This window comes from Aeromonas sp. Marseille-Q5825 (assembly GCF_946892685.1).
In the GTDB taxonomy this organism is placed as follows: Bacteria; Pseudomonadota; Gammaproteobacteria; order Enterobacterales; family Aeromonadaceae; genus Aeromonas; species Aeromonas rivipollensis.
Genome location: NZ_CAMPOU010000008.1, coordinates 56,923 through 106,278 on the forward strand (window position 1 = coordinate 56,923; position 49,356 = coordinate 106,278).

The window sequence follows — 49,356 nt, forward strand, 5'->3', positions numbered from 1 at the left end:
GCAAGCCCACCAACTGCTGGCGCTGGCGGGAGGCGAGCCGCCCTGCCGTCATGCCGACGATGAGCAGCACGAACAGGGTGAGCAGGTCGCTGTGGCTGGCCACGCTCAGGGAGAAGTAGGGGGCGGTGAACAGCAGATTGTGCGCGACGAACCCCAGCACGGCGGCCAGGATGGCGGGCACCAGGCTGGTGGTGAGGGCAGTGGCGAGAACCCCCAGCACGAACAGCAGCGGCAGGGAGGCGGGCGGCAGCCAGTGGGAGAGCCCCCAGGCGCTGGCTGAGGTCACCGCCATGATGGCGATGGCCAGCAGGCTCTGGCGAATGTCTTTGGGGTGGAGTGGTTGCAGCCTCAGTCCTGGCTTGCTCTTCTCCGTATCCACCAGCGTGATCTCGAATCCCTGTGCCTGTTTCAGCAGGTGCTGCACCAGGGAGCGGCGCCAGGGCGGGTTGTGGGGCTTGCCGAGCAACAGTTGCGAGACCTGCTGCTGTTCGGCCGTCTCCAGCAGGGCATCGGCGACCGCCGGGCTGGACAGGGTCAGCACCTTGGCGCCGAGGTGAGAGGCCAGCGCCAGCGCCTGCTCCAGCTCAGGGGATCGCTGCCCCTTGCTGTCGATGTGCACCACCAGCCAGGGCAGCTGGCGGCGCTGGGCGAAGCGGTGGCCGTAGCGCACCAGGGCCGAGCCGTGCTGATCCCCGAGGCAGACCATCAGCTTGCCCCGCAGCGGCAGCGTGGTCTTGCCCGCCGCCTGCCACTGCAGTTGCAGATCCCCCTCCACGTGGCTGGCGGCAGTCTGCATCGCCAGCTCCCGCAGGGCGGTCAGGTTGTTGAGGGAGAAGAAGGATTGCAGGGCGGCCTTGGCCTGATGGGGCACATAGACCTTGCCCTCCTTGAGCCGGCCGAGCAGCTCCTTGGGGGGCAGGTCTATGAGGACTATGCTGTCCGCCTCCAGCAGCACCTGATCGGGCAGGGTCTCCTTGACCCTGACCCCGGTCAGTTGCCACACCAGATCGTTGAGGCTCTCCAGGTGCTGCACGTTGAGGGTGGAGTAGACGTCTATGCCGGCGCCGAGCAGTTCCTCCACATCCTGCCAGCGTTTCTCGTGGCGGCTGCCGGGGGCATTGGTGTGGGCCAGCTCATCCACCACTACGATGGCGGGCTTGCGTTCGAGCAAGCCATCCAGGTCCATCTCCTCCAGCCGTTGCTGGCGGTGGTGATGGAGCTTGCGTGGCTGGATGGCGAGCTTGTCGAGCAGCGCCAGGGTTTCCTGGCGCCCATGGGTCTCGACCACGCCGATGAGAATGTCGACCCCTTCCTTGGCCTGTTCCCGTACCGCCTGCAACATGGCGTAGGTCTTGCCTACGCCGGGGGCGGCGCCGAGGAAGACCTTCAGCTTGCCCTTGTGTTCCTCTTCCAGGCTGGCCAGCAAGGCGTCGGCCCGAACCTCATCACGCATTCCCGTGCTCCTGCTCCAGGCTTGCCAGCAGGGCAACCGTTTTTACTTCATTACGCATCATCATCCTTATGGAGCAACCACCGGCTCGGTTCGAAAATCTGGGTCGCCCTCCAACTCGGGTCAGCCTGGCGCGCCATCATGCGTCCTTGTGCTGATCGAGCAACAGATTCAACTGGAGGATGTTGACCACCTGGGGGCCAAGGATACCAGCTTGTGTGGACGACTTGACCTGCTCCGTCAGGGAAGCGGGATCCAGCCCGCGTTGCTTGGCGACGCGATCTACCTGAGCCAGCACGGCATCCAGGGGCAGGTGGGGATCCAGGCCCGAACCTGAGCGGGTCAGCATGGCGGGGGACTGGTAATTACCCTGGGCCTTGGCAAATTCGCTGCGCAGGGGGGAACTCACCCCCAGGTTGCTGGCGCCACTGCCTATGGTGGTGAAGTCGCTGGCGGAGGGGCGGGAGTGGAAGTACTCCGCCCGTTCGAACTTCTGCGCCAGCAGGGCGCTGCCGACCAGTTGCTGCTTGGCATCGGTCAGCTGGCTGCCGTTGGCCTGCCAGGGGAAAAACAGCTGGGCCAGCCCGGTGACGGCCAGGGGGTAGCCGACACCCAGCAGCAGGGTCAGGGTCAGCAGGGTTCTGATTGCTATCATGATTCTCTTGCTCCAAAGGGTATTGAGGGGGATGCGGGTTGGCCCGCATCCCAGCCAGTCAGTTGCACCAGACCGAGGCCGGTGATGACCGGGTCGCTCGGCTTGATGCTGATTCATCGGGGCACCAGCAGGCCATGGGTGTCATGGGTCCGGCTGGTGGCATCCCTGTTCCTTACACCAGACCGAGGCCGGTGATGACCGGGTCGCTCGGGTTGATGCCGATTAATCGGGGCACCAGCAGGCCATGGACGTCATGGATCAGGCTGGTGGCATCTCTGCTCCTTACACCAGCCCCAGGCCTGTGATGACCAGATCGATCAGCTTGATGCCGATGAAAGGCACTATCAGGCCACCGAGACCATAGATCAGCAGGTTGCGGCGCAGCAGGCTGGCGGCTGAGCCCTTCACGTTGACCCCCCGCAGTGCCAGCGGCACCAGCGCCACTATGATCAGGGCGTTGAAGATGATGGCCGACAGTATGGCGCTCTCTGGACTGCCGAGTTGCATCAGGTTCAGCGCCCCCAGCTGCGGGTAGGCGGCGATGAAGAGGGCCGGCAGTATGGCGAAATACTTGGCCACGTCGTTGGCGATGGAGAAGGTGGTCAGGGCACCCCGGGTGACCAGCAACTGCTTGCCCACCAGCACCACATCCAGCAGCTTGGTGGGGTTGGAGTCCAGATCCACCAGGTTGCCCGCCTCCTTGGCGGCCTGGGTGCCTTCGTTCATGGCCAGACCCACGTCCGCCTGGGCCAGGGCCGGTGCGTCGTTGGCACCGTCACCGCACATGGCGACCATGCGGCCATCGGCCTGCTCCTGGCGGATATAGGCCAGCTTCTTCTCCGGGGTCGCCTCGGCGATGAAGTCATCCACCCCGGCCTCGGCGGCGATGGCGGCGGCGGTCAGCGGGTTGTCCCCGGTGATCATCACTGTGCGGATCCCCATGTGGCGCAGGATCTGGAAGCGGGCCTTGATGCCTGGCTTGATGATGTCCTTGAGGTACACCACCCCCAGCAACTGCTCGTGGGTACAGACCAGCAGCGGGGTGCCGCCCTGGCGGGCTATGTTGTCGACCGCCTTCAGAATGAGCTCGGGCACTCCCTTGCGATCGAGGGAGAGGTAGTTGAGCACAGCGTCCACGGCCCCCTTGCGATATTGATGACCGTTGCGATCCAGACCGCTCAGGCGGGTCTCGGCGCTGAAGGGGATCACCTTGTCGCTCTCGAGCTGGCTCGGCTTGGCCATGCTCTTGCCGGCCAGGGTCAGGATGGACTTGCCCTCGGGCGTGTTGTCGCCGAGGGAGGCCAGCATGGCGGCCTGGGCCAGCAGGGAGGGATCGACCCCGGGGGCCGGGATCAGTTCGTCAGCCATGCGGTTGCCGAAGGTGATGGTGCCTGTCTTGTCGAGCAGCAGGGTGCGCACGTCACCGGCGGCCTCCACTGCACGACCCGACTTGGCGATCACGTTCAGCTTCACCAGCCGGTCCATGCCGGCGATGCCGATGGCGGAGAGCAGGCCCCCTATGGTGGTCGGGATCAGGGTGATGAAGAGGGCAAGCAGGTAGAGGCGCGGTACCTGGGTGCCGTTGTAGTCGAGGAACCAGGGCAGGGTGGCGACCACCAGCAGGAAGATCAGGGTCAGACCCACCAGCAGGGCATCGAGCGCCATCTCGTTGGGCGTCTTCTGGCGCTTGGCCCCCTCGACCAGCGCTATCATCCTGTCGAGCGTGCTCTCCCCGGGATTGTTGGTCACGCGGACCCAGATCTCGTCGGAGACCACAGTGGTGTTGCCGGTCACGCCGCTGCGGTCGGTGCCGGACTCGCGGATGACGGGGGCGGATTCCCCCGTGATGGCGGCCTCGTTGACGGAGGCGATACCGGCAATGACTTCACCGTCGGCCGGTATCATCTCGCCGCTGCGCACCAGCACCAGATCCCCTTTTTGCAGGCTGGTGGCCGGGATCCACTCGCCCTGGCCATCTTTCGGATCCCGCACCTTGCGTGCCTGAAGCTGGCTCATGCCCGCCTTCAGGCTGTCGGCCCGCGCCTTGCCGCGGCCTTCTGCCAGGGTTTCGGCGAAGTTGGCAAACCACAGGGTCAGCCACAACCAGGCCGTCAGCTGCCAGGCCAGGCTGGGGGTGACTCCCGACAGGGGTTGACCCAGCAGGGACTCCACGGTCGCCATCACGGCGGCCAGCCAGAGGGTGAACAGTATGGGGCTGCCAAACAGCGCCCTGGGGTTGAAGCGATAGAAGGCTTCGATCATGGCCTGCACGACTTGTGAGGTCTGTTTCTTGCCCTTGCCCTTCACCTTTTCGGTGCGGGCAGGGATGGAGATGGACTTGCTCATTTGAATGCTCCCAGCATCAGATGTTCGACCATTGGCATCGGTAAGGTGACTGACATGGACAGGGTCATCAGAGTGCTCCCAGTATCAGGAGGTGCTCGGCGACGGGGCCCAGCGCCAGTACCGGCAGGAAGGAGAGACCGCCTATCAGCAGCACAGTGATGATCAACAAGGTGATGAACAGCGGGCCGCGGATGGGGAAGTCACCCTCGCCGGCATCCTGTTGCGAGGCGCGCGAGAGCTGACCGGCGATGGCCAGCACCGGAATGATGTAGCCGAAGCGACCGAGCAGCATGGCCAGACCTATGGCGATGCACTGCCAGTTGTCCGCGGCGGCGAAGCCCCCGAAGGCCGAGCCGTTGTTGCCAGCGGCCGAGGCGTAGGCATAGATGAGGCGTGACAGGCCGTGCGGACCGTCGTGACCCATGATGGTGGCGGCATCCGGCATCAGCAGCGTTACCCCGCCGATCACCAGAACCCCGACCGGCATCACCAGCATGCTGGCGACCACCCATTTCATCTCGGTGATCCCGAGGCGCTTGCCGAGATAGGTCGGCGTGCGCCCGACCATCAGGCCGCACAGGAACACGGTCAGCAGCACGAACAGCATCATGCCGTAGATACCGGCACCCACGCCGCCGAAGATGACTTCACCGAGCAGCATGTTGATCATGCCGACCATGCCACCCAGCGGGGTGAAGCTGTCGTGCATGGCGTTGACAGAGCCGTTGGAGGCTGAGGTGGTCGCCACTTCCCAGATGCTGGAGAGCACGGGGCCGAAGCGGCTCTCCTTGCCTTCCCAGTTGCCTGCCTGGGTGGTGAGCTGGGCGAGCGCCGGATCCGGTTGCAACTCCTGATAGACGGAGAGGCCGAGCCCCAGCACGAACAGCAGTGTCATGGCAGAGAGGATGGCGCGGCCGTGGCCGGAATCCTTCACGTAACGGCCCAGGGTACAGACCAGGGCGGCGGGAATGGTCAGCAGGGTGACCATCTCCAGCCAGTTGGAGAGGGCGGTCGGGTTCTCGAACGGGTGGGCCGAGTTGACGCCGAAGAAGCCGCCACCGTTGGAGCCGAGCTGCTTGATGGCGATCTGCGAGGCGGCAGGGCCGAGCGGCAACAGCTGCTCCTGGCCTTCCAGGGCATGGAACGGCAGATAGGCCGACAGACTCTGGGGAACCCCTTGCCAGACCAGCAGCAGCGCCATGATCAACGCCATGGGCAGCAGCACGTAGAGGCAGAAGCGCACCAGATCCTGCCAGAAGTTGCCAAGGTGTATGGTCTGCTGGCGGGAGAGACCGCGGAACAGCGCGACGGCGACTGTGGCACCTGTGGCGGCGGAGACGAAGTTCTGGGTGGTGAGCCCCACCATCTGGCTGAAGTAGGAGAGGCTGGCCTCACCGGAATAGGCTTGCCAGTTGGTGTTGGTCATGAAGCTGACGGCGGTGTTGAAGGCGAGTTGCCAGCTCAGGCCCGGCAGTTGTTGCGGGTTGAGGGGCAGCAGGCCCTGGGCCATCAGGATCAGGAACAGCAGACCGAAACCGGCACCGTTGAAGGCCAGCAGGCTGAGGGCGTAGGACTTCCAGTCCTGCTCCCGTCCATCCGTGCCACAGCAGGCCAGGGTGGCGCGCTCGACCGGCGCGAGCCAGCGACTCTTGCCCTCGAACACGCGATACATATAGCTGCCGAGCAGGGGGGCCGGCAGCAGCACCAGCAGCACGAAGGCCACCGGATAGATTATTTCTTGCCACATGTTCTAGTTCCTCACTCGTGACTACGCGTGAGTGCGCGCATCAGGTAACCCATCAGGGCGAGGACCAGCAGCAGATATAGCCAATTCATAACGACTCCGTTGAGATAATTAGCGTCGAGAGTCGATGCAAATCCATATCGACTCCGTTGGTGTCATTGACGCTGAAAGGGTATGTAAAACGGGCGTAAAGGCGCCATAAAGGGGCATCTGGGGAGCGTAAAATCGGCGTAAAGAAGGCCGCTTTCAGAGGGAATTGAGCGGGGAGGAGATCAAAAAACCCGGCCTGGGCCGGGTTTGGAGAGCGAGGGTTATGCTGTTGCCGAAGCTGACCAACCAGCTTCAGATGCACTTATCGCATGGTCACAAACTCTTCCGCGCTGGTGGGGTGGGAGGGAGAACGCGGTTGTCGGCTTGACCCCGGTGTTCCGAACGCAGTTGTTGAAGTTGGCCTGATAATGACAGGCCAGCTTCAGATGCACTTATCGCATGGTAACGAATTCTTCTGCACTGGTGGGGTGAATGGCGACGCAGTTGTCGAAGTCCGCCTTGGTGGCCCCCATCTTCATGGCGACGCCGAAGCCTTGCAGTATCTCGTCCATCGCAAAGCCGATGCCGTGCAGGCCGACCACCTTCTCCTCGGGGCCAACGCAGACCAGCTTCATCCGGGTGGGTTGGCGGTGCTGGGTCAGGGCCGAATACATGGCGGTGAACTGGCTGCGATAGACCTTGACCTGGCTCTCGCCATACTCGGCGATGGCTTCCGGCTCGGTCAGTCCTATGGTGCCTATGGGCGGGTGGCTGAACACCACGGTCGGCACCAGATCGTAGTTGAGGTGCTCGTTGGGCTTGTTGTTGAACAGCCGCTCCGAGAGGCGACGACCGGCCGCGACGGCCACTGGGGTGAGCTGGATGCGCCCGGTGTTGTCACCCACCGCATAGAGGTTGGCGACGGCGGTATTCTGGAACTTGTCGGTCGGGATGAAGCCCTGCTCGTCCAGGGTGATGCCTGTGGCGGCCAGGTTGAGGTTGTCGGTGGCGGGCACGCGGCCTATGGCCCAGATCAGGCAGTCCACCGTGAGGTGACGGCCATCTTCCAGTTGCAGTGTCAGGCTGTCGTCGGCGTTCTTGACCACGGCCTTGGGCACGGCGTGGGTGTGCAGCTTGGGCCCTTCCTGCGCCATGATCTCCACCAGGGTCTCGTGGATCATGGGGTCGAAGTTGCGCAGCGGCGCGTGCTTGCGCACCACCAGGTGGGTCTCTGAGCCGAGGGCCTGCATCACGCCGGCGATCTCGACCGCGATATAGCCGGCGCCGACCACGGCGACCCGTCTTGGTTGGGCTTGCAGATCGAAGAAGCCGTCGGAGTCGATGCCGAGTTCGGCGCCCGGTATGGTCGGGACTTCGGGGCGGCCGCCGGTGGCGATCAGTATGTGATCGGCGCTGTACTGCTCGCCATCAACCTCGATAGTGTTGCTGCTGACGAAACGGGCGAAGCCCTTGATGACGGTGATCTGGTTCTTGCCCAGCACGTTCTCGTAGGACTTGTGGATGCGGCCAATATAGGCCTGACGGGACTCGACCAGCTTGGCCCAGCTGAAGTGATTGAGGGTGGTGTCGAAGCCGTAGTCGGCCCCGTATCTCAGGGCATCGGCGATCTGGCCGGCATACCACATGGCCTTCTTCGGCACGCAGCCGACGTTGACGCAGGTACCCCCCAGCTCTTTGGCTTCAATCAGGGCGACTTTTTTGCCGTACATGGCAGCCCGGTTGGCCGAGGCGATGCCGCCGCTGCCGCCGCCGATGGCGATATAGTCAAAATGCTGTGCCATTGCGAGGTTCTCCGCTCGTTAAGAATGCAATCACAGCATGATGGGGACAAAGTGGCCGGCTCACAAGAGCCGGAGCTCAGTTCTGCCGGATCGGCAGACGGATATGGAACTGGGCACCCTGGCCCGGTTCGCTGGCGCAATGGATGCGGCCACGGAGCAGTTGCACCACCAGGTTGTAGATGATGTGGGTGCCGAGCCCGCTGCCACCCTGGCCCCGCTTGGAGGTGACGAAGGGATCGAAGATGCGCGGCAGTATCTCGGGGGGGATGCCGCGACCGTTGTCACTGTAATCGATGACGAGTTCGTCACCCTGCTGCTCCACCCTGATGGTGATCTTCTTGGGCCTGTCCCAGCCGTCGAAACCGTGATGGATGGAGTTGAGGATCAGATTGGAATAGATCTGGGTGAAGCTGCCGGGGAAGGAGTAGATGGCCAGCTTGGGATCGCACTGGATGTCGACCTCGCACTGGGCCTTCTTCAGCTTGTAGCCGAGGGAGACCACCACCTGATGCAGGTTGTCGGCGAGGCTGAAGTTGTAGCGCGCCTCGGACGACTGATCCACCGCCACCTGCTTGAAGCTGGCGATGAGCTCGGAGGCCCGCCTCAGGTTGCCCTGCAGCAGTTGCATCGACTCGTCGAGGTTCTGGGTGAACTCGTTGAGATAGGAGCGCGACAGCTGCTTGGCCTCGAGGTGCTGCTTGAAGTCGGCCACCCGCTCCTGCAGATAGGAGGAGGCCGTGACGCTGATGCCGATGGGGGTGTTGATCTCGTGGGCCACGCCGGCCACCAGGGAACCCAGGGAGGCCATCTTCTCCGACTCCACCAGGGTCTGCTGGGCCTGTTTCAGATCGTCATAGGCCTTGCCCAGCTGGTCGTTGGCATCGCTCAGGCTGCGGGTACGCTCCGCCACCTTGCCTTCCAGCTGTTCGTTGAACAGTATGATTTCCCGCTCCACCTTCTTGAGGGGGGTGATGTCATAACCGAAGCCAATCAGATACTTGAGATTCGGCCCCTCGTAGAAGGGGGCGAAGGTCCACTGCAGGACGAGTTCGCTGCCCTGCTGGTCATGCATGGTGATCTCCCTGTCCTCGAGGGAGCCCTGATCCGCCAGGGTGGCTGCCAGCTCGGCCCGCTGCTCCTCGCTGACAAACAGATCCAGCCAGTTGTGCTGCAGCAGCTCCTCGTGGTGGTAGCCGGTGAGCAGTATGGCGGCCGGGTTGATGCTGGCGATGTTGAGATCCGGCTCCATGCAGCAGATGACCATGTTGGCTGAGTTGATCAGGGTGGCGGAGAAATCCCGCTCCTGCTGGAGCTGATCCGCCGCCTGATGGCGGGCGTTGAACTCGTCGTTCAATCGGGTGCGCATCTGGTTGAGGGTGGCGGCCAGTGCATCGAACTCGTCCGGGTGTTTGCGGGGCAGGGGACGCCCCTCCAGGGTCAGCTCCACCGCCAGCCGATCCAGACTCAGTTTCTGGGCGTAGCTGACGATGCGGTTGATATGACGGATCACCAGGTAATAGATGATGACCAGGATGCAGAGCGAGACGACCAGGGTCTTGATGGTCTGGCTGACTAGGATCAGCACCGATTTTTCGATGAGGCGCTGGTAGACCTGATCCAGGGTGGCGGCAACGAACAGCTTGCCGACCACCTCTCCCTGATAGGTGAGGCTGAATTCGCGGGAGATGTCGTATTGCGCCTGTTCCACCCCCTGGGTCAGCAGCGGCACTTCCGAGTTGCCCAGCATCTCCTTGACCATGACGAACTGCATATTGGGCAGGTTCATGATGCCTTCGATCTGCACCTTGACCTGCTCTTCATCCAGGTTCCACAGGCTGGCGGAGATGGGTTGCAGGAAGGAGGCCTCGATCTGGTCGATGCTCGCCTCTATGACGGTGACGTCCTTGTTGTAATCCCAGGCGAGCTGCAACACAGTGATGACCAGCGCCAGCACTGTGCTGCAGATCAGAATGTAGGAAAGCAGACGATAAGAGAGTCCGTTAAGGCCTATGGCCCTGGAGAAGATTCCTGACATGGCATCCTTGCGGTCTGGATTGCGAACGGCCTAGTTTAACTGCTTCATGGACTCATGTCGTGTGCCATCAAATGGATAAAAATAAGGCCCCTTTCGGGGCCTTGTTGCTGTTGGCTGAGGATCAATGGTTTCCTTTCGCCTTGGCCGGAATGGACTCGTCGAATTCCGGCAGCGGTTTGTGCTCCGAGGCCAGGAAGGTGTAGATCACCGGCAGCACGAACAGGGTGAACAGGGTGCCTATGGCCAGACCCGCCACTATGACGATGCCGATGCTGAAGCGCTGGGCCGCACCCGCACCCGCCGCATAGAGCAGCGGGATCAGGCCGGCTATCATGGCCGCCGTGGTCATCAGGATGGGGCGCAGACGCACCTTGGCAGCCTGCATCACGGCCTGCATCCGGTTCATGCCGTGCAGCAGTTGCTCCTCCTTCGCCACCTCGCAGATCAGAATACCGTGCTTGGTAATCAGACCGACCAGGGTGATGAGGCCCACCTGGGAGTAGATGTTCATGGTGGCCAGGCCCCATGCCAGGGCAATCAGGGCCCCGCTGATGGCAAGGGGGACCGACACCATGATCACCAGGGGGTCACGCACCGACTCGAACTGGATGGCCAGCACCAGGAAGATGATGGCCAGGGCCAGGGCGAAGGTGGCGTAGAGTGCATTGCCCTCGGTCACGAACTGGCGGGCTTCCCCCATGAAGTCGTAGCGATAGCCTTGCGGCAGCTTCTCTTCGGCGGTGGTCTTGAACCAGTTGATCGCATCCCCCATGGCCACGCCGGGTGCCGGTACGGCGCCTATGGTGGCGGAATTCAGCTGGTTGAAGTGGGGCAGGGCGCGGGGCTCGCCAACCACTTCAATCTTGATCAAGCTGCCCAGCGGGATCGACTTGCCATCGGCGGCGCGCACGTAGTAACCCTTGATGGACTCGGGGTTGAGACGGTATTTGCGCTCCACCTGGGGGATCACCTCGTAGGAGCGGCCATCCAGATCGATCCGGTTGACGTAGCCGTCCGCCATCATGGTGCCCATGGTGGTACCTATGTCCTGCATGGTGATGCCGTAGGCACCGGCCTTGTCCTTGTCGATGCTGATCTTCATGGTGGCCGAGTCGTAGTTCAGATCGAGATCCGAATAGACGAACTGGCCGTTGGCCTGGGTCGCCGCCAGCATCTCACCCGCGATCAGGAACAGGCTTTCGAAGCTGTTCGGGGTGGTGATGACGAATTGGATAGGCAGACCGCTTGAGGCACCTGGCAGCTCGGGGAACTGGAAGGTGGTGATGGCCATCCCGGGGATGTCCTTCACCAGACCGGCCACCCGATCCAGCACCTCTTTCTGGCTCGCCTCACGCTGGCTCCAGGGCACCATGGAGGCGATGCCGAAGGCCTGGTTGGCGTTGAACACCCCGGAGAAGACCTGGGAGTAGGCGATCTCGGGCTGGTCATCCAGCACCTTGTTCACGTCCGCCATGGTGTTTTCGATGTAGTCCAGGTTGGCATTGGACGGTGCCGTCCCCAGCACGGCCATGACGCCCTTATCCTCGGACGGGGCCAGCTCGCTCGGGATGAACTTGAACAGCAGTGGCAGGCTGCCGAACACTATGACGGCGAACAGTATGACCACGATGCGGTGCTGCATGACAGCATGCAGCATGCTGTCGTAGCGGGCCGTCATCCGATCCAGCAGGTGATGCACAGTGCTTTCGAACTTGCTCGGGGTCTCGTTGGCCCTGAGCATCTTGGAGCACATCATGGGCGACAGGGTCAGGGCTATGATGCCGGAGACGAACACGGCCCCCGCCAGGGTCAGCGCGAACTCCTTGAACAGGGAGCCTGTGATGCCCCCCATCAGGGCGATAGGCGCGTACACCGCAGCCAGGGTCACCGTCATGGCGATGACCGGCACGGCGATCTCCCGGGTGCCTATGATGGCGGCCCTGAAGGGTTCTTCCCCCTCCTTGATGTGACGATCGACGTTCTCCAGCACCACTATGGCGTCATCCACCACCAGACCGATGGCGAGCACCATGGCCAGCAGTGTCATCAGGTTGATGGAGAAACCGAACATGTCCATCATCATCACCACGCCGATGAGACTCAGCGGTATTGTGATGATCGGGATGATGACGGCCCGGAAGGAGCCGAGGAACAGGGTGATCACCACCAGTACTATGGCGGCCGCCTCCAGTATGGTCTTGATGACCTCGTGGATGGACTCGTTGATGGCGATGGTGGAGTCATACAGGATGTTGACCTGCATGGTGCTCGGCATGTTGCTCTTCAGGCTCGGCAGCAGCTCCAGCACATCGTGGGCGATGTTGATGGGGTTGGCGGTCGGCGCGGCATTGATGGCCAAGACCACGGCTTCACGGCCGTTGGCGCTGGCGCGATAGATGTCGTGACTCTTCTCCAGCGACACCTTGGCGATGTCGGAGAGGCGGATCACCTTGCCATCCCGGGTCGCTACCACCAGACGCTTGAGCTCATCGGTATTGCTGACCTGGGTCTCGGCATTGCCGTTGAACAGGGTGAAATAGCCGGTGGCCTGACCGGTGGCGGACTGATAGTTGTTGCTGTTGAGCACCGTCATCACGTCGCTGGCGGTCAGGTCGAAGGCGGCCATCTTGGCCGGATCCAGCCACACCCGCAGGGCAAACTCGACCCCGCCGTAGAGGTCAACCTTGGATACCCCGCCCACGGTGAACAGCTGGGGCTTGATGACCCGCTCCAGGTAGTCGGTGATCTGGCTGGAGTTCAGCTCGGGGCTGGTGAAGCCCATGTAGAGCACCGCAGTGGTGGAACCCGTGGAGGAGGTGACCGAAGGGTCTTCCGCCTCTTTGGGCAACTGGGAGCGCACCGAGTTGACCTTGGCCAGGATGTCGGACAGCGCGGCGTTGGGGTCGGTGTTCAGCTTCATGTAGGCCGTGACCGTGGAGCTGCCCAGCTGGCTGGAGGAGGTCATGAAGTCGATGTTGTCGGCTTGCGCGACCGCCTGCTCCAGAGGCTGGGTGATGAAGCCCTGGATCAGATCCGAGCTGGCGCCATAGTAGCTGGTGTTGACCGTGATGACGGTGTTGATCACCTCGGGATATTCCCGCACCTGCATCTTGAAGATGGCCTGGAAGCCCAGCAGGGCTATCAGGAAGCTGAGCGAGATCGCCAGCACCGGCCGTTTTATGAATATGTCAGTAAATCGCATCGCAGATCTCCGCGCTTACAGCATCGGGGTTTGTGCCGGAACGGCAAGGGCATCGTTTTCGACCACGTGCACCTTGGTATCGTTGCTCAGGCGAACCTGACCCGACAGCACGATTTGATCGCCAGCCTTGATGCCGGACAACACATGGACATCATTGCCGCGACGCTCACCCGCCTTCACCACCACCTGCTTGGCGCGTTTCACGCCGTCTGCCTCGTGAATGACGTAGACGTTCTCGCCATAGAGGGTGAAGGAGATGGCAGACTGCGGGATCACAATCTGGTCTTTCACCGTGGGCAATATGATGCTGGCGCGGGCAAACATGCCGGAGCGCAGCTGACCGTCGTTGTTCGGGATGTTGGCTTGCACCTGGATCAGGCCGCTCTGGTAGTTGACGGCAGGTTCGATGGCGGTGATCTGGCCGTCAAACTGGGTCTGGGGATAGGCATCCACGTTGATCTTGACGGTCTGACCGAGGGAAATCTTGGAGATGTCGGTCTGGGGCACGGTGAAGCGCAGGCGCATCACGCTGGTGTCTTCCAGTCGCACTATCTCGGTACCGGGTTCCAGGTACTGACCGAGGAAGACGTTGCGCAGACCCACGACGCCACCGAAGGGGGCGCGGACTTCGCGGCGGGCTATGGTGCCCTTCAGGCTGTCGATGTCCGCTTCCAGTGAGCGATAAGCCGCTTCGGCATCATCCAGCTGATCCCGGGAGATGGAGTTCTTCTGGTACAGGTTCTGGTAGCGCTCGAACTTGGCACGAGCCGCAGGCAGCCTGGCCTGGGAGGCGTTCAGGTTGGCCTTCTCCACGCTGGAGTCCAGGCTCAGCAGCAGTTGATCCGCCTTGACCTGAGCCCCGGATTCGAAGCTGATCTTGTCTATGGTGCCCGCCAGCTCACTGGAAAGGGTGACCCCCTGGTTAGGCTCGATGAAGCCGATCGCCTCTATGGTGGGGACCCAGTCTTGCGCCTTGGTCACCATGGCGGTCACCGGGAACTCGGGCTCGGGTCGATTGGCCATGAACTCTGCAATCTTCTTCTGCTTGAACATATTGAAGCCGATGACACTGCCGAACAGGGCGAGTGCTATCAGCAACATGATGGCCATCCACTTTTTCATGAACAGGCTCCTGTGATGGAATAATTAGGGTTTAAAATGGCATTCCAGCTGGCCCGGATGACCGTCTCCAACTGTTCTTGCGTCAACTCAAATTCGTGAGCCTGGCGTTGTTGTACCAGGTTGACCACGCAGCTCAGGCTCAGGGCCTGCAGCACCAGAACGGGCAAATCGATGAACAGGCCTTGCTGGCGTCCCTGTTCGAAGAAACGCTCAAGTGGGGCCCATGTCGCCATTATGACCGGATCCCGTTCCAATTCAGCCCCCAATGGAGAACTTTCGTACTGCAATTTGCATTTCAGTACATTGGGATGGCTGGCAAAGAGGGCGTCGATATTGAGCCAGAGGCGTCGATACTGCCGATATGACACCTCTTCTATCTGCACATCTTCCATGACCAAGGGATGACACTTGAGAATGGTGTGCTGATAAAGCTGGCGGACAAGATCATCCTTGTCGCTGAAGTAGCGATAGATGGTGCCTGCCGCTACCTTGGCTTTCTTGGCAACCGCGGCGATGGAAAGGCCGTAGAAGCCCTGCTCGCCGAGGATTTCGTGCGCAGCCTCGAAAATCCGTTCTTTCTTATCCATGATGATCAGACTTCAGCGAGTGAATGAACGTTCATTCATTCTAGGTGGAGAGGAAAGCAAGTCAAGGGATGCCGGCCACTTTACTGCCAGAAGAGGATCCAAAAGCGGGCCGAGTGAGGACGTTTTTGGCCGAATGGCTGAAGAAGAGGTATAAAAGTGCACGAAAAGATTGAAAAACAAACACTTGAACCGTGGGGATAAAAAAAGAGTAGACAAGGTGGGCGCCATCATCAATAATGCGCCCCGTTCGACAGCGTAGCGCCCGTAGCTCAGCTGGATAGAGCGCTGCCCTCCGGAGGCAGAGGTCACAGGTTCGAATCCTGTCGGGCGCACCATCAAAGTGCGCCAGTTAAGCGGGCGTTGTTGTGGAACAAAACAGCTGTGGTGGCTGTAGCTCAGTTGGTAGAGTCCCGGATTGTGATTCCGGTTGTCGTGGGTTCGAGCCCCATCAGCCACCCCATTTTACAGCTTGTCAGGTATGCGAAGGTGGCGGAATTGGTAGACGCGCTAGCTTCAGGTGTTAGTGCCCCTCGGGTGTGAGGGTTCGAGTCCCTCTCTTCGCACCATACTTGCTGTATGACGAGGATGACCACATGGTCATCTTTGTATTTTGGAAATACCCATCGGTGATTAGCGCAGCCCGGTAGCGCATCTGGTTTGGGACCAGAGGGTCAAAGGTTCGAATCCTTTATCACCGACCACATTCTGAAAACCTCGCTTCGGCGGGGTTTTTGCTTTTCTGCGTATCCATCATTCCTCTGTCACCTCTTCTTACATTTCTGCAGGCGCCTGTTCGCCACGAGTTCGGTATGCTTGGCCGGGAGCCACCAGAATAGTGGACACCCGCGACCCATTCAGACACAGGCCTATGCATCATCATGCCCCTTCACATCCGATTGCTCGCCCTGATGGCACTGCTGCTCGGCGGCTGTGCCTTGCAGCCGAGACCTGAGACTCTTCTGCTGGGGGCCGCCCCCAGGTCAACGCCGGTTCCCCCGGCCACCCTGGTAACGGGCGGCGGCTTCTGCGTGGCCCTGAGCGAGCAGGGTAGCCTGCTCACCCAGACTTGCGATCAGAGCCCCCGCCAGCTGTTCACCTGGGATGCGGGGGCCTTGCAGCTGGCGCAGGGTTGCCTGATCGCCAGGGGGGATGACGGCCTCGCCGTGGGAGAGTGTCAGGACGACAGCCGTCAATGGCAGTGGCAGGGGGATAGACTGTTCAACCGGCAGGTTTCACTGTGTCTGGATGTGGCTGGTCGCCGCCACAGAGCCGCCGTGCCGCTACGACTGGCCGAGTGCTACGGTGGCGCCAATCAGAGCTTCACCTGGACGCCGACCGGCAGCCTGCTGGATCGCCTTGGCCTGCCTGGCCTCAGCGGATGAGACTCTTGACTGGGGTCACACTGGGTGGCATAGGGATTCCCATAGGCGCCATCGCAGGGGCCCTGAGCGGCGCTCTGGTCGGCGGTGCAACCGGTGGGGGGGGTCGGGCTATGGCTGGGTCGCACTCTGGATCGCCAGATCTCCCGGCAATACTGGTGCAAGGAGTGCAACCACAGCTTCAAACGATGAGGGCGCTCGCGCGCCATAGTGTCATGGCGATCCCGGGGAGATCGCCATGATGGCAGGGATCAGGCCGCGCCAGTCTGATTGATGGCGAACAGCTGCTCCAGATAGACGGCGACGCCATCCTCATCCGAACTCAGGGTTCTGTCGTGTTCGCTCAGGGCAAGCTTGAGACGATCATGGGCGTTGCCCATCACCACACCCCGGCCCACCATGCTCAGCATCTCGAAGTCGTTCATGCCATCACCGAAGGCGACCGCCTGGGACATCTCAAGCCCATGCTGCTCCAGCACGGCGCGCACGGCATTGCCCTTGTGTACCCCGGCGTGCATCACCTCGAGGCAATCCGGCAGGGAGAAGGTGACGTTGACTCGATCACCATAACGCTGGTTGAGCTCAGCCTCTATCTGCAGCAGCTTCTCGTGTTCGCCGATGTAGAACACCTTGTTGATCTTGTCCAGCGGGTGGCTGGCGAGATCGGTCAGGCGATAGCTGAAGCCGGAATCGTGATGGAACTGCAGCAGCCAGGGCATCTCCTCTTCCACCAGCCATTCATCGCCGTAGTAGACGTTGATGTGGATGGAGGGGTCGCGCTCCAGCGCGATCAACTCGGCCGCCACCGTGCTCGGCAGTGCCTGGTTGAAGACGAGCGTATCCTGCTTGTCGTGCACCACGGCGCCGTTGGAGGTGATGAGGTAGATATCCAGCCCCAGGGCATCGCGGATGCTGCGCACATCCACATGGTGACGGCCGGTGGCCACCACGAACTTGATCCCCTGATCGACCAGACGGTGCAGGGTATCCCGGGTGCGGGGGGAGATCTGGTGCTGCCCGTTGAGCAGGGTACCATCGAGATCGGACACAACTACCTTGAACATCATTACCTCGGCATCAGTGGAACGCCGGGGCAGTGTACCCCAGCGTCTTGCGTCACCCCATTTATTTAGGGATCCAAAAAATAACCAGTCCCGGGGTCTGTTGCCGTGCCGGAACAGGCCGCGCCTGGGTGGCAGGTGACGCCATTTTGGACACGGGACGCTGGCCACTCTCCTGGCAAGTCATGCAACTGGCCACTAGAAGCGGGCGAAGAAGTCCAGGGTCGCGGTCAGGGCAGGCAGACGTTGTGCATCGGCCTCGATAAACAGCTCGTGCCAGCCCCCCTCGATCCGCAGCGGCTTGCCCCCTTCACAACTGGCCCTGGTGCAGAACTCGTCCTGGGCCGCATTATCGACAATGCCGTCATCCCCCGCCTGGATCAGCAGCAGCGGCGTCTTGATCCTGTCTGCCTCCGCGATGGCGGCATCCCCGGCCTTGATACCCTCGCGGATCCAGTGCGCCGTCACCCCGCCCAGCTTGATCTGCGGACGCTGCTCATAGAGCTGGCGGAATGCCTGGTAGCGGGGCTCGCTGTGGCTCAGGCCGTTGTCGGTAAATTCATGGGAGACATAACCGCTCTGGCCCGGGCCATAGGGGGGCTCGCCCCACCAGCTGCCGACCGTATCCATGGTGGCCGCCAGTCCCTGGGCCAGCCACTTGGGCAGGCCGCCGAGGTTGATGCCCATCATGGGAGAGGAGAGCACGGCCGCCTTGATGTCGTCCGGCCAGCGCTCCAGATAGCGGGCCGAGATGGCGCCGCCCATGGAGTGGGCCAGCAAGAACAGCTTGGCAGGCTTGTCCGCCAGTATGACGTCGTCATGGAACTGCTTCAGATCCAGCACATAGTCGTCGAAGTCGGCGACATAGCCCTTCTCCTTGTCGGCCAGCAGGCGATCTGACAGCCCCTGGCCGCGATGGTCGATGAGGTAGAGGCTGTATCCCTGATGCCACAGATCCCAGGCCAGCTCCTGATACTTGAGGTAGCTTTCGACCCGGCCGTTGACGAGCAGTATGGCTCTGTCCACCTTGGCCTGGCGCAGGGCGGCATAGCGGATGGTCACCCCGTCCTTACCCTTGAACTCCCCTTCGACGGCATGGTCGCGCCAGAAGTCGGGCAGGGTCTGTTGATGGAGGGCGGGGACTTCGGCTTCCGTGGTCAGTTGATAGGGATTGGTCACGGCAAGGGCTCCGGCAGAAAACAGGGTCAGGGCCAGCAGGGCAGAAGATAACCGGTTCATGATGCGTACTCCTGTTGCCAATGCTGGTAGAGGGCTGGGATATCGCCCGAGCAGAGCAGGGGCATGGCCGCCTGCAGGCGGGGCAGGGGCCAGTTCCACCACTGCATGGCCTGCAGCATGGAGATCTGCTCATCTGTGAAGCGGCGACGGATGGGTTTGGCCGGGTTGCCGCCCACTATGGTGTAGGGGGCAACGTCTTTGGTGACGACGGCCCGGGTGGCAATGACGGCACCATCGCCTATGGTGATGCCGGGCATGATCATGGCTTCCAAGCCTATCCAGACGTCGTTGCCAACCTGGGTATCTCCCTTGCGCTGGAAGCCGTCGTGTACGCCATCACCGAAACGGGTGGCGTCGAAGGGGAAGGTAGAGGCCCAATCCAGCCGGTGGCCCTGATTGCCGGCCAGCATGAAGGTGGCACCCGAACCTATGGAGCAGAACTTGCCGATGATCAGGCGATCCACTTCGCCCCAGATGCCGCTCTCCCAGGTATCCCGGGTCGAGCCGTCACCCAGCAGATAGCGTACGCAGTGATCCTCGAACGGTTTGCCATGGTAGTAACCGGAATAGTAGCTGTAGTCGCCTGCCTCGATATTGGGGTTGCTGAGATGATCCCGTATGACCTGGGATTCCAGCCAGCTACCGAAGGGATTCTCCATCACTCCTCCTGCCACGCTTGATCTTCCTGTTGTGCGGCCCAGCCCTTGCGGGTCAGCTGCATCCGTTGCCACCAGGCCTCGTCCGCCAGGATCTCGCCAGCCGGGCCGAGCTGGGGATAGGGCATCTCTTTCTCTTTGCAGAGCTGGGCATAGATGGGGTAGCCCCCCTCGAACAGTATGCTGTTCTGCTCCTCCAGGTCGAGCGGGCAGCCGCGCTGATAGCAGCCGGCCAGCTCGCGCTGGCGCTGGGCTTCGTACAGGATGGCGGCGGCGGCCACGGAGACGTTGAGGGACTGCACCATGCCCACCATGGGGATGACGATATGGTGATCGGCCAGGGCCAGCGCCTCTTCCCCTATGCCGTGCTTCTCCTGGCCCACCAGGATGGCAGTCGGTTTGGTGTAGTCGATGGCGCGAAAGTCCACCGAGCTCTCCGAGAGATGGGTTGCCAGGATCTGCATGCCGGAGGCTTTCAGTTCGGCCACTGCGCTGCCTATGTCCGGGTGCAGCTTGACGTCGACCCAGTTCTGGCTGCCGCGGGCTGTGCCCTTGCGCTTGTGGATCCAGGTTTTGGGCCAGACGGCGTGGACCCGGTGAATGCCGATGGCATCGGCGGTGCGTACTATGGCGGCCAGGTTATGAGGCTTGTGGACCTCTTCCATACAGACAGTGAGATCGAGCTGGCGCTGGGCCAGCATGTCGGAGATCCGTTTAAAGCGTTCAGGAGTCATATCGGTTTCTATGCAGTGAGGCTTGTGCACTCTTCCCGTGCATGCAGACGGTCAAATCGAGTTGGCGTTGGGCCAGCATGTCGGAAATCCGCTTGAAGCGTTCGGGGGTCATGGCTTGTCTCTATAAAAGCATCAGGCGGCTCGCGCCGCCTGTGTGATCAGTTCTTCTGTCGACTCACCCTGAGCACATTGGGCATTACCCGGATCTTGCGCATTATGTTGGCAAGGTGGATGCGGCCCTTGGTGGTGATGAGCAGGGTGACCAGATAGACCCGGCCGTCCTTCTCTTCTGTGCTGATGGCGTGGATGTTGGCACCGGTGGCGGCAATCACGTTGGCCAGCTCCGCCAGGGCACCCTGGTGGTTGACGATCTCGATGCTGATGCCGGTGCGGAATTCCTGTTCCTGATCCTTGTCCACTTCCCACTGCACCGGCAGGTACTTGTCCGGCTCGCGGCTGTAGCCCTTGATGTTGCGGCAGGACTCCTGGTGAATGACCAGTCCCTTGCCCGGGCTGATGTGGGCGATGATGGCATCCCCCGGGATCGGACGACAGCAGTTCGCGAAGGTGACCAGCATGCCGTCGGCCCCCTTGATGGGCATCTTCTTGCTGCTGGATTTTGGCTGCTCTTCCGGCGGCAACTCGTCACCCAGCATGCGGCGGGCCACCATGACGCTCATGGCATTGCCAAGCCCCACATCGGCCAGCAGGCCCTGCAGGTTCTCGTGCTTGGTGTCGGCCAGCACCTGCTTGATGCGCGGCTCGGGTATGTCTTCGATGTTCTTGGCGCCGAGGGCATGGTTGAGCAGGCGACGGCCCAGCACCACAGACTCTTCGGTGCGCAGGTTCTTGAGGAACTGGCGGATCTTGGAGCGCGCCTTGGTGGTCACCACGAAGTTGAGCCAGGCCGCATTGGGGCGGGCGCCCGGTGCCGTGATGATCTCCACCGTCTGGCCCGAATGCAGCGGACTGCTCAGCGGATAGGGGTGACGGTCGACCCGGGAACCGACGCAGGCGTGACCGATGTCGGTGTGCACAGTGTAGGCGAAGTCCACCGGGGTGGCGCCGGCGGGCAGCTCCATGATGCGGCCCTCCGGAGTGAAGACGTAGATCTCGTCCGGGAAGAGGTCGGTCTTGACCCCCTCGATGAATTCGAACGAGCTGCCGGCGCTCTGCTGCAACTCCAGCAGGCTCTGCATCCAGCGCTGGGCGCGGATCTGGGCCGTGGTGCCCGAGCTGTCGCCATCCTGCTTGTAGGCCCAGTGGGCGGCGACACCCTTGTCGGCCATCTGATCCATGAACTCGGTGCGGATCTGCACCTCCACCGGCACCCCGTGAGGCCCCACCAAGGAGGTGTGCAGGGACTGGTAGCCATTGCTCTTGGGAATGGCGATGTAGTCTTTGAAGCGGCCGGGACGCGGCTTGTAGAGGCTGTGCATCTGCCCAAGCACCCGGTAACAGGTGTCTATGTCCTTCACCCTGACGCGGAAGGCGTAGATATCCATCACCTCATGGAACTGCAGCTCTTTCTTCTCCATCTTGTTGTAGATGGAGAACAGATTCTTCTCGCGACCGCTGACCTGGGCATCTATGCCGGCCTCGCGCAGGCGACCCTCAATCTCGCTCTCGATGGAGTCGATGATCTCGCGGCGATTGCCGCGGGCGCGGCGTACCGATTCCCGCAGCACCCGTGAACGCATGGGATAGAGCGCCTCGAAGCCCAGCTCTTCCAGCTCGTTCTTCATGGTGTGAATGCCGAGGCGGTTGGCGATGGGGGCGAAGATCTCGAGGGTTTCCCGGGCGATGCGGCGACGCTTGTCCGGCCGCAGTGAGCCTAGGGTGCGCATGTTGTGGGTGCGATCGGCGAGCTTGATCAGGATGACCCGGATGTCCTGGGTCATGGCCATCACCATCTTGCGAAAGTTCTCGGCCTGGGCTTCCTTGCGATCGCGGAACTTCAGCTTGTCGAGCTTGGAGACGCCGGATACCAGTTCGGCGACGGCGTTGCCGAACAGCTCGGCGAGATCGTCCTTGGTGACCGGGGTATCTTCGATGACGTCGTGCAGCACGGCGGCCATCAGGGTTTCGTGATCGAGTCGCATGTCGCCGAGAATGCGGGCAACGGCAACCGGGTGGGTGATATAGGGCTCGCCGCTGGAACGCATCTGTCCCTGGTGAGCGTCACGGGCCACCACATAGGCTTGCCTGAGCTTCTCAACCTGCTCTGAAGGCAGGTAGGAACTGGCTATTTCTTTAAGGTTTTCAAATAAATACAAGACAGTCCCCGCAGCGGTGAAACGACAATCCGTGGAATTGAGGGTATGCCCTCGAGTTTGCGAGGTTTTCGAGCGGTTGTAAATGGGAAGAACAGTCGGCACCCGGGCGGGCGCCGACTATGAGAAATAACTGACTTAACCGCGGCCTTCGGCGATGGCAGCAACGGCAGCCAGCTCGGCGGCTTCCTGCTCTTGCTGCTCGTAGCGGTCCTGGGTATCCATCACCTGGTTGTTGACCAGACCCAGTTCGATCTCGCGCAGGGCGATCACGGTCGGCTTGTCGTTCTCTTCGTCGACCAGGGGATCTTTGCCTTGTACCGCGATTTGACGGGCGCGGCGTGCGGCGACCAGCACCAGGTCAAAACGGTTACCTACCTGTTTTACAGCATCTTCTACAGTAACGCGTGCCATGCAGGACTCCAGTGTTTGGGCTTTCTGTGTTTGAAAAAGCAGTGTTTAAAAATGACGCAAAAGTTTACTTGTTTTTGGCCTATTCTGCCAGTAGCTGTTGCAGCAAGTTTTGTTGGGCCTGCTGCTGCTGGCGCAATTCCAGCCGCTGGCACTCTATGATGGCCCTGAGCTGGAACAGCGCCTGCTCAAAGTCTTCATTGATAATGACATAGTCATACTCGTCGTAGTGCACCATTTCGGCAATGGCTTTCGCCATCCGGCCGGCGATCACTTCGCTGCTGTCCTGGCCGCGGCCGATCAGGCGGCGCTCCAGCTCCTCCCGGCTCGGGGGCAGGATGAAGATGGACTTGGTCGGCATCTGCTCGCGGATCTGGCGGGCGCCCTGCCAGTCGATGTCGAGGAAGACGTCGATGCCCCTGGCCAGACAGGCCTCGATGGCGGCGCGGGAGGTGCCGTAGTAGTTGCCGAACACCTCTGCCCACTCCAGAAAATCGCCCCGCTCGATCAGTGCCTTGAACTCTTCCACCTGCACGAAGTGGTAGTGCACCCCGTGCTCTTCGCCGGGGCGAGTGGCGCGTGTGGTGTGGGAGACGGAGAGCTGCATCTTGCCGGCGTCGTTGTGCTGGGTCAGCAAGGCATTGAGCAGGCTGGACTTACCGGCCCCGCTCGGGGAGGAGATGATATAGAGAGTGCCTTGTTGCGCCATGTCTGTACCTTTAAGCGATGACCCGTGTTTTGGTTGTAGCAGAGGCTGCCGTCATGTGCCCGAAAGGGAGACAGTCGCTCGCAAAACGCGGGAAATTCTTGAGTCGGGAGGTTGTAAAGGCGGCGAATGTTAGCAGATGGGGGCGGATAAAAAAACGGCCGGAATCATATTCCAGCCGATCAAAGTATTCGTTGCTTGCTGCGGGAGCGTTACCCACATCGGCCGCTATTCTGCCCCCGGCACTCGGCTTGGGCCATCAGATTATCCCTGCCTCAGGGCTCGGAATTTCCGAGTTGCCCCTCAGCCCGGCAGCTGGCGCTCGGCACAGAGCCGATCGAAGGCGGCGATGACACGTTCGCTGGTTATCTTGCGCATGGCGTCCGGATCCTTGAGGCGGGTACGCCAGTCGAGCGCCGCCAGCGGCTTGCCGGTCTCCTGTTCGATCAGTTCCTGATAGACGCTGACTGCGTAGTCGCGGCACAGATAGGGGCCGGTGCGATCCGGATTGTGATGGGCGTAGAGGCCGATCACCGGGGTGCCCACCAGGGTCGCCATGTGGGTGGGGCCGGTATCGGGGGCCAGTACCAGGCTGGCTTCCTTGATGAGCGCCAGCAGTTGCTTGAGGTTGGTCTGCCCCACCAGATCCACCGGCTTGCTCTGGCTCAGGCGCTGGATGTCGGCGGCCAGATCCCGCTCCAGTTTGGCCGGCCCGCCGCAGAGGTAGACCTGAAACCCTTTGCTGGCAGCGTGATCCGCCAGGGCGGCATAGCCTTCGGCGGTCCAGTTCTTGAACGCCTTGCTGGCGGCTGCGCAGATGAGCAGGGTCGGTTTGCCGTCTATCTTCTCCCTGGCCCAGGCCTGATGCTCGGCGCTGATGGGCAGTTGCCAGTCCGGGGTCAGATCCTGGATGCCAAGTTCCCTGGCGAAGGCGAGAAAGCCATCCAGCACATGGGGGGAGGCGGGGGACGGCACTTGATGGTTGGTGAACAGCCACTGGCCGTCGTTGGCCCGCGCTTTGTCGAACCCGAGTTTGAGCTTGGCCCTGATGCCGAGGGTGGCGATGCTGGCCCGCAGGGCCGCCTGCAGGTGGAGCAGGGCATCGAATTTGCGCCCCTTGAGGGTGCGCCAGAGATCGCGGTAGCCACGCCAGCCCTTGCTCTTGTCGAAGGGGATCACCTCGACCCCGGGCAGATCGGCAAACAGGGTCGCCTCTATCTTGCCGGTAATCCAGGTGATGCGAGTCTCTGGCCAGGCCCGCTGGATGACGCGCACCAGCGCCAGCGCATGGCAGCAATCCCCGATGGCGGAGAGCCGCAGGATGCAGATAGAGGAGGGCGGCGTTTGGAACAGCGGCATGATGTGGCGCAATGGTGGCAAAATGGATGGATGGCATTATGCAAACTCCCTTGTGGATTGTAAAATTGCGCCAGCTGCCCGACCGGCACAGTCCCCATGACGGGATGCATTGCGCCCCACTATCGACCGGAATACTCATGATGCTGACACAGACCGCCCACAACCAGATCTGCTGGTATGCCGAAGGCGCCTTCCGCGACCCTTCCCCCGCGTTGTTCGATCCGGCCTGGTGGCAGACCCATCGGCAGGTGGTGGGCTCCGCCATAGGTCGCGGGGTGACCTGGTTCGTGAAGGATGAGTCGCGCCACCTGGTGCTGCGCCACTATTATCGCGGCGGCATGGTGGGCAAGCTGGTACGGGATCGCTTCTGGTTCGAAGGGGTCGAATCGAGCCGCGCCATGGCCGAATACCGTCTGCTGGCCCAGCTGAGCGAGCAGGGCTTGCCGGTGCCACGGCCATTCGCGGCCCGCATGGTCAAGCAGGGGCCCTTCTATCGCGCCGACATCCTGATCGAGCGCATCCGCGGCGCCAAGGATCTGGTGGCCCTGCTCAAGCAGGGGCCGCTCGCCGACGAGGTGTGGCACAGGGTGGGTCAGACGGTGCGCCGGCTGCACGAGGCCGGGGTCTATCACGCCGATCTCAACAGCCACAACCTGCTGCTCGACAAGGAGGGCAAGGTATGGGTAATCGATTTTGACAAGGGGGCTATCCGCTCCCCCGGCAGCTGGCAGCAGGCCAATCTGGAGCGGCTGCAGCGCTCCTTCAGCAAAGAGTCCCAGCTGCATACCAGCTTCCATTTCGTGCCGGAGAACTGGCAGGCACTGATGGCGGGCTATCAAGGCAAGACGGACTGAGCTCGGCCTCCACTTAGTGTCTGGAGGTTGGCAGGCTCTGATGAAGGGCTATCAAGGCTGAGGGAGTCGCTGGGGCGGATGAGAGGGCACCAGGGAAAAGCGAGTTGACGCTGTTGCTCGGCGCAATCGCCAATGTTACTTATTGAATGTTGCTGTCTGGGCAGACAGTCAGATCCGGTGTCGAGGCGCGTGATGGAAAGGTATGAGACTCCCGGGGTTGAGGTCATTACCCCGCTAGAGGTGACGCTGAAGGCAGAAGCCATGGCGATGCTGGAGGCCGGGATCTGGACCTGGTCGGCCGAACAGGGCCTGAGGCGCGATCCTTCCTGCCTGCAACTGCTGGGGCTGGCGGGGAACGAGCTGGATGATCTCGGCTGGCTGGCACGGGTGCACCCGGATGATGGACCCCGCCTGGGGGAAGCCATCGACGCCTGTCGGGAGGGGCGCAGCAGCGGGTTGCGGCTCGAGTACCGTATCTTGCACCATCAGGGTCACTACATCCGGCTGGAGGAGCGGGTGCGCCGTGACGAAGGGGGCCAGCTGCTGGGGGTGGTGCGCCATTTGGATGCGGCCATGCCCCAGCTGGACGATCGTCACGACACCGATCCCCTCACCGGGCTCGAGAGCCGCAGTCACTTCGAGTCGCTGCTGGACGAGCGGCTGGCCAGCGAGAGCGGCAGCTTCTGCCTGCTGCAGTTCACCGTGGATCACCGCAGCAAGATATTGCAGCTGTTTGGTGAGGCCGCCTGTGACGCCATGCTGGCCAAGCTGGCCCGCATAGTGCGCCGCGAATTGCGGCGGGAAGATCCCTTCGCCCGCTGGGACGAGGACGGTTTCATCCTGATGCTGTCCCAGACAGATCGGCTGAGCGGCCTCGAGATTGCCGAACGGCTGCGTCTCGAGATCGCCGATGCCAGCCTGCTGCCCGAGCGGCCGGTGACCGTCAGCATAGGCCTGGTGCAGAGCCAGAACGCCGAGCAGCTCGATCACCTGCTGGCCCGGCTGGCCTCCTGCCACGGCCAGGCCAGACGGGAACGCAACGCAGTAGTTGGCTGATTTTTAGTCAGTGCTCACTCACCCGCGGATGCCTGTGGGTCAAAGGAGGGCTGCACCCTCAGGCCTGGCGGTCGGTGGTTCGTCACTCCGTGCTACGCGCCGGCTGGCGCTGGCAGACCCAGAGGGAGGCCAGCATCAGCAGGGCGCCGAGGCTGAGCCTGAACAGATCCGTATCCTTGCCCCAGAGCACCAGATTGACCAGCAGACCGGCGGGGATCAGGGCGTTGTTCATGATGGCCAGCACGCCGCTGCTGACCAGGGTGGCCCCCTTGTTCCACAGGAAGTAGCCGAGCCCGGATGCCCCCACCCCCAGCCAGAGCAGTATGCCCCACTGCAATCCACTCGTCGGGTATTGCGGTTGGCCCAGCAGCCACCAGGCGGGCAGGGCGACCACCAGGGCCCCCAGATAGAAGCAGCCGAACACAGCCAGCTGGGGCGGTTGCTGCGCTTCTCGGGCCAGCAGCACCTTGTAACCCACCTGGCCCAGGGCGAAGCAGAGGTTGGCTCCCTGCACCACCAGGAACCCCATCACATAGCTCTCGGTCAGGCCGTCGAAGCGGATGACGGCCGCCCCCAGCACCGCCAGCAGCGCCCCCCACAGGTAGGTCGGCTTGAAGCGCCCCTCCAGCAGATCGTGGATCAGGGTGACGTAGATGGGGGTGAAGATGGTGAACACCAGCACTTCCGGCACCGTCAGCAGCAGGAAGGAGTGGTAATAGAAGAGATACATGATGCCGAGCTGAATGGCGCCGAGTGCCATCAGCTTGATGACCAGATCGGGGCGCAGCCAGCGGCGGCGCAGGAAGGGCAGGAACACCAGGCTGGCGAGGGCGATGCGGGTCAGCACCGAGAAGTAGGCGTCCACCTGGCCGGCGAGGTAGACCCCGATCAGGCTGAAGGAGAAGGACCAGAGCAGGGTAACCCCTATCAAGTAGTTCATGTGATTGAATTGTCGTCAGTTGTCAATTTGGAGGGCGCTATGATGGCCGAGTTGGAAAGCGCGATCCAGCGTTTATGGGAGCAGTTGCCACAGATTGGCGCTTTTGCCTTCGAGGCGAGCAACGGGGCGGGTTCCGCGACCGACTGGAACGGCCGTGGCGAGGGAGGGGTGCGGGTGACCGATCATCAGGGTGGCTGGCTCTTTACGGAGCAGGGGCGCTACACCACGCCCCATGGCCGGGTACTCACCATGCACAACAGCTTCTGGTGGCAGCGCGGCGAGCGGGGGATCAGCCTCTCCCACCTGCGCCACCAGGCGCCGGTGCTGCTGTTCGAGCTGTTGCCCCAGGGGGATGGCCGCTGGCTTACCGCCGAGGCGCACCTGTGCGGTCAGGATCACTACAGCGCCGAGCTGACGCAGACCGATGGCGGTTTTCTGCTGGGCTGGGAGATCAGGGGGCCACGGAAGAACGAGCGGCTCAGCTACCGCTACTGGTCGGAGGGCGGGAAACCGGCATAAAAAAACCGGCGCAGAGCGCCGGTAGCGGGGACAAATCGGAGGTTTTTTTTAAAACGGTCCCAAAAACAGGAGAGATACACTCTCGTCACACATTCAGAGATGGCATTCAGGCATTCAGGCATTCAGGCATTCAGGGCATAGCTCAGCATGGCCTGCAGCTTGCTGTCGAAGAACCAGGGCAGGGTCAGCATCAGCAGGCCGAGCAGTCCGGCCAGCCGGTGGCGATACTGCCAGCCGGCTATCAGCACCAGACCGCCGCAGAGGGTGGTCAGGATGCCTGACATAGGCTGGCCTCCCGACGGGCACGACGCTGCTGTGCCCACTGGTTCAGGGCGACCGAGCCCAGGATAAGGGCCAGTGCCACGGCCGTGGTGGAGTGCACCTGCTCGCCGAGGAAGAGGGCACCCAGCATGACGCCGAACAGCGGCACCAGGTAGTTGCTGAAGGAGGCGAAGGTCGGGCCCGCCTTCTGGATCAGCGCCATGTAGAGGAAGTAGACCAGACCGGTACAGAAGACCCCCAGCACTGTCACTGCGCCTATGGCCTGCTGGCTCGGCAGGGTGAGGGCGCTCAGATCGGTGACAAAGGGCGCGGCCAGCAGCAGCTGGATGGCTGACGAGATCAGTATGTTGCGGGCCACTACCACGGGGTGGTCCTTGGCGAAGCGCTTGATCATCAGCAGGCCGATGGCGAAGCAGCTGGCGCCGAACAGTATGGCCATGGCGCCGAGCAGACCGGCGTTCATGCCGTTGGCCAGCTTGGGCCAGAACAGCACCAGCACGCCGACGAAGCCGATGGCCACGGAGAGCAGACCGCCCTTGGTGATTCTTTCACCAGAAATAAACAGGGGCGCAGCCAGAATGGTCACAAAGGGGATACAACCCATGACCACGGCGGCGATGGCGCTGTCCACATACTGCTGACCCCAGGCCACCATGATGAAGGGGATGGTGGCGTCGAGCAGGGCGATCAGCATATAGGTACGCCAGGGGGTGTGCTCGCTCTTGAGGCGCATGAACAGGCAGAGCAGACCCAGGGTCAGGCTGCCGCACAGGGCGCGACCGGCTGCCACCATGATGGGGGGCAGTTCGGTAACGGCCTGATGCATGAAAATGAACTGGGAGCCCCACAACAGGCCTATCGCCAGCAATAACAGATAGCTACGCATGTTAATCTCCGATGTAATTCGCCCGCGCATTCTATGCAATCTGCTACTATGCCAAAAATGAATTGTCGTCATTCAACTATGGCCAATATCGATGGAACTCCCCCTCTCCCGCCTCGACCTCAACCTGCTCAATGTGTTCGACATGCTGATGCAGGAGCGCAACGTCACCCGTGCAGCGGAGCGGCTCCACCTCTCCCAGTCCACCGTCAGCCACGCCCTGGGGCGATTGCGCCAGGCGCTGGATGATCCCCTGTTCGTCATGAGCCGGCGGGAGATGATGCCGACCGAGCGGGCCAAGGCCCTGGCCGGCCCTGTGCGCCAGGCGCTGGCCATGCTGGAGCAGGGCTTGCGCCAGGCCAAGGGATTCGATCCCGCCAGCGCCCAGCGGGTGTTTCGCATCGCCACCCCGGGCTCTGTGGAGCACGGCCTGGTGCCGACCCTGGTGGAGCGCATGGTCCAGCAGGCGCCCCACTGCAGGCTGGAGGTGTGCGAGCTGGCGGACAGCGACTATGAGCGGGAGCTGGAGAAGGGGGAGCTGGATCTGGTGATCGGCTTCGCCGGCGCCAATCATCTCTCCCCCCGCCTGTGGCGCGAGGAGTGGTTCAGCAATCCCCTGGTCTGCCTGTCGCCGCTCGGCAGCAAGCTGCCCGATGAACTGGGGCCGGACGAGCTGGTGAGCCGCCCCCACATCCACACCTCCAGCTGGGGACACAGCCAGGCCATGGTGGATCTCTGGCTGGCCCGCTTCGGGGTGGCGCGGGAGCTGGGGGTCAGGTTGCCGAGCTTTATGGCGGTGCCGCAGCTGATGGCGACCGGTCGCTATCTGGTTGTGGTGCCCGAGATGATAGGGCGCCACTTCTGCCGCCACTACCCGCTGCGGCTGCATCAGCTGGAGCCCGCCATTCCCATCGTCTACCTGATGGCGGGCCACCCGCTCAGCGCCCACGACGAGGCGATCGGCTGGTTCAAGGGGCTGCTGCACCGGCTCGCCTTCGAGCGTTACGGTGCAGATGCGCTGGGTGCGCCGACTCAGCGCAACCCGGCGAAGTAGTCCAGTCCCATGGCGCTTTTGACCTGGGCCAGTACCTCGTCGGTGAGGGCGCGGGCCTGCAAGGTGCCCTGATAGAGCAGAGCCAGCAGCTTCTCCTTGTCGGCGATGGCCGCCTGACGGCGCTCCCGCATGGGGGCAAGCAGGGTCTGCAGGCAGTCGTTCAGCACCTGCTTACAGCGCATATCGCCCAGCCCGCCGCGCTGGTAGTGGGCCTTCATCTCGGCCACCAGCGCCTTGTCCGGGTGGAAGGCATCCAGATAGGCGAACACCGTATTTCCCTCCACCTGACCCGGATCGCTCACCTTGAGGTGGTTGGGGTCGGTATACATGGCGAACACCGCTTGCTTGATCTCGTCCGCCGACATGCCGAGCTCTATGGTGTTGCCGAGGGACTTGGACATCTTGGCCTTGCCGTCTATGCCGGGCAGGCGGCCGGTGTCGCTCAGTATCGGCTGGCACTCGGTCAGCACCTCCTCGCCCACCAGGGCGTTGAAGCGGCGCACTATCTCGTTGGTCTGCTCCAGCATGGGCAGCTGATCCTCGCCCACCGGCACATGGGTGGCGCGAAAGGCGGTGATGTCGGCGGCCTGGCTGACGGGATAGACCAGAAAACCGGCCGGCAGGCTGCGCTCGAACCCTTTTTGCTGGATCTCCGCCTTGACGGTGGGGTTGCGCTCCAGCCGGGCGACGCTGACCAGATTGAGGTAATAGGTGGTGAGCTCGGCAAGGGCGGGCAGGGCGCTCTGCAGGCAGAAGGTGGTCTTGGCAGGATCCAGGCCGACTGCCAGATAGTCGGCCATCACCTCCAGCACGTGATCTGTCACCTTGGCCGGGTTGTGGCCGTTGTCGGTCAGCGCCTGCAGATCGGCGATCATCACGAATTGACGGTAATGGTGCTGGGCCTCGACGCGCTGGCGCAGGGAGCCGACGTAGTGGCCTATGTGCAGTTTGCCGGTGGGGCGGTCGCCGGTCAGTATGATGGGGTTGTGCATGTCACTCTCTCCAGTTGGGGTGGGCCGGGAGGCGACAAAGGGATGAAAACAATGACCGCCTCTCGGCGGTCACGGTGTTTTCTTTGGGAAAAATTACATAGAAAAGCAGTGCCGCCTGTTTATAAGCAGCACCACCAGTAGTTGTGATTGACGATGGTCATGTTCATGGCAAATCAAGCTACGCCTGTTTGATCACTTCTGCAAGGGCACGACCAGCAGATCGCAGGGCACCGTATTCATCAGCTGACGGGCGCTGGAGGTGAGCAGGCTCCAGAAGCTCTGGCGGTGGCCGCACACCAGCAGGTCTATCTGGTAATCCTTGACCGCCTGATTGACCCGCTCGCTCAGATCGCCGCAGATCACCAGCTTCTTCTCTATGGGGTAATCCACCGAGGCGAGGAAGGCCTCCAGCTTCTCTTTCGCTTCGGCGATCACCTGATCCTGCACGTTGTCGATGTCGATATCGATCATCTCGGTGTAGAGATCCTTGAGGTCCACGTCCACATGGATCACCGACAGCTTGGCGCCATTGGAACGGGCCCGGTCGACCGCCTTGTCGATCACCTTGCGGTTGTCTTCCGACAGGTCGATCGCCGCCAGTATGTGCTTGTAATAGGTTCCACTCATGGGAATTCTCCTCACTGATCCTGGGTTCACTATACCAATGTCCGCTGAAACTAAAACGGCGATGTCACCACAGTTTCAGGATTTGCATGGCAAGCCCGTACTCCCTGGTTGCCATTGCGGATAAAGAGTCGCACATATTTTGAACAGGAGTTTGAAGCCGATCACAGCCGCTCTATTGCCCCGACCCAGGGAGGGGAATAGGATGTGCCCGTGCTTCGCAATGAACACAACACAACAAAAAGCATCTGAATAACGCTTTGGGGAGCCTTGTGCTCCCTCTTGTTTTTCTACCTTCCTTTCTCTGCTCCGACCCCTTCTATATCAAGGTAATCTGCTCCGTCATGGCTATGCTGTAGCCAATTCAAGCGGAGGTCTCTCATGATTATTCATCCTCAGATCCAGGGTTGCGTGGCCCGCAACTGCCATCCCATCGGCTGCCGCGCCGCCGTGCAGCAGCAGATCGCCAGCGTCAAGGCGGCGGGTCCCTTCAACGGGCCCAGGCGAGTGCTGGTGCTGGGGGCCTCCTCCGGCTTCGGGCTGGCGTCGCGCATAGCGCTGACCTTCGGGGCCGGCGCCGACACCCTGGGCATCTCGTTCGAGCGCGGGCCCTCCGACAAGGGGCTCGGCAGCGCGGGCTGGTACAACAATATCTGGTTTCGCCAGGCGGCGGAGCAGGAGGGACGCATCGCCATCAACCTGATCGGCGATGCCTTTTCCGACGCCCTGCGACAGCAGGCCATCGACGGCATCCGCCAGCAGCTGGGCCAGGTGGATCTGGTGATCTACTCGCTGGCGAGCGGCATTCGGGTGCTGCCTGATGGCACTCAGGTGCGCTCGGTGCTCAAGACCACGGGCCAGCCCTTCAGCGGCTGGGGGCTGGATCTGGAGCAGGACACCCTGGTGCCGCAGTCATTGTCTCCCGCCACTCCTGAGGAGATCCGCGACACAGTCACAGTGATGGGCGGCGAGGATTGGCAGCTCTGGCTGCAGGCGTTGCAGCAGGCCGATTGTCTCGCGCCCGGCGCGCAAACCGTGGCCTACTCCTACATAGGCCCCGAATCCACCTATCCCCTCTATAGAGACGGCACCATCGGTTATGCCAAGGAGCACCTGCACGCCACCGCCGAGACCATCAACCTGCAGCTGGCCGAGCTCGGCGGTCACGCCTGGGTGTCGGTCTGCAAGGCGCTGGTGACCAAGGCGAGCGCCTATATTCCTGTGTTGCCGGTTTATCTGGGCCTGCTGATGGGGGTGATGAAGGAGCGGGGCGTGCACGAGGGTTGCATCGAACAGATGCAGCGGCTGTTTGCCGCCAAGATGTATGGGCCCCATGGGGTGGTGGCCGACGGCAACCGCCTGATCCGGATGGATGATCACGAGCTGGACCCGGCCATTCAGGCCGCCGTCTCGGCGCTCTGGCCCAAGGTGACGCCGGACAACTTCCACGCTCTGGGGGACTTCGCCGGGCTGCGCCAGGACTTCATGGAGCTTAACGGGTTCGAGCTACCCGGCGTCGACTATGGGGCGCCGGTGGATGTTGCCTCCCTGACCGAGTTGCTGCCCTGAGTCAGGTGCCTGTCTCAGGCGACGTTGCAGGCTGGCTGGTTGGGGGCCGGGGCTAGTATGGTCTGGTTGCGCCCCTGACGCTTGGCCTGGTACATGGCCATGTCGGCCCTGTGGATCAGCTGGCTGAGGCTGTCATCGTCCGGTGAGCGCTCCGCCACCCCTATGCTGATGGTCATGTGGGGGGCGGCCAGGTAGGCGATCCGGTTTCTCAGCTGTTCGGCCAGCCGCCAGCAGGTGGCGCCGTCCTGCGTCATGGCTACCAGAAACTCCTCTCCCCCCCAACGCCCGACCTGTTGCAGGTCAGGTGCCCAGCTCTTCAGTTCCCGGGCCAGCTGCCGTATGGCCTGGTCCCCGGTCTGGTGGCCGTGCCTGTCGTTGATCTGCTTGAAGTGGTCGATGTCGATGATGAGCAGGGTCAGTGGCGCATCCAGCTGCCACTGCTGCTCCAGTTGCTCCAGCAAGGCGCGGCGGTTCGGCAGCCCGGTCAGCTGATCGAAGGTGGCGAGCTTGTAGAGGTGGCGCGAGCTGCGGTGCAGCCTGTGGGTGGTGAGCCCGAGCAGGATCAGGGCACCGATCAGCAGGACGACCAGCATCAGCTGGTAGTAGCGGGCGCTCTGCTGATACAGCAGTTGCTGGCGCTTGTTCTCGTTCTCCTGCTGCAACGCCAGGTTGCTGGCCTCGCTGCGGGCCAGGTCCATCTCGACCTGGAAGGCGGCGGCATGCTGGCTCAGGGTCTGATTGAAGTGCTGCCTGTAGTGCTGCATGTAGCGGGTCATGACACCATAGGCCTCGGGGTAGCGTCCCAGATCTGCCAGCAGCCTGGCCTGCATCGCCTTGCCCTCTATGCTGACCGGGCCTGGCTGGGTCGTCAGCAGTTGCAAGGCCAGCTGGGTCTCCCCCCGTCCCTGCAGGGTTCTGGCCCGGATCTCGGTCAGCCGGGAGGCGGCATGGGGATAACCCAGCCCCTCATAGATGGCTTGCGCCTCCTCCAGGCTCTGCCAGGCCGAGTGCCAGTCTCGCTGCGCGTTGAACACCATGGCCCTGTAGCCGAGGACGATGGCGCGATAGTGGGGCGAGAGCCCGGGGGTGGCCAACAGGGCATCGAGCAGCTCGCTCGCCCGATCGGGGCGCGCCATGTCGATGTAGAGCCGCGCCATGTTGGCCCGGATGATGGCCTGACTGTTGGGTTCGTTCAGTCGCACCATCTGTCCGAGGGCATCCTGATAGTAGGTCTCGGCCTCCCGGTGGAGGTTGAGATCGGCATAGAGGTTGCCAAGGGTCATCATCAGGCGGGCACACTGCAGGGTGGAGAGGGTGCTTCTGGGCCCTTTCTGCTTGAGCTGGAAGGCGGTCTTGAGCTCGGCGATCGCCTCCTTCATCTGCTGGGTACGGTAGAGGGCGAGGCCATTGAGGGCATGCCACTCGGACTCCTGCTGGAGATGGCCCAGGACGGCTGGCCTGAGCTGGGTCAGCAGCTGGAGGGCCTGCTCGGGAGTCTCGGTATCCAGGGTCAGGGCTATCTGTTGCAATCTGAAGTCGAGCAGGCGCTGGCTTTCTTGCTGGGCACTGGCCAGCCCGCGGGCGCGGGCGTTGTCCAGCAGGGCCTGCTGGTAGCGCCCCAGGGCGGCCTGGGCAAGGGCTCTGGCATGGAACAGCTCCATGTCCTGCTGCGGGCTGGCGTCGAGGCGCTGCAGATAGCCGACGGGATCGCGCGCCGCCTGCAATTCAGCCTCTTCCAGCAAGGAGGGAGTGGCCTGCAACTGGGTTATCCAGAGCAGCGCCAGTGCCATAATGAATCTCATTGAATCCTTTCCCAGACCACTGGCGCCATCATAATGGCTGACGCCACCTACACCATGTTTCTTTGCTTCTCTATAACCGTATGGGGGACAGGATGAGGCGAGGCCGGGTCACAACTGCGAGCGCTGACCGCTGTATCTGGTTGCGTCAGGCTGCAACAGTGGCGACAATCGTGACCAAATCACAGTGGAGAATCATCATGTTGGCCAAAGCCATGATCGAGAAGTTGAACGAGCAGATTAATCTTGAATTCTATTCCTCCAATCTCTACCTGCAGATGAGCGCCTGGTGCGAGGACAAGGGCTTCGAAGGGGCTGCCACCTTCCTGCGCAAGCACGCCGCCGAGGAGCGCCAGCACATGGAGCGCCTGTTCACCTACGTGAGCGAAACCGGCGGCATGCCGCTGCTGGGGGCCATAGATGCGCCTCCCCACGAGTTCAACTCGCTGGGGGACATCTTCCGCACCACCCTGGAGCACGAGTTCCACATCACCAAGTGCATCAACGGCCTGGCCCATGTGGCATTCACCACCCAGGACTACTCCACCTTCAACTTCCTGCAGTGGTACGTGGCCGAGCAGCACGAAGAGGAAAAGCTGTTCAAGAGCATCGTCGATCGTCTGTCGCTGGTGGGCGAGGATGGCAAGGGTCTCTACTTCATCGACAAGGAGCTGGCCGAGCTGGCCAAGGGCGCCCCTGCCAGCATCATGGACGGCAACGCCTGATAGTCGTGGACACTTAGTGTTCAGCCAGTACAATACGGCCCCCTTGTGGGCCGTTTTCGATTGATGCAGCCATGAAACCGCGCTGTGGTTTCTGCCGGATGCGATGACGGCCCCTTGGCAGGGGCCGTTTTTCTTTTGATGGGTGCGTGATGATGAAGCAGTTTGATGTGGTGGTGATCGGGGCCGGTGCGGCTGGCTTGATGTGTGCGGCCCAGGCCGGTTATCGGGGGCGATCCGTGCTGCTGCTGGACAACGCCAAGAAACCGGGCCGCAAGATCCTCATCAGCGGCGGCGGTCGCTGCAACTTCACCAACCATCAGGCCGGTCCCCACGCCTTCCTCTCCGGCAATCCGCACTTCTGCAAGTCGGCGCTGGCGCGCTACACCCAGCAGGACTTTATCGATCTGGTGGACAGGCACGGGGTGAATTATCACGAGAAGACCCTGGGCCAGCTGTTCTGTGACGAGAGCGCCAAGGAGATAGTCGAGGTGCTGCTCACCGAGTGTGACTGGGCCGGAGTGACCCTGCAGTGCCAGACCGAGATCCTCTCCGTCAGCAAGACGGATGATGGCTTCCTGCTCGACACCAGCAAGGGCGAGATCCGTTGCCACTCCCTGGTGGTGGCGACCGGCGGCCTCTCCATGCCCAAACTCGGCGCCACCCCCTACGGCTTCAAGCTGGCAGAGCAGTTCGGCCTCACAGTGCTGCCCACCCGCGCCGGTCTGGTGCCTTTCACCCTGCATCAGGAACAGAAAGAGGCCTTCGCCGATCTCGCCGGGGTCAGCCTGCCGGTGGCGGTGACCGCCGAGGATGGCACCCGCTTCAAGGAGGCCATGCTGTTCACCCACCGCGGCCTCTCGGGCCCCGCCATACTGCAGATCTCCTCTTTCTGGCTGGCGGGGGAGAAGATCCACATCAACCTGCTGCCCGAGCTGGATATTGCGGCGGCCCTCAAGGCCTGGGCGCTGGCGCACCCGGCCCAGGAGCTGAAAACCGTGCTGGGACGCGAGCTGCCCAAGCGCTTCGTCGACAAGCTGGTGGAGCTGGGGCAGCTCAACAGCAAGCCGATGCGTCAGTACAACGAGCGGGAGCTGGAGGCGGTGGCCACCCTGCTGGGGGACTGGCAGATACTGCCGAACGGCACCGAAGGCTATCGCACCGCCGAGGTGACCCTGGGGGGCGTGGATACCAACGAGCTCTCCTCCAAGACCATGGAGGCGCGCAAGGTGCCCAGTCTCTACTTCGTCGGCGAGGTGGTGGACGTGACCGGCTGGCTCGGCGGCTACAACTTCCAGTGGGCCTGGTCATCGGGCTGGGTGGCGGGGCAGTATTGCTGACCAGCCTTAGTTCTCATCAACTTCAGACGCGGCCTCTCAGGCCGCGTTTTTTATGGACGGTCTTCCGTGAGGGGCATCTATTAACCCTTTCTGATGGTCGGCAAAAAAGCGGTCAGCAGGCCGATCAGCGGCAGGTAGGCGCAGAGCTGGTACACGGTTTCTATGCTGGTCGCATCGGCCAGCTGGCCCAGCAGGGCGGCGCCTATGCCCCCCATGCCGAAGGCGAAGCCGAAGAACAGACCGGAGATGGTGCCGACCTTGCCGGGCACCAGCTCCTGGGCGTAGACCAGGATGGCGGAGAAGGCCGACGCCAGGACGAGGCCGATGATCACCGAGAGCACCGAGGTCCAGAACAGGTCGACGTGGGGCAGCAGCAGGGTGAAGGGGGCAACGCCCAGGATGGAGATCCAGATCACCCGCTTGCGGCCGATGCGGTCACCGACAGGCCCACCGAGCACTGTGCCCGCCGCGACGGCGAACAGGAAGGCAAACAGATGGAACTGGGCGCTATCCAGCGACAGGCTGAACTTGTCCATCAGATAGAAGGTGTAATAGCTGCTCAGGCTGGTCATGTAGAAGAACTTGGAGAACATCAGCAGGCCCAGAATGGCCAGCGACCAGCCGATCTGGCGGCGGCTCAGGCCGCTGCCGGCATGGGCCTTCATCCGCTTGTGGAAGTTGGCCCCGTGCTGGCTCGACCAGCGCCCGACCAGGCAGAGCACCATGACGCCCACCAGGGCGAACAGCGAGAACCAGGCCGCGCTGCCCTGTCCCTGCGGCACTATGATGAGCGCGGCTAGCAGCGGACCTATGGCCGAGCCGAGGTTGCCGCCGATCTGGAACAGGGACTGGGCCAAGCCTGGCTGGCTGCCGGCCGCCATGCGGGCGACCCGGGAGGATTCCGGGTGGAAGACGGACGAGCCCATGCCGATCAGCATGGCCGACAGCAGCACGGCGCCAAAGCTGCCCGCCTGTGACAGGGATAGCAAGCCGATCAGGGTAAAGCCCATGCCGAGGGGCAGCGAATACGGCATGGGCCTGCGGTCTGTGTAGAGGCCGATCAGCGGCTGCAACAGCGAGCCCGTGAACTGATAGGTGAGGGTGATGAGCCCAATCTGGGTGAACGACAGGTCGAGGCCGAGCTTGAGCAACGGATAGATGGCCAGCAGCACCGACTGCATCATGTCGTTCAACAGGTGCGAGAAGCTAATCGCGGCAATCACCGGATAAGTGGTGGTGTTCAGGGGGTCGGCCGAGGGCAGGGCGGCGATCGGCGTGTCGGTACTCAAGGTCTTGTCCATGGGTGAGGTATCTGCGGTTTCATACTCCCTCTACCATGCCTTATCCCGGTGCGTCTGGACATAACCAAAGTGGGCGAACGCCGGGGTTGCTCTCGATCGGCGTGCAAGCCGTTCATGCTGAAGGTGTGTGGATGGCAGGTCAGATCTTGTGCTTGGCGCCTGGCGGATTAGTATAGAAAGCCTGCCGCCGCTATCCGGCCCATCGCCCGCCATGGAGGGAACATGTTCGAAAGCCTGGGAGTCATCAATGTCTGGACCTATCTGGTGGGGCTCTTCTTCATCATCATAGCGCCGGGCCCCAACTCGATTTATGTGCTGCGCACCGCCGCGGTGCGGGGCATAGGGCCTGGCTATCGCGCTGCCCTCGGGGTCTTCGTCGGCGATGCCATTCTCATCTTCTGCGCCTACCTGGGGATCGCCTCCCTCATTCGCACCACCCCCTTGCTGTTCACTCTGGTGCGCTACCTCGGCGCCATCTATCTGCTCTATCTGGGGGTGAAGATCCTCCATGCCAACTTCATTGCCAAGGGCGAAGGGCAGGAATCCGCGGTGGAGCTGGGGGAGCGCTATTTCTCCAAGGCCCTCACCTTAAGCCTCACCAACCCCAAGGCGATCCTCTTCTACGTTTCCTTCTTCGTGCAGTTCATCGACTTCAGCTATGCCCACACCTGGATCTCCTACCTGGTGCTGGCCGGAATGCTGGAGGCCATGAGCTTCGTCTATCTCACCCTGCTGATCTTCGGCGGCACCCTGATGGCGCGTTTCTTTGCGCGCAAGGTGCGTCTCGCCAAGCTGGGCAACGGTCTGATCGGCCTCTTCTTCATGGGCTTCGCGGCCAGGCTGGCGACCCTGTCGTCCTGATCCCGTCCTTTCCTGCTCCATCGGGCTGAATATGGCAGCGCTATGCCTCCCCGGCACCTGCCTGCGGTACACTAGGGCTCGATGAGAGGGCCTCTCTCTTTTCAATCCTGCCGCCGTGGTCTCATGTCCCTGATTTGATCGGGGTCAGCCGTCCACGGCCAGATTCCTTCTATAGTGCGCCCCTTTGTGGCCATAGGCCGGAGGGCCCCATGCTCGAAAATCAGATGATGTTGTTGGCGGTGTTTGAACGGGCGGCGCTGATGCTGATGACGCTCTTCCTCCTGACCCGTACAAGGCCGTTCCAGCGATTGTTCCAGAAGCGGGATCACACCCCGGCTGAGCTGCTGCTGGTGGCCGCCATCTTCGGCCTGTTCGCCGTGTTCAGCACCTACACCGGCATTCCGGTGGAGGGGGCGCTGATCAACGTGCGGATCATCGCCATCATCTCGGGCGGCATACTGTTCGGCCCCTGGGTCGGCATCCCGGCCGGTGTCATCTCGGGGCTGCACCGCTATCTCATCGACATGGATGGTCACACCTCCATCCCTTGCCTCATCGCCAGCATCATCGCCGGTCTGCTGGCGACCTGGCTGCACCTGAGATGCCGCAAGTCACGACTCTGGCTCTACGGCATACTGGCGGGCATGGCCTGCGAGGGGTTGACCATGCTGCTGATCTGGCTGCTGACCGAGCCCCATGCGGTGGGAGTGGAGATCGTCAGCCACATCGCCTATCCGATGATCGCCGGGACGCTCTGCATCGGTCTCATCATCAAGCTGGTGCAGGATCTGGATGACGAGAAGGAGCTGATTGCCGCCAAGCAGGCCAAGCTGGCGCTGGACATAGCGAACCAGACGCTGCCCTTCTTCCAGAACATAGATCGCCACTCCCTCGGTCAGGTGTGCGCCGTGATCCGGCGCGAGATCGACGCCGATGCGGTGGCCATTACCGACACCCGGGACGTGCTGGCCTACGTGGGGGTGGGCAAGGATTACTACGAGCTGGACGAGCACCACGCCATCAGCGACATGACCCAGAGAGCCGTGCTGCTGGACCAGATCATCATCAACAACGATCTACGCCAGTATCACCTCTCCGATTTTCACTCTGTCATCATCATCCCGCTGCGGGAAAACGGCGCCGTCAGCGGTACCCTCAAGATCTACTATCGCCGCACCCACAGCATCACCAGCTCGTTGCGGGAGATGGCGGTGGGCCTCTCCCAGCTCATCTCCACCCAGATGGAGGTGTCGCGCATCGAGCAGCTCAAGGAGATGACCCGCAAGGCGGAGTTCACCGCGCTGCAGAGCAAGATCAACCCGCACTTCCTGTTCAATGCCCTCAATGCCATCTCGTCCCTCATCCGCATCCGCCCCCAGCAGGCGCGCCAGCTCATCGCCAACCTGGCGGACTACCTGCGCTACAACCTCAACAAGGGGGACGAGCTCATCGACATCCAGGAGGAGCTGCAGCAGGTTCGCGACTACGTGGCCATCGAGCAGGCCCGCTTCGGTGACAAGCTGGAGGTGGTGTTCGAGGTGGACGACGTCCACATCCAGGTGCCCTGCCTGCTGTTGCAGCCCCTGGTGGAAAACGCCATCCTGCACGGCATCCAGCCCCGCAGCGCCCCGGGCCGGGTCACCATAGAGGTGAAGCAGCTGGCGGGTGGCATCCGGGTGGCGGTGCGCGATACCGGTTACGGCATCAGCCAGGCGGTGATCGACGGAGTGGCCGCCGGCCGGGTGGAGAGCCGCAGCATCGGCCTGATGAACGTGCATCAACGGGTTAAGCTGCTCTATGGGGACGGCCTGCACCTCAAGCGGCTGGAGCCGGGTACCGAAGTCTGTTTCTATCTGCCGGATCAGGAGGCGATGCCATGTTGAGAGCCATCACTGTTGAAGACGAGTCGCTGACTGGAGAGGCGTTGTCATGTTGAAAGCCATTAGTGTCGAAGATGAATGTTTGATGCGGGAGGCGCTGGCCTCTCCTGCGTTCCCTCAGGGGGCGATGTCATGCTGAAAGCCATCATAGTGGAAGACGAATACCTGGCCCGGGAGGAGCTGATCTACCTGGTGAACCAGCACAGCCAGATAGAGATAGTGGCGAGCTTCGAGGATGGGCTGGAGGCGTTCAAATACCTGCAGGATCACGAGGTGGATGTGGTGTTCCTGGATATCCAGATCCCCTCCATCGACGGTCTGCTGCTGGCCAAGAACCTGCACAAGTCGAGCCATCCGCCCCACATCGTCTTCGTCACCGCCTACAAGGAGTTCGCGGTGGAGGCGTTCGAGCTGGAGGCGTTCGACTATATCCTCAAGCCCTACAACGAGCCGCGCATCATCAATCTGCTGCAAAAGCTCGAACATGCGGGCAAGTCGCAGCCGGTGCAGGGGGAGGTGAGCAGCCCGCACAATCGCACCATCAACCTAGTGAAGGGGGAGCGCATCATAGTCACCCCCTGCGAGCAGATCTACTACGCGGAAGCGGACGAGAAGCTCACCTATGTCTACACCCGCACCGATCGTTACGTGATGACCATGGCCCTCAGCGAGTTTGTCAGCCGCCTGCCGGCGGAGGGCTTCTTCCGCTGCCACCGCTCCTACTGCGTAAACATCAACAAGATCCGCGAGATAGTGCCCTGGTTTAACAGCACCTATCTCATCCGGCTCCATGATCTGCCGTTCGAGGTGCCGGTCAGCCGCAGCAACATCAAGGCGTTCCGTCAGCTGATGCGCCTCTGATTGTCATTCATGCCTGCCGATCTGCATTTCATGCCTTAATCTGTCGGCGCGAGCCGCGTCTTGCCTATAGTGGCCTCAATTTCCTTATGGCCATTCCCCGAGACGCATCATGACTAAAGAGATGAATCGCACCCGGTATCTGACCCTGATCGGTACCATCATCACCCAGTTTGCGCTGGGCTCCGTTTACACCTGGAGCCTGTTCAACGCCCAGCTCTCCGACAAGCTGGACGAGCCGGTGAGCCAGGTGGCCTTCGCCTTCGGCCTGCTCAGCCTGTCGCTGGCGGTGGCCTCCTCCCTGGCGGGCAAGCTGCAGGAGCGGTTCGGGGTGCGCAACGTCACCCTGGGGGCTGGCGTGCTGCTCGGCATCGGCTTCTTCCTCACCGCCCACGCCAGCAACCTGGCCATGCTCTACCTCTGCGCCGGCATACTGGTGGGCTTCGCCGACGGGACCGGCTACCTGATGACCCTCTCCAACTGCGTGAAGTGGTTCCCGGAGCGCAAGGGGCTGATCTCCGCCTGCTCCATCGGTGCCTATGGCCTCGGCAGCCTCGGCTTCAAGTACATCAACCTGCTGCTGCTCTCCAACAACGGGCTGGAGGCGACCTTCCAGCTGTGGGGGCTGATCGCCATGTCCATGGTGCTGGTGGGCGGCATGCTGATGAAGGATGCGCCCCAGCAGGCCGCCTCAGTGCAACAGACCGAGAGCCGCGATTTCACCCTGGCCGAGGCCATGCGCAAGCCGCAGTACTGGATGCTGGCGCTGATGTTCCTCACCGCCTGCATGAGCGGCCTCTATGTCATCGGTGTGGCCAAGGACATAGGCGAGAAGATGGTGGGCCTGCCAGCCGTGGTGGCCGCCAACGCCGTCGCCATCATCGCCATGGCCAACCTGGGTGGCCGTCTGGTGCTGGGCATTCTCTCCGACAAGATGTCCCGCATTCGGGTCATCACCATAGCCCAGCTGATCACCCTGGCGGGTATGGTGCTGCTGCTGTTCGTGCCCCTCAACGCCAATCTGTTCTTCGTGGCGGTAGCCTGCGTGGCCTTCAGCTTCGGCGGCACCATTACCGTCTACCCCTCCCTGGTGAGCGACTTCTTCGGCCTCAACAACCTGACCAAGAACTACGGCGTCATCTATCTGGGCTTCGGGCTGGGCAGCATCATAGGCTCCATAGTCGCGTCCCTGTTCGGCGGCTTTATGGCGACCTTCAACCTCATTCTGGTGTTGCTGGTGGTAGCGCTGGTGCTCTCCCTCACCATACGGCTGCCGGCCCCGGTTGCGGTGGCGGCGGATCGGGGCTGACCTGGTCCCCATTGCGGTAAAAAAAGACCCGGGCATTGGCCCGGGTCTTTTCGTTGGTACCAGCGACGCTTAGCGCGGCGGCAGGCCCAGCAGGGCGCGCAACTGGTGCGCGGTGGCCTCGACCGCAGACCAGTCGGTGCCGGTGACGGTCACATGGCCCATCTTGCGGCCGGGGCGGGCGTCGCCCTTGCCGTAGAGGTGCAGGTGCACGCCGGGCAGGGCCAGGGCGCCGGCCCAGTCAGGGGTGCCGCCCTGCCAGAGATCCCCGAGCAGGTTGAGCAGTATGGCGGGCTGAACGTCAGCCTGCGCCGGCAGCGGCAGATCGCACAGGGCACGGACCTGCAGCTCGAACTGGCTGCAACCGGCGTTGTCGATGCTGGGATGGCCCGAGTTGTGGGGGCGGGGCGCCATCTCGTTGACCAGCAGCGCGCCGCCCACCAGGAAGAACTCCACCGTCAGCACGCCCACGTAGTCGAGGGCGGCGATGATGTGCTCGGCGATGCGCTGGGCTTCCGCCTCCAGGGCTGGGACATTGGCCGGGGAGCGGGTCTGATCCAGGATGCCGCCACTGTGCCAGTTCTGCACCAGAGGCAGGGCGCTGATGGCACCGCTCGGGCTGCGGGCCAGGGTGAGGGCAAACTCCCCCTCCAGCGGCAGGCGCTTCTCCAGCACGCAGGGCACACCGCTGGCGGCCAGGGCTGCTGGCAGCTCGGCGGCTTCGAGTATGGTCCACTGTCCCTTGCCGTCGTAGCCTTCGCGGGCTGTCTTGAGAATGGCGGGGAAGAGGTCGCTGGGCAGGGCCGGCAGCGGCTCGCCCGGCAGCAGGGTCAGGTTCGTGGCGACCGGCACGCTGGCGCGGGTCAGGAAGGCTTTCTCTTCCCGGCGATCCTGGCAGACACGCACTGCGCTGGCCGCAGGGCGTACCGGCAGGTGCTGCTCCAGCAGGGCCAGGGAGGCGGCCGGCACGTTCTCGAACTCGCAGGTGACGGCATCACAGCGGCTGGCCAGATCGCGCAGCGCCTCGGCGTCGTCATAGGCTGCCACTATCTGGGCGTCGGCCGCGGCGCCGGCGATGCTGGCGGGATCCGGATCCAGCACTATCACCTGATAACCGAGGCGGTGGGCTGACATCACGAAGTAGCGGCCGAGCTGGCCGCCACCTAGCATGCCGAGGGTAGCGGGGGGCAGTATCATGCCGGGTCCTCCAGTTGCAGGGCCAGCACCCGATCCCGCTCGTTGGCACGGAAGCTGTCGAGCTGCTGGTGATAGCGAGGGGCGTCGCCATCCTGGGCAACCGACAGCAGGGAGACGGCAAACAGACCGGCGTTAGCGGCACCCGCCTCGCCGATGGCGAAGGTGGCGACCGGCACCCCCTTGGGCATCTGCACTATGGAGAGCAGAGAGTCCATCCCCTTGAGCTGACGGGTCGGGATGGGCACACCCAGCACAGGCACTGTGGTCTTGGCGGCCAGCATGCCCGGCAGGTGGGCGGCCCCGCCAGCCCCGGCGATGATGGCGCGCAGGCCGCGTTCGCGGGCACTGGCGGCATATTCGAACAGCAGATCCGGGGTGCGATGGGCGGAGACGACGCGCGCTTCATAGGGCACGCCGTGCTCCTTGAGGATGCGGGCGGCCGCTTGCATCACGGGCCAGTCGGAGTCAGAGCCCATTACCAGGCCGATCATTGGGGGGGTCGTCATTACGGCTTCCTCGGGGGTGTCAAACGTTTGCCGCATGTTACCAAAAAGCCGTGGGACCTGGCTCAACATTTCTTGCGTCTGACTCCTTCAGATTGTGCCCAACGGCGGCCATGACAGAGGTGCAGGGTAGCATCTGTGCCACTCGACACCCTCTTGTGGGAAAAAGTGATTGTAGCAATCCAGATGGCTATACATCCAATCCGGCTCTGCCTATAATCCCCCCGCTTTGGCGCATCATGCTTAAAAGGGAATCCGGTGAGAATCCGGAGCTGGCGCGCAGCGGTAAGGGGGAACGAAGCGACATCAGGGCACTGCCGTCAGGTGGGAAGCCGTCGCCGTAGGCCATCAGCCCCCAAGTCCGAAGACCTGCCAAAGTTCGTATTTCGGGCCGAGAGAAACCGGCCACGAAGTAGATGCTTACGCGAACTTAAGGATCTCTCATGTCCAAGAAATTATTGGCGGCTGCCCTGTTGCCAACGGCGGCCTTTGCCCAGTCTTCCCTTCCTGCCAATGACACCATGGTAGTCACCGCCAACCGGGTGGAACAACCCGTCAGTGCTGTGCTGGCTCCCGTGGTGGTGATCGATCGCGCCGAGATTGAATCCCGCCAGGTATCGAGCCTGACGGATCTGCTCAAGACCCTGCCCGGGGTACAGATCACCACCCTGGGTGGCCGGGGCCATATGAGCAGCCTCTTCATCCGCGGCACCAACTCCAACCACTCCCTGGTGCTGATGAATGGCCGCCCCATCGCCGCCATGGTGGCTGGCACGCCCGATCTCAGCCAGATCCCCCTCGGCAACATAGAGCGCGTCGAGTACATCCGCGGGCCGCGCGCCGCCGTCTACGGTTCCGATGCCATAGGTGGCGTCATCAACCTCATCACCAAGACCTCCGCCAAGAGTGGCAGCGAGACCCACCTGAAGGGCGGCGCAGGCAGCCATGGTTATGGTCAGGGCCAACTGCGTACCGTGCAGGCTCTGGGCCAGCAGACCGACATGAACCTGCTGGTGGGCTATGAGCGGACCGATGGGTTCGACGTGGTGGCCGGTGCCCAGCAGCCGGATCGGGACGGCTTCGACAGCCTCAATGGCCAGGTCGGGATGAACCATGCCTTCAACGACGCCTGGAGTGCCGATTTCAACGCCCAGGGTTATGACAACCAGACCGAGATGGACGATGCCTATCAGTCGGCCGACCAGAGCCGGGTGAAGGCCTTCCAGTACGACGGTGGCCTCAAGTTCCAGAGCGAGACCCTGACCAGCCGGCTGGAAGCCAGCTATGGCGAGAACAAGCTGAAGAGCTGGCTGGAGAGCCAGGGGGAATCCAGCGCCCAGCCGATCCACACCGGCTTGACCCGCTTCTCCTGGATCAACAGCTGGAGCGGCATCGAGGGGCTCAACCTGACCGGTGGCGCCGACTGGCAGCAGGAGCAGATGAAGTCCGATTCGCGCAGCTATGGTCAGGCCTTCAATGCCCCGGATCGCGACAACACAGGTCTCTTTGCGGTGGGCAGTTATCGCTGGCAGGCCCTGCTGTGGGAGCTGTCCGGCCGCACCGATGACAACGAGCAGTATGGCCGCCACAACACCTGGTCCGCCGCCAGCGGGCTGGACATAGATGACAACCACAACGTGCGGTTGAGCTACGGTACCGGCTTCAAGGCGCCGACCTTCCTCGATCTCTACTATCCCGGTTATGAGAACCCGGATCTGAAGCCGGAAGAGAGCAAGAACCTGGAGCTGGACTTCTCCGGCCGTTACACCGCCTGGGATTGGTCAGTGAACCTCTATCGCAACCAGATCCAGAACCTGATCTCCTGCCAGAGCGCCTTCTCCAGCTGCAAACCGGACAACACGGATGCCGAGATCCGCGGCGTGGAAGTGGCGCTGGGGCTGGAAACCGGTCCGCTCCATCATGACCTGAGCTTCGATTACACCAAGACCGAAGACAAGAACGACGGCGATCAGCCGCTGCTGCGCCGCGCCAAGCAGAAGGCGAGCTGGCTGACACAGGCACAGCTGGGCCCGGTGGATCTGTCGACCGAACTGCTCTACGTGGGCAAGCGGGACGACAAGGACTTCAGCAGCTTCCCCGCAGAGCGGGTGGTGCTGAGCTCTTACACCCTGGTCAATCTGGGTGCCAGCTACGGGGTGACGCCTGCGCTGACCCTGGGCGGTCGCATCGACAACCTGTTCGATCGTGACTATGTCCCGGCCTATGGCTATGCCTCACCGGGCACCGAGTTCAAGCTGACCGCCGACTACCGTCTCTGATCTGCCGCTCTGCTTATATAGAGAGGAAAAAGCGAGGCCCCGCCATGTGCGGGGCCTTTTCTATTGGCCGCTGGCGGGAGTATGATCGCCGCCTCGCATCCAAGGGGGAGCTCTGGTGGCCAATATTCTCGTGTTCGACTCCGGTATGGGCGGCTTGACCGTCTATGGGGAGATCCGTCGCACCCTGCCGGCGCACAACTATTTCTACTGCTTCGACAACGCCCACTTCCCCTATGGCGAGCTGAGCGAACCAGAGCTGATCTCTGCCTGCACCGGTTTGGTCAGCCACATGGTGGCCGAACACGCCATCGATCTGGTGGTGATCGCCTGCAACACCGCCAGCACCATAGCCCTGCCATCCCTGCGAGCCACCCTTAGCATTCCCGTGGTGGGCGTGGTACCCGCCATCAAGCCTGCCGCCGCCCTGACCCGCAATGGTTGCATCGGTTTGCTGGCAACCCCGGGCACCGTCAGCCGCGAATATACCCATGAGCTCATCGCCCAGTTCGCGCCGGGCAAGCAGGTGTTGCTCAAGGGAGCGACCGAGCTGGTGATCGAGGCCGAGCGCAAGCTGGCGGGACAGCCGGTCAACATGGGGCTGCTGCGAGAGGTGCTGGCTGACTGGATGGAAGGGGAGGAGAGGCCGGATACCCTGGTGCTGGGCTGCACCCATTTCCCGCTGCTGGGGGATGAAATCCGGCAACTGATGCCGGAGTGCCAACTGGTGGACTCGGGCAATGCGGTGGCAAGGCGGGTGGCTCATCTGCTGGCCTCGCTTCCATCCACCCTGACTGGCGAAGGGCAGGGCCACGCCTATTGCAGCCTGCTGGATGCGCGGGCCCAAAAACTGACAGCCCCCTTGCAAGCATGGGGGCTGTCATCACTCGAAGAGGTGCTGTGCTGAGTCTTCAGGCGTCGACGTCGGCGCCTTCCCTCTCATCCCTGTCCCGCTTGTCGTTGGCTTCACGTACCTTGAGGGTGCGCTGCTGATACTCCTTGTCATTGAGCGCGGCTATGGCCTTGGCCGCATCGGCGACCGGCATCTCAACAAATCCGAAGCCCCTGCGCTTGCCAGTGGCCTTGTCTTTCATCAGACGGACGGAAATCACCAGACCCTGCTCGGCAAAGAGCTCGCGCACGGCAATCTCGTTGGCACGGTAGGGCAGGTTGCCTACATATAAGGTGCATGTTTCTTGGCTGGCGTTCTGCTCGGCCACAGCGGCAGGAGCCCGGTTAAGGAACAGCGGTACCACGAAACCGCCAATGGCCAGACCTACGGCAAAAATGACTTCGGCTTTCAGGGAAAACTGCAGGGCCTGGGCAACCAGATAACCGACCAGCGCCAACACCAGAGCGAGAACGGCCGCCTGCACATAAACGGGAAACTTGGATAAATTCATCTTTAAAGACCTTTTGTAAATGAAAGCAAAAAAGGTGCAACACTCTATTCACCTCCATGGTAACCAGCTTTACGACAGGACGCTACCATGGACCACTTGGGACACATTATCCGCTTCAGTATGGCATTCCTTAAGCAAGGAAGACCCGGTTAAATGCCAATAAAACAGAGCTGAAATCATCAGCTTGTGGATAACATTGTATATATACACTGGGTAAGCTGTTTCTAACTGGATAATTTGAAGTTTCCGTGACTTTCTTCAAAAAATCCCTTGTCATCGTGATCCGGCTCCCTATAATGCGCCCCTACCAGCACGGCGGAACACGCCGAACTGATGAGCCAGCTTC

41 protein-coding genes, 4 tRNA genes and 1 riboswitch (1 of these 46 only partly in view) are annotated in these 49,356 nt (G+C 62.2%); of the genes, 18 read left to right on the forward strand and 27 right to left on the reverse strand.

Annotated features, from left to right (window positions below; translation table 11 throughout):
• The 9 genes from OC537_RS19940 to OC537_RS19980 form a co-directional block, all read right to left on the reverse strand.
• Positions 1-1,453 carry the 5' portion of a sensor histidine kinase gene (locus OC537_RS19940; protein ID WP_262113880.1) on the reverse strand. It extends 1,136 nt beyond the left edge of the window, so the window shows 1,453 of its 2,589 coding nt (coding positions 1-1,453); the start codon lies at positions 1,451-1,453; its stop codon lies beyond the left edge, outside the window.
• Between the two features lie 136 nt (positions 1,454-1,589).
• Complete coding sequence (locus tag OC537_RS19945; protein ID WP_005326326.1) at positions 1,590-2,105, reverse strand: potassium-transporting ATPase subunit C; 516 nt, start codon at positions 2,103-2,105, stop codon at positions 1,590-1,592.
• A 282-nt stretch (positions 2,106-2,387) separates the two neighbouring features.
• Positions 2,388-4,451, reverse strand: coding sequence for a potassium-transporting ATPase subunit KdpB (gene kdpB, locus OC537_RS19950; protein WP_111911385.1), 2,064 nt, complete (start codon positions 4,449-4,451; stop codon positions 2,388-2,390).
• 67 nt (positions 4,452-4,518) lie between these two features.
• Positions 4,519-6,198: a potassium-transporting ATPase subunit KdpA gene (gene kdpA / locus OC537_RS19955; protein ID WP_171275139.1), complete on the reverse strand. Its 1,680-nt coding sequence runs from the start codon at positions 6,196-6,198 to the stop codon at positions 4,519-4,521.
• A gap of 479 nt (positions 6,199-6,677) precedes the next feature.
• Positions 6,678-8,027, reverse strand: coding sequence for a glutathione-disulfide reductase (gene gorA / locus OC537_RS19960; RefSeq protein WP_025325200.1), 1,350 nt, complete (start codon positions 8,025-8,027; stop codon positions 6,678-6,680).
• Positions 8,028-8,103: 76 nt separating this feature from the next.
• Positions 8,104-10,062, reverse strand: a complete 1,959-nt coding sequence (locus OC537_RS19965) for an ATP-binding protein (RefSeq protein WP_111911397.1) — start codon at positions 10,060-10,062, stop codon at positions 8,104-8,106.
• Positions 10,063-10,183: 121 nt separating this feature from the next.
• Positions 10,184-13,264 (reverse strand): multidrug efflux RND transporter permease subunit, encoded by a 3,081-nt coding sequence (locus OC537_RS19970; protein ID WP_262113885.1) that lies wholly within the window; start codon positions 13,262-13,264, stop codon positions 10,184-10,186.
• A 15-nt stretch (positions 13,265-13,279) separates the two neighbouring features.
• Positions 13,280-14,386 (reverse strand): efflux RND transporter periplasmic adaptor subunit, encoded by a 1,107-nt coding sequence (locus OC537_RS19975; RefSeq protein ID WP_106885359.1) that lies wholly within the window; start codon positions 14,384-14,386, stop codon positions 13,280-13,282.
• Positions 14,383-14,973: a TetR/AcrR family transcriptional regulator gene (locus OC537_RS19980; protein WP_106885358.1), complete on the reverse strand. Its 591-nt coding sequence runs from the start codon at positions 14,971-14,973 to the stop codon at positions 14,383-14,385. The genes OC537_RS19975 and OC537_RS19980 overlap by 4 nt, the downstream gene beginning before the upstream one ends.
• A gap of 258 nt (positions 14,974-15,231) precedes the next feature.
• On the opposite strand from OC537_RS19980, the gene OC537_RS19985 reads away from it, so the two are divergent.
• The 5 genes from OC537_RS19985 (at position 15,232) to OC537_RS20005 (ending at position 16,355) form a co-directional block, all read left to right on the forward strand.
• Positions 15,232-15,308 (forward strand) — tRNA-Arg (locus OC537_RS19985).
• A 49-nt stretch (positions 15,309-15,357) separates the two neighbouring features.
• Positions 15,358-15,433: transfer RNA gene (locus OC537_RS19990), tRNA-His, on the forward strand.
• Positions 15,434-15,453: 20 nt separating this feature from the next.
• A tRNA-Leu gene (locus tag OC537_RS19995) sits at positions 15,454-15,539 on the forward strand.
• Between the two features lie 58 nt (positions 15,540-15,597).
• Positions 15,598-15,674: transfer RNA gene (locus OC537_RS20000), tRNA-Pro, on the forward strand.
• A 177-nt stretch (positions 15,675-15,851) separates the two neighbouring features.
• Positions 15,852-16,355: an RICIN domain-containing protein gene (locus tag OC537_RS20005; protein ID WP_262113888.1), complete on the forward strand. Its 504-nt coding sequence runs from the start codon at positions 15,852-15,854 to the stop codon at positions 16,353-16,355.
• A 248-nt stretch (positions 16,356-16,603) separates the two neighbouring features.
• On the opposite strand, the gene OC537_RS20010 is transcribed toward OC537_RS20005, so the two are convergent.
• The 8 genes from OC537_RS20010 to OC537_RS20045 all read right to left on the reverse strand — a co-directional run bounded on the left by OC537_RS20010 (position 16,604) and on the right by OC537_RS20045 (position 24,791).
• Positions 16,604-17,416: a Cof-type HAD-IIB family hydrolase gene (locus OC537_RS20010; protein ID WP_106887822.1), complete on the reverse strand. Its 813-nt coding sequence runs from the start codon at positions 17,414-17,416 to the stop codon at positions 16,604-16,606.
• 195 nt (positions 17,417-17,611) lie between these two features.
• On the reverse strand, positions 17,612-18,652 hold the full coding sequence (locus tag OC537_RS20015; RefSeq protein ID WP_262113891.1) for an alpha/beta fold hydrolase: 1,041 nt from the start codon (positions 18,650-18,652) through the stop codon (positions 17,612-17,614).
• A complete protein-coding gene (locus OC537_RS20020) occupies positions 18,649-19,311 on the reverse strand; it encodes a CatB-related O-acetyltransferase (RefSeq protein WP_262113893.1) in 663 nt (220 codons plus the stop codon). The genes OC537_RS20015 and OC537_RS20020 overlap by 4 nt, the downstream gene beginning before the upstream one ends.
• On the reverse strand, positions 19,311-20,042 hold the full coding sequence (gene trmH / locus OC537_RS20025; RefSeq protein ID WP_167402194.1) for a tRNA (guanosine(18)-2'-O)-methyltransferase TrmH: 732 nt from the start codon (positions 20,040-20,042) through the stop codon (positions 19,311-19,313). The genes OC537_RS20020 and trmH overlap by 1 nt, the downstream gene beginning before the upstream one ends.
• Before the next feature lie 158 nt (positions 20,043-20,200).
• A complete protein-coding gene (gene spoT, locus OC537_RS20030; protein WP_139745084.1) occupies positions 20,201-22,318 on the reverse strand; it encodes a bifunctional GTP diphosphokinase/guanosine-3',5'-bis pyrophosphate 3'-pyrophosphohydrolase in 2,118 nt (705 codons plus the stop codon).
• 135 nt (positions 22,319-22,453) lie between these two features.
• Positions 22,454-22,729 (reverse strand): DNA-directed RNA polymerase subunit omega, encoded by a 276-nt coding sequence (gene rpoZ, locus OC537_RS20035; protein ID WP_005307060.1) that lies wholly within the window; start codon positions 22,727-22,729, stop codon positions 22,454-22,456.
• Positions 22,730-22,808: 79 nt separating this feature from the next.
• Positions 22,809-23,435 carry a guanylate kinase gene (gmk, locus tag OC537_RS20040; RefSeq protein ID WP_106885352.1) on the reverse strand — a complete coding sequence of 209 codons (627 nt, stop codon included), beginning with the start codon at positions 23,433-23,435 and terminating at the stop codon, positions 22,809-22,811.
• Between the two features lie 300 nt (positions 23,436-23,735).
• Positions 23,736-24,791, reverse strand: a complete 1,056-nt coding sequence (locus OC537_RS20045) for a glycosyltransferase family 9 protein (protein WP_262113898.1) — start codon at positions 24,789-24,791, stop codon at positions 23,736-23,738.
• Between the two features lie 140 nt (positions 24,792-24,931).
• Here OC537_RS20045 and OC537_RS20050 point away from each other — a divergent pair, with 140 nt between their 5' ends.
• Both OC537_RS20050 and OC537_RS20055 read left to right on the forward strand, forming a co-directional pair.
• Positions 24,932-25,645, forward strand: coding sequence for a 3-deoxy-D-manno-octulosonic acid kinase (locus OC537_RS20050; RefSeq protein ID WP_262113928.1), 714 nt, complete (start codon positions 24,932-24,934; stop codon positions 25,643-25,645).
• A gap of 192 nt (positions 25,646-25,837) precedes the next feature.
• Positions 25,838-26,701 (forward strand): GGDEF domain-containing protein, encoded by an 864-nt coding sequence (locus tag OC537_RS20055; protein WP_262113900.1) that lies wholly within the window; start codon positions 25,838-25,840, stop codon positions 26,699-26,701.
• A gap of 82 nt (positions 26,702-26,783) precedes the next feature.
• On the opposite strand, the gene OC537_RS20060 is transcribed toward OC537_RS20055, so the two are convergent.
• A complete protein-coding gene (locus OC537_RS20060) occupies positions 26,784-27,641 on the reverse strand; it encodes a carboxylate/amino acid/amine transporter (protein ID WP_262113901.1) in 858 nt (285 codons plus the stop codon).
• A 42-nt stretch (positions 27,642-27,683) separates the two neighbouring features.
• Between OC537_RS20060 and OC537_RS20065 the strand changes: the two genes are divergently transcribed.
• Positions 27,684-28,160: a DUF6314 family protein gene (locus OC537_RS20065; RefSeq protein WP_262113930.1), complete on the forward strand. Its 477-nt coding sequence runs from the start codon at positions 27,684-27,686 to the stop codon at positions 28,158-28,160.
• A gap of 122 nt (positions 28,161-28,282) precedes the next feature.
• Here OC537_RS20065 and OC537_RS20070 read toward each other — a convergent pair whose 3' ends face one another.
• Together OC537_RS20070 and OC537_RS20075 are read right to left on the reverse strand one after the other, a co-directional pair.
• Positions 28,283-28,444 (reverse strand): hypothetical protein, encoded by a 162-nt coding sequence (locus tag OC537_RS20070; protein WP_005326376.1) that lies wholly within the window; start codon positions 28,442-28,444, stop codon positions 28,283-28,285.
• Positions 28,429-29,328, reverse strand: coding sequence for a DMT family transporter (locus OC537_RS20075; RefSeq protein ID WP_111911414.1), 900 nt, complete (start codon positions 29,326-29,328; stop codon positions 28,429-28,431). Before OC537_RS20075 ends, OC537_RS20070 begins: the two co-directional genes overlap by 16 nt.
• Positions 29,329-29,419: 91 nt before the next feature.
• Between OC537_RS20075 and OC537_RS20080 the strand changes: the two genes are divergently transcribed.
• The gene (locus tag OC537_RS20080; protein ID WP_262113907.1) at positions 29,420-30,379 is read left to right on the forward strand and encodes a LysR family transcriptional regulator; all 960 of its coding nucleotides are present in this window, start codon (positions 29,420-29,422) and stop codon (positions 30,377-30,379) included.
• Here the strand turns inward: OC537_RS20080 and trpS are convergent.
• Both trpS and OC537_RS20090 read right to left on the reverse strand, forming a co-directional pair.
• Positions 30,358-31,371, reverse strand: coding sequence for a tryptophan--tRNA ligase (trpS, locus tag OC537_RS20085; RefSeq protein ID WP_262113908.1), 1,014 nt, complete (start codon positions 31,369-31,371; stop codon positions 30,358-30,360). The genes OC537_RS20080 and trpS overlap by 22 nt on opposite strands.
• Positions 31,372-31,563: 192 nt before the next feature.
• Positions 31,564-31,998 carry a universal stress protein gene (locus tag OC537_RS20090; protein ID WP_025325220.1) on the reverse strand — a complete coding sequence of 145 codons (435 nt, stop codon included), beginning with the start codon at positions 31,996-31,998 and terminating at the stop codon, positions 31,564-31,566.
• A 378-nt stretch (positions 31,999-32,376) separates the two neighbouring features.
• Between OC537_RS20090 and fabV the strand changes: the two genes are divergently transcribed.
• The gene (gene fabV, locus OC537_RS20095; RefSeq protein WP_262113912.1) at positions 32,377-33,564 is read left to right on the forward strand and encodes an enoyl-ACP reductase FabV; all 1,188 of its coding nucleotides are present in this window, start codon (positions 32,377-32,379) and stop codon (positions 33,562-33,564) included.
• 14 nt (positions 33,565-33,578) lie between these two features.
• Here the strand turns inward: fabV and OC537_RS20100 are convergent, their stop codons facing one another.
• Entirely contained in the window at positions 33,579-35,354 is a 1,776-nt protein-coding gene (locus OC537_RS20100; protein ID WP_316044163.1) for a diguanylate cyclase domain-containing protein, read from the reverse strand.
• Positions 35,355-35,563: 209 nt separating this feature from the next.
• Here OC537_RS20100 and ftnA point away from each other — a divergent pair, with 209 nt between their 5' ends.
• Positions 35,564-36,088 (forward strand): non-heme ferritin, encoded by a 525-nt coding sequence (ftnA, locus tag OC537_RS20105; protein ID WP_005326403.1) that lies wholly within the window; start codon positions 35,564-35,566, stop codon positions 36,086-36,088.
• A gap of 152 nt (positions 36,089-36,240) precedes the next feature.
• The gene (locus tag OC537_RS20110) at positions 36,241-37,425 is read left to right on the forward strand and encodes an NAD(P)/FAD-dependent oxidoreductase (RefSeq protein ID WP_262113932.1); all 1,185 of its coding nucleotides are present in this window, start codon (positions 36,241-36,243) and stop codon (positions 37,423-37,425) included.
• Positions 37,426-37,505: 80 nt separating this feature from the next.
• Here OC537_RS20110 and OC537_RS20115 read toward each other — a convergent pair whose 3' ends face one another.
• Positions 37,506-38,726, reverse strand: coding sequence for an MFS transporter (locus tag OC537_RS20115; RefSeq protein WP_262113917.1), 1,221 nt, complete (start codon positions 38,724-38,726; stop codon positions 37,506-37,508).
• A gap of 222 nt (positions 38,727-38,948) precedes the next feature.
• On the opposite strand from OC537_RS20115, the gene leuE reads away from it, so the two are divergent.
• From leuE to OC537_RS20135, 4 genes are all read left to right on the forward strand, one after another.
• A complete protein-coding gene (gene leuE / locus OC537_RS20120; protein WP_106885341.1) occupies positions 38,949-39,587 on the forward strand; it encodes a leucine efflux protein LeuE in 639 nt (212 codons plus the stop codon).
• A gap of 209 nt (positions 39,588-39,796) precedes the next feature.
• On the forward strand, positions 39,797-41,470 hold the full coding sequence (locus OC537_RS20125) for a sensor histidine kinase (RefSeq protein ID WP_234570694.1): 1,674 nt from the start codon (positions 39,797-39,799) through the stop codon (positions 41,468-41,470).
• A 129-nt stretch (positions 41,471-41,599) separates the two neighbouring features.
• Positions 41,600-42,328, forward strand: a complete 729-nt coding sequence (locus OC537_RS20130) for a LytR/AlgR family response regulator transcription factor (protein ID WP_262113920.1) — start codon at positions 41,600-41,602, stop codon at positions 42,326-42,328.
• A 109-nt stretch (positions 42,329-42,437) separates the two neighbouring features.
• On the forward strand, positions 42,438-43,634 hold the full coding sequence (locus OC537_RS20135) for an MFS transporter (protein ID WP_167402191.1): 1,197 nt from the start codon (positions 42,438-42,440) through the stop codon (positions 43,632-43,634).
• A 69-nt stretch (positions 43,635-43,703) separates the two neighbouring features.
• On the opposite strand, the gene OC537_RS20140 is transcribed toward OC537_RS20135, so the two are convergent.
• Both OC537_RS20140 and purE read right to left on the reverse strand, forming a co-directional pair.
• On the reverse strand, positions 43,704-44,828 hold the full coding sequence (locus OC537_RS20140; protein WP_262113923.1) for a 5-(carboxyamino)imidazole ribonucleotide synthase: 1,125 nt from the start codon (positions 44,826-44,828) through the stop codon (positions 43,704-43,706).
• Positions 44,825-45,334, reverse strand: a complete 510-nt coding sequence (gene purE / locus OC537_RS20145; RefSeq protein WP_025325239.1) for a 5-(carboxyamino)imidazole ribonucleotide mutase — start codon at positions 45,332-45,334, stop codon at positions 44,825-44,827. Before purE ends, OC537_RS20140 begins: the two co-directional genes overlap by 4 nt.
• Positions 45,335-45,544: 210 nt before the next feature.
• Positions 45,545-45,723: riboswitch (cobalamin riboswitch) on the forward strand.
• A 51-nt stretch (positions 45,724-45,774) separates the two neighbouring features.
• On the opposite strand from purE, the gene OC537_RS20150 reads away from it, so the two are divergent.
• Together OC537_RS20150 and murI are read left to right on the forward strand one after the other, a co-directional pair.
• Positions 45,775-47,610 carry a TonB-dependent receptor domain-containing protein gene (locus OC537_RS20150; protein ID WP_106885337.1) on the forward strand — a complete coding sequence of 612 codons (1,836 nt, stop codon included), beginning with the start codon at positions 45,775-45,777 and terminating at the stop codon, positions 47,608-47,610.
• 115 nt (positions 47,611-47,725) lie between these two features.
• Complete coding sequence (gene murI / locus OC537_RS20155) at positions 47,726-48,514, forward strand: glutamate racemase (protein WP_262113926.1); 789 nt, start codon at positions 47,726-47,728, stop codon at positions 48,512-48,514.
• A 4-nt stretch (positions 48,515-48,518) separates the two neighbouring features.
• Here murI and OC537_RS20160 read toward each other — a convergent pair whose 3' ends face one another.
• Positions 48,519-49,010 carry an RNA recognition motif domain-containing protein gene (locus OC537_RS20160; protein ID WP_025325242.1) on the reverse strand — a complete coding sequence of 164 codons (492 nt, stop codon included), beginning with the start codon at positions 49,008-49,010 and terminating at the stop codon, positions 48,519-48,521.
• Between the last annotated feature and the right edge of the window lie 346 nt (positions 49,011-49,356).

Bases quoted from the DNA above. Each gene is read 5' to 3' on its own strand.
- trpS (WP_262113908.1), bottom strand. From the start codon at position 31,371: ATGCACAACCCCATCATACTGACCGGCGACCGCCCCACCGGCAAACTG.
- OC537_RS20160 (WP_025325242.1), bottom strand. From the start codon at position 49,010: ATGAATTTATCCAAGTTTCCCGTTTATGTGCAGGCGGCCGTTCTCGCT.
- OC537_RS20080 (WP_262113907.1), top strand. From the start codon at position 29,420: ATGGAACTCCCCCTCTCCCGCCTCGACCTCAACCTGCTCAATGTGTTC.
- OC537_RS20050 (WP_262113928.1), top strand. From the start codon at position 24,932: ATGCTGACACAGACCGCCCACAACCAGATCTGCTGGTATGCCGAAGGC.
- OC537_RS20070 (WP_005326376.1), bottom strand. From the start codon at position 28,444: ATGTCAGGCATCCTGACCACCCTCTGCGGCGGTCTGGTGCTGATAGCC.
- OC537_RS20125 (WP_234570694.1), top strand. From the start codon at position 39,797: ATGCTCGAAAATCAGATGATGTTGTTGGCGGTGTTTGAACGGGCGGCG.
- OC537_RS19980 (WP_106885358.1), bottom strand. From the start codon at position 14,973: ATGGATAAGAAAGAACGGATTTTCGAGGCTGCGCACGAAATCCTCGGC.
- OC537_RS20100 (WP_316044163.1), bottom strand. From the start codon at position 35,354: ATGGCACTGGCGCTGCTCTGGATAACCCAGTTGCAGGCCACTCCCTCC.
- OC537_RS20005 (WP_262113888.1), top strand. From the start codon at position 15,852: ATGCCCCTTCACATCCGATTGCTCGCCCTGATGGCACTGCTGCTCGGC.
- OC537_RS19975 (WP_106885359.1), bottom strand. From the start codon at position 14,386: ATGAAAAAGTGGATGGCCATCATGTTGCTGATAGCACTCGCCCTGTTC.
- OC537_RS20130 (WP_262113920.1), top strand. From the start codon at position 41,600: ATGCTGAAAGCCATCATAGTGGAAGACGAATACCTGGCCCGGGAGGAG.
- OC537_RS20055 (WP_262113900.1), top strand. From the start codon at position 25,838: ATGGAAAGGTATGAGACTCCCGGGGTTGAGGTCATTACCCCGCTAGAG.
- kdpA (WP_171275139.1), bottom strand. From the start codon at position 6,198: ATGTGGCAAGAAATAATCTATCCGGTGGCCTTCGTGCTGCTGGTGCTG.
- OC537_RS20115 (WP_262113917.1), bottom strand. From the start codon at position 38,726: ATGGACAAGACCTTGAGTACCGACACGCCGATCGCCGCCCTGCCCTCG.
- OC537_RS19965 (WP_111911397.1), bottom strand. From the start codon at position 10,062: ATGTCAGGAATCTTCTCCAGGGCCATAGGCCTTAACGGACTCTCTTAT.
- rpoZ (WP_005307060.1), bottom strand. From the start codon at position 22,729: ATGGCACGCGTTACTGTAGAAGATGCTGTAAAACAGGTAGGTAACCGT.
- OC537_RS19970 (WP_262113885.1), bottom strand. From the start codon at position 13,264: ATGCGATTTACTGACATATTCATAAAACGGCCGGTGCTGGCGATCTCG.
- OC537_RS20015 (WP_262113891.1), bottom strand. From the start codon at position 18,652: ATGAACCGGTTATCTTCTGCCCTGCTGGCCCTGACCCTGTTTTCTGCC.
- OC537_RS20045 (WP_262113898.1), bottom strand. From the start codon at position 24,791: ATGCCGCTGTTCCAAACGCCGCCCTCCTCTATCTGCATCCTGCGGCTC.
- OC537_RS20060 (WP_262113901.1), bottom strand. From the start codon at position 27,641: ATGAACTACTTGATAGGGGTTACCCTGCTCTGGTCCTTCTCCTTCAGC.
- trmH (WP_167402194.1), bottom strand. From the start codon at position 20,042: ATGACTCCTGAACGCTTTAAACGGATCTCCGACATGCTGGCCCAGCGC.
- OC537_RS19945 (WP_005326326.1), bottom strand. From the start codon at position 2,105: ATGATAGCAATCAGAACCCTGCTGACCCTGACCCTGCTGCTGGGTGTC.
- OC537_RS20020 (WP_262113893.1), bottom strand. From the start codon at position 19,311: ATGGAGAATCCCTTCGGTAGCTGGCTGGAATCCCAGGTCATACGGGAT.
- OC537_RS20075 (WP_111911414.1), bottom strand. From the start codon at position 29,328: ATGCGTAGCTATCTGTTATTGCTGGCGATAGGCCTGTTGTGGGGCTCC.
- kdpB (WP_111911385.1), bottom strand. From the start codon at position 4,451: ATGAGCAAGTCCATCTCCATCCCTGCCCGCACCGAAAAGGTGAAGGGC.
- OC537_RS20140 (WP_262113923.1), bottom strand. From the start codon at position 44,828: ATGATACTGCCCCCCGCTACCCTCGGCATGCTAGGTGGCGGCCAGCTC.
- OC537_RS20090 (WP_025325220.1), bottom strand. From the start codon at position 31,998: ATGAGTGGAACCTATTACAAGCACATACTGGCGGCGATCGACCTGTCG.
- OC537_RS20065 (WP_262113930.1), top strand. From the start codon at position 27,684: ATGGCCGAGTTGGAAAGCGCGATCCAGCGTTTATGGGAGCAGTTGCCA.
- OC537_RS20010 (WP_106887822.1), bottom strand. From the start codon at position 17,416: ATGTTCAAGGTAGTTGTGTCCGATCTCGATGGTACCCTGCTCAACGGG.
- OC537_RS20150 (WP_106885337.1), top strand. From the start codon at position 45,775: ATGTCCAAGAAATTATTGGCGGCTGCCCTGTTGCCAACGGCGGCCTTT.
- leuE (WP_106885341.1), top strand. From the start codon at position 38,949: ATGTTCGAAAGCCTGGGAGTCATCAATGTCTGGACCTATCTGGTGGGG.
- gmk (WP_106885352.1), bottom strand. From the start codon at position 23,435: ATGGCGCAACAAGGCACTCTCTATATCATCTCCTCCCCGAGCGGGGCC.
- ftnA (WP_005326403.1), top strand. From the start codon at position 35,564: ATGTTGGCCAAAGCCATGATCGAGAAGTTGAACGAGCAGATTAATCTT.
- OC537_RS20110 (WP_262113932.1), top strand. From the start codon at position 36,241: ATGAAGCAGTTTGATGTGGTGGTGATCGGGGCCGGTGCGGCTGGCTTG.
- fabV (WP_262113912.1), top strand. From the start codon at position 32,377: ATGATTATTCATCCTCAGATCCAGGGTTGCGTGGCCCGCAACTGCCAT.
- OC537_RS20135 (WP_167402191.1), top strand. From the start codon at position 42,438: ATGACTAAAGAGATGAATCGCACCCGGTATCTGACCCTGATCGGTACC.
- gorA (WP_025325200.1), bottom strand. From the start codon at position 8,027: ATGGCACAGCATTTTGACTATATCGCCATCGGCGGCGGCAGCGGCGGC.
- purE (WP_025325239.1), bottom strand. From the start codon at position 45,334: ATGACGACCCCCCCAATGATCGGCCTGGTAATGGGCTCTGACTCCGAC.